55 protein-coding genes and 1 other RNA gene (1 of these 56 running past the window's edge) are annotated in these 57,671 nt (G+C 34.5%); 9 read left to right on the top strand and 47 right to left on the bottom strand.

Annotated features, from left to right (window positions below):
* The 8 genes from GTR01_RS22120 to GTR01_RS22085 form a co-directional block, all read right to left on the bottom strand.
* Window positions 1-1,886 carry the 5' portion of a multicopper oxidase domain-containing protein gene (locus GTR01_RS22120; RefSeq protein ID WP_160139934.1) on the bottom strand. It extends 913 nt beyond the left edge of the window, so the window shows 1,886 of its 2,799 coding nt (coding positions 1-1,886); its start codon is at window positions 1,884-1,886; the stop codon falls past the left edge of the window.
* Window positions 1,887-1,990: 104 nt separating this feature from the next.
* Window positions 1,991-2,464 carry a DUF3347 domain-containing protein gene (locus GTR01_RS22115; protein WP_160139890.1) on the bottom strand — a complete coding sequence of 158 codons (474 nt, stop codon included), beginning with the start codon at window positions 2,462-2,464 and terminating at the stop codon, window positions 1,991-1,993.
* Window positions 2,465-2,579: 115 nt separating this feature from the next.
* A complete protein-coding gene (locus GTR01_RS22110; RefSeq protein WP_228452317.1) occupies window positions 2,580-2,960 on the bottom strand; it encodes an HYC_CC_PP family protein in 381 nt (126 codons plus the stop codon).
* Window positions 2,961-3,109: 149 nt separating this feature from the next.
* Entirely contained in the window at window positions 3,110-5,350 is a 2,241-nt protein-coding gene (locus tag GTR01_RS22105) for a TonB-dependent receptor plug domain-containing protein (protein ID WP_160139889.1), read from the bottom strand.
* Between the two features lie 43 nt (window positions 5,351-5,393).
* Window positions 5,394-6,203: a 3-deoxy-8-phosphooctulonate synthase gene (kdsA, locus tag GTR01_RS22100; RefSeq protein ID WP_076351837.1), complete on the bottom strand. Its 810-nt coding sequence runs from the start codon at window positions 6,201-6,203 to the stop codon at window positions 5,394-5,396.
* Between the two features lie 212 nt (window positions 6,204-6,415).
* A complete protein-coding gene (locus tag GTR01_RS22095) occupies window positions 6,416-6,943 on the bottom strand; it encodes a DUF1697 domain-containing protein (RefSeq protein ID WP_160139888.1) in 528 nt (175 codons plus the stop codon).
* A gap of 65 nt (window positions 6,944-7,008) precedes the next feature.
* The gene (locus tag GTR01_RS22090) at window positions 7,009-8,496 is read right to left on the bottom strand and encodes a hypothetical protein (protein ID WP_160139887.1); all 1,488 of its coding nucleotides are present in this window, start codon (window positions 8,494-8,496) and stop codon (window positions 7,009-7,011) included.
* Window positions 8,497-8,586: 90 nt separating this feature from the next.
* The gene (locus tag GTR01_RS22085; protein WP_160139886.1) at window positions 8,587-12,072 is read right to left on the bottom strand and encodes a DUF2723 domain-containing protein; all 3,486 of its coding nucleotides are present in this window, start codon (window positions 12,070-12,072) and stop codon (window positions 8,587-8,589) included.
* A gap of 222 nt (window positions 12,073-12,294) precedes the next feature.
* Here GTR01_RS22085 and GTR01_RS22080 point away from each other — a divergent pair, with 222 nt between their 5' ends.
* The 3 genes from GTR01_RS22080 (at window position 12,295) to GTR01_RS22070 (ending at window position 15,645) form a co-directional block, all read left to right on the top strand.
* Window positions 12,295-13,332 carry a PLP-dependent cysteine synthase family protein gene (locus GTR01_RS22080; protein WP_160139885.1) on the top strand — a complete coding sequence of 346 codons (1,038 nt, stop codon included), beginning with the start codon at window positions 12,295-12,297 and terminating at the stop codon, window positions 13,330-13,332.
* An 81-nt stretch (window positions 13,333-13,413) separates the two neighbouring features.
* The gene (locus tag GTR01_RS22075; RefSeq protein ID WP_185155157.1) at window positions 13,414-14,685 is read left to right on the top strand and encodes an aminotransferase class I/II-fold pyridoxal phosphate-dependent enzyme; all 1,272 of its coding nucleotides are present in this window, start codon (window positions 13,414-13,416) and stop codon (window positions 14,683-14,685) included.
* 75 nt (window positions 14,686-14,760) lie between these two features.
* The gene (locus GTR01_RS22070; protein WP_228452316.1) at window positions 14,761-15,645 is read left to right on the top strand and encodes a DMT family transporter; all 885 of its coding nucleotides are present in this window, start codon (window positions 14,761-14,763) and stop codon (window positions 15,643-15,645) included.
* Window positions 15,646-15,772: 127 nt separating this feature from the next.
* On the opposite strand, the gene GTR01_RS22065 is transcribed toward GTR01_RS22070, so the two are convergent.
* Entirely contained in the window at window positions 15,773-16,423 is a 651-nt protein-coding gene (locus GTR01_RS22065) for an NADPH-dependent F420 reductase (RefSeq protein ID WP_160139883.1), read from the bottom strand.
* Between the two features lie 138 nt (window positions 16,424-16,561).
* Window positions 16,562-17,149, bottom strand: coding sequence for a Crp/Fnr family transcriptional regulator (locus tag GTR01_RS22060; protein WP_160139882.1), 588 nt, complete (start codon window positions 17,147-17,149; stop codon window positions 16,562-16,564).
* A 175-nt stretch (window positions 17,150-17,324) separates the two neighbouring features.
* Here GTR01_RS22060 and GTR01_RS22055 point away from each other — a divergent pair, with 175 nt between their 5' ends.
* Together GTR01_RS22055 and GTR01_RS22050 are read left to right on the top strand one after the other, a co-directional pair.
* A complete protein-coding gene (locus GTR01_RS22055) occupies window positions 17,325-18,065 on the top strand; it encodes a hypothetical protein (RefSeq protein ID WP_160139881.1) in 741 nt (246 codons plus the stop codon).
* Window positions 18,066-18,427: 362 nt separating this feature from the next.
* Window positions 18,428-20,623 (top strand): B12-binding domain-containing radical SAM protein, encoded by a 2,196-nt coding sequence (locus tag GTR01_RS22050; RefSeq protein WP_160139880.1) that lies wholly within the window; start codon window positions 18,428-18,430, stop codon window positions 20,621-20,623.
* Between the two features lie 466 nt (window positions 20,624-21,089).
* Here GTR01_RS22050 and GTR01_RS22045 read toward each other — a convergent pair whose 3' ends face one another.
* The 3 genes from GTR01_RS22045 to atpD form a co-directional block, all read right to left on the bottom strand.
* Window positions 21,090-21,908: a hypothetical protein gene (locus GTR01_RS22045; protein ID WP_160139879.1), complete on the bottom strand. Its 819-nt coding sequence runs from the start codon at window positions 21,906-21,908 to the stop codon at window positions 21,090-21,092.
* 90 nt (window positions 21,909-21,998) lie between these two features.
* On the bottom strand, window positions 21,999-22,280 hold the full coding sequence (locus tag GTR01_RS22040; RefSeq protein WP_123871407.1) for a FoF1 ATP synthase subunit delta/epsilon: 282 nt from the start codon (window positions 22,278-22,280) through the stop codon (window positions 21,999-22,001).
* Between the two features lie 87 nt (window positions 22,281-22,367).
* On the bottom strand, window positions 22,368-23,876 hold the full coding sequence (gene atpD / locus GTR01_RS22035) for a F0F1 ATP synthase subunit beta (RefSeq protein WP_160139878.1): 1,509 nt from the start codon (window positions 23,874-23,876) through the stop codon (window positions 22,368-22,370).
* Between the two features lie 287 nt (window positions 23,877-24,163).
* Between atpD and GTR01_RS22030 the strand changes: the two genes are divergently transcribed.
* Window positions 24,164-25,084 carry a bifunctional riboflavin kinase/FAD synthetase gene (locus GTR01_RS22030; RefSeq protein ID WP_160139877.1) on the top strand — a complete coding sequence of 307 codons (921 nt, stop codon included), beginning with the start codon at window positions 24,164-24,166 and terminating at the stop codon, window positions 25,082-25,084.
* 43 nt (window positions 25,085-25,127) lie between these two features.
* Here GTR01_RS22030 and GTR01_RS22025 read toward each other — a convergent pair whose 3' ends face one another.
* Window positions 25,128-25,616, bottom strand: coding sequence for a YbaY family lipoprotein (locus GTR01_RS22025; protein WP_228452315.1), 489 nt, complete (start codon window positions 25,614-25,616; stop codon window positions 25,128-25,130).
* Between the two features lie 101 nt (window positions 25,617-25,717).
* Complete coding sequence (locus GTR01_RS22020) at window positions 25,718-26,071, bottom strand: MmcQ/YjbR family DNA-binding protein (RefSeq protein WP_160139876.1); 354 nt, start codon at window positions 26,069-26,071, stop codon at window positions 25,718-25,720.
* Between the two features lie 205 nt (window positions 26,072-26,276).
* On the opposite strand from GTR01_RS22020, the gene GTR01_RS22015 reads away from it, so the two are divergent.
* Window positions 26,277-26,939, top strand: coding sequence for an NAD(P)H-binding protein (locus GTR01_RS22015; RefSeq protein WP_160139875.1), 663 nt, complete (start codon window positions 26,277-26,279; stop codon window positions 26,937-26,939).
* Between the two features lie 94 nt (window positions 26,940-27,033).
* Here the strand turns inward: GTR01_RS22015 and GTR01_RS22010 are convergent, their stop codons facing one another.
* The 19 genes from GTR01_RS22010 to GTR01_RS21920 all read right to left on the bottom strand — a co-directional run bounded on the left by GTR01_RS22010 (window position 27,034) and on the right by GTR01_RS21920 (window position 45,230).
* Window positions 27,034-27,828, bottom strand: a complete 795-nt coding sequence (locus tag GTR01_RS22010; protein WP_160139874.1) for a tetratricopeptide repeat protein — start codon at window positions 27,826-27,828, stop codon at window positions 27,034-27,036.
* Between the two features lie 63 nt (window positions 27,829-27,891).
* Window positions 27,892-28,467 (bottom strand): glutathione peroxidase, encoded by a 576-nt coding sequence (locus tag GTR01_RS22005; protein ID WP_160139873.1) that lies wholly within the window; start codon window positions 28,465-28,467, stop codon window positions 27,892-27,894.
* 37 nt (window positions 28,468-28,504) lie between these two features.
* Window positions 28,505-29,170 carry a histidine kinase gene (locus GTR01_RS22000; protein WP_160139872.1) on the bottom strand — a complete coding sequence of 222 codons (666 nt, stop codon included), beginning with the start codon at window positions 29,168-29,170 and terminating at the stop codon, window positions 28,505-28,507.
* A 289-nt stretch (window positions 29,171-29,459) separates the two neighbouring features.
* Window positions 29,460-30,182: a 3-deoxy-manno-octulosonate cytidylyltransferase gene (gene kdsB / locus GTR01_RS21995; RefSeq protein ID WP_160139871.1), complete on the bottom strand. Its 723-nt coding sequence runs from the start codon at window positions 30,180-30,182 to the stop codon at window positions 29,460-29,462.
* Between the two features lie 232 nt (window positions 30,183-30,414).
* Window positions 30,415-31,401 (bottom strand): phosphatase PAP2 family protein, encoded by a 987-nt coding sequence (locus tag GTR01_RS21990; protein ID WP_160139870.1) that lies wholly within the window; start codon window positions 31,399-31,401, stop codon window positions 30,415-30,417.
* 132 nt (window positions 31,402-31,533) lie between these two features.
* Window positions 31,534-32,124 (bottom strand): hypothetical protein, encoded by a 591-nt coding sequence (locus GTR01_RS21985; RefSeq protein ID WP_160139869.1) that lies wholly within the window; start codon window positions 32,122-32,124, stop codon window positions 31,534-31,536.
* A gap of 111 nt (window positions 32,125-32,235) precedes the next feature.
* Window positions 32,236-33,489 carry a pyridoxal phosphate-dependent aminotransferase gene (locus GTR01_RS21980; protein ID WP_160139868.1) on the bottom strand — a complete coding sequence of 418 codons (1,254 nt, stop codon included), beginning with the start codon at window positions 33,487-33,489 and terminating at the stop codon, window positions 32,236-32,238.
* Between the two features lie 27 nt (window positions 33,490-33,516).
* Window positions 33,517-34,416, bottom strand: a complete 900-nt coding sequence (locus GTR01_RS21975; RefSeq protein ID WP_160139867.1) for a hypothetical protein — start codon at window positions 34,414-34,416, stop codon at window positions 33,517-33,519.
* A gap of 18 nt (window positions 34,417-34,434) precedes the next feature.
* Window positions 34,435-36,150, bottom strand: coding sequence for a phospho-sugar mutase (locus GTR01_RS21970; protein ID WP_160139866.1), 1,716 nt, complete (start codon window positions 36,148-36,150; stop codon window positions 34,435-34,437).
* Window positions 36,151-36,493: 343 nt separating this feature from the next.
* Window positions 36,494-36,850, bottom strand: coding sequence for a four helix bundle protein (locus GTR01_RS21965; RefSeq protein WP_160139865.1), 357 nt, complete (start codon window positions 36,848-36,850; stop codon window positions 36,494-36,496).
* Window positions 36,851-37,017: 167 nt separating this feature from the next.
* Window positions 37,018-37,719 (bottom strand): GIN domain-containing protein, encoded by a 702-nt coding sequence (locus tag GTR01_RS21960; RefSeq protein WP_160139864.1) that lies wholly within the window; start codon window positions 37,717-37,719, stop codon window positions 37,018-37,020.
* 169 nt (window positions 37,720-37,888) lie between these two features.
* Window positions 37,889-38,269: a hypothetical protein gene (locus GTR01_RS21955; protein WP_160139863.1), complete on the bottom strand. Its 381-nt coding sequence runs from the start codon at window positions 38,267-38,269 to the stop codon at window positions 37,889-37,891.
* A gap of 157 nt (window positions 38,270-38,426) precedes the next feature.
* Complete coding sequence (locus GTR01_RS21950; protein ID WP_160139862.1) at window positions 38,427-39,533, bottom strand: DUF2931 family protein; 1,107 nt, start codon at window positions 39,531-39,533, stop codon at window positions 38,427-38,429.
* 10 nt (window positions 39,534-39,543) lie between these two features.
* Window positions 39,544-41,520, bottom strand: coding sequence for a T6SS phospholipase effector Tle1-like catalytic domain-containing protein (locus GTR01_RS21945; RefSeq protein ID WP_160139861.1), 1,977 nt, complete (start codon window positions 41,518-41,520; stop codon window positions 39,544-39,546).
* Between the two features lie 11 nt (window positions 41,521-41,531).
* Window positions 41,532-42,008, bottom strand: coding sequence for a DUF4280 domain-containing protein (locus tag GTR01_RS21940; RefSeq protein ID WP_160139860.1), 477 nt, complete (start codon window positions 42,006-42,008; stop codon window positions 41,532-41,534).
* Between the two features lie 178 nt (window positions 42,009-42,186).
* Window positions 42,187-43,158, bottom strand: coding sequence for a hypothetical protein (locus tag GTR01_RS21935; RefSeq protein WP_160139859.1), 972 nt, complete (start codon window positions 43,156-43,158; stop codon window positions 42,187-42,189).
* A 113-nt stretch (window positions 43,159-43,271) separates the two neighbouring features.
* On the bottom strand, window positions 43,272-43,661 hold the full coding sequence (locus GTR01_RS21930; protein ID WP_160139858.1) for a hypothetical protein: 390 nt from the start codon (window positions 43,659-43,661) through the stop codon (window positions 43,272-43,274).
* A complete protein-coding gene (locus GTR01_RS21925) occupies window positions 43,661-44,611 on the bottom strand; it encodes a glycosyltransferase family 2 protein (RefSeq protein ID WP_160139857.1) in 951 nt (316 codons plus the stop codon). The genes GTR01_RS21930 and GTR01_RS21925 overlap by 1 nt, the downstream gene beginning before the upstream one ends.
* Window positions 44,612-44,627: 16 nt before the next feature.
* Entirely contained in the window at window positions 44,628-45,230 is a 603-nt protein-coding gene (locus GTR01_RS21920) for a DUF4199 domain-containing protein (RefSeq protein ID WP_160139856.1), read from the bottom strand.
* 131 nt (window positions 45,231-45,361) lie between these two features.
* Between GTR01_RS21920 and ffs the strand changes: the two genes are divergently transcribed.
* An RNA gene (gene ffs, locus GTR01_RS21915) (signal recognition particle sRNA small type) lies at window positions 45,362-45,459 on the top strand.
* Window positions 45,460-45,576: 117 nt separating this feature from the next.
* On the opposite strand, the gene GTR01_RS21910 is transcribed toward ffs, so the two are convergent.
* The 7 genes from GTR01_RS21910 to gyrA form a co-directional block, all read right to left on the bottom strand.
* Window positions 45,577-46,263, bottom strand: a complete 687-nt coding sequence (locus tag GTR01_RS21910; protein ID WP_160139855.1) for a metal-dependent hydrolase — start codon at window positions 46,261-46,263, stop codon at window positions 45,577-45,579.
* A 143-nt stretch (window positions 46,264-46,406) separates the two neighbouring features.
* The gene (locus tag GTR01_RS21905; protein ID WP_160139854.1) at window positions 46,407-46,853 is read right to left on the bottom strand and encodes an SRPBCC family protein; all 447 of its coding nucleotides are present in this window, start codon (window positions 46,851-46,853) and stop codon (window positions 46,407-46,409) included.
* Window positions 46,854-46,870: 17 nt separating this feature from the next.
* Window positions 46,871-47,800 carry a 1,4-dihydroxy-2-naphthoate octaprenyltransferase gene (gene menA / locus GTR01_RS21900; RefSeq protein ID WP_160139853.1) on the bottom strand — a complete coding sequence of 310 codons (930 nt, stop codon included), beginning with the start codon at window positions 47,798-47,800 and terminating at the stop codon, window positions 46,871-46,873.
* Entirely contained in the window at window positions 47,797-49,146 is a 1,350-nt protein-coding gene (locus tag GTR01_RS21895; protein WP_160139852.1) for a WG repeat-containing protein, read from the bottom strand. The genes menA and GTR01_RS21895 overlap by 4 nt, the downstream gene beginning before the upstream one ends.
* A gap of 26 nt (window positions 49,147-49,172) precedes the next feature.
* Entirely contained in the window at window positions 49,173-50,009 is an 837-nt protein-coding gene (locus tag GTR01_RS21890; protein WP_160139851.1) for a 1,4-dihydroxy-2-naphthoyl-CoA synthase, read from the bottom strand.
* Window positions 50,010-50,183: 174 nt separating this feature from the next.
* Complete coding sequence (locus GTR01_RS21885; protein WP_160139850.1) at window positions 50,184-51,215, bottom strand: tetratricopeptide repeat protein; 1,032 nt, start codon at window positions 51,213-51,215, stop codon at window positions 50,184-50,186.
* Between the two features lie 27 nt (window positions 51,216-51,242).
* Entirely contained in the window at window positions 51,243-53,849 is a 2,607-nt protein-coding gene (gyrA, locus tag GTR01_RS21880) for a DNA gyrase subunit A (protein WP_160139849.1), read from the bottom strand.
* Between the two features lie 147 nt (window positions 53,850-53,996).
* On the opposite strand from gyrA, the gene GTR01_RS21875 reads away from it, so the two are divergent.
* Complete coding sequence (locus GTR01_RS21875) at window positions 53,997-54,311, top strand: DUF4286 family protein (protein ID WP_160139848.1); 315 nt, start codon at window positions 53,997-53,999, stop codon at window positions 54,309-54,311.
* A 53-nt stretch (window positions 54,312-54,364) separates the two neighbouring features.
* On the opposite strand, the gene GTR01_RS21870 is transcribed toward GTR01_RS21875, so the two are convergent.
* The 6 genes from GTR01_RS21870 to GTR01_RS21845 form a co-directional block, all read right to left on the bottom strand.
* Window positions 54,365-54,589: a hypothetical protein gene (locus GTR01_RS21870; protein ID WP_160139847.1), complete on the bottom strand. Its 225-nt coding sequence runs from the start codon at window positions 54,587-54,589 to the stop codon at window positions 54,365-54,367.
* Between the two features lie 128 nt (window positions 54,590-54,717).
* On the bottom strand, window positions 54,718-54,903 hold the full coding sequence (locus GTR01_RS21865; RefSeq protein ID WP_160139846.1) for a quinol oxidase subunit 4: 186 nt from the start codon (window positions 54,901-54,903) through the stop codon (window positions 54,718-54,720).
* A gap of 112 nt (window positions 54,904-55,015) precedes the next feature.
* Entirely contained in the window at window positions 55,016-55,555 is a 540-nt protein-coding gene (locus GTR01_RS21860) for a GNAT family N-acetyltransferase (protein WP_228452314.1), read from the bottom strand.
* Complete coding sequence (locus tag GTR01_RS21855) at window positions 55,515-56,027, bottom strand: DUF421 domain-containing protein (protein WP_160139845.1); 513 nt, start codon at window positions 56,025-56,027, stop codon at window positions 55,515-55,517. Before GTR01_RS21855 ends, GTR01_RS21860 begins: the two co-directional genes overlap by 41 nt.
* A 244-nt stretch (window positions 56,028-56,271) precedes the next feature.
* The gene (locus GTR01_RS21850; RefSeq protein ID WP_160139844.1) at window positions 56,272-57,297 is read right to left on the bottom strand and encodes a hypothetical protein; all 1,026 of its coding nucleotides are present in this window, start codon (window positions 57,295-57,297) and stop codon (window positions 56,272-56,274) included.
* Between the two features lie 172 nt (window positions 57,298-57,469).
* The coding region (locus tag GTR01_RS21845) for an integrase core domain-containing protein (protein ID WP_160136626.1) at window positions 57,470-57,671 on the bottom strand (202 nt) is incomplete at its 5' end.

The raw sequence follows: 57,671 nt of genomic DNA, 5'->3' as shown, positions 1-57,671 counted from the left end.
GTTTTGTTATCTAACGTCCACAGATAATGGTTCATATTTCCTTCAAGGGTAAACTTCATTTCACGAATGCTGTCTGTAGGAAGAATTGTCTTTTCAGGTGATTTTAAAATATTGTAAGATAACCTTTTAATAGTTTTTTCTTCTGGCATGTTCATTCCGGCATGTTGAGAATGGTCTTCGCTTTTTTTCTCATCTTTTGTTTTTACCCCCATCATTTCATTGATATGCTTCGCAGTCGTTTTTCTCTGACTTTCTGGAATTTCCGGGTACATTACCTCATTCATATCCATCATCTGATTTCCCATTGTCATGGTCATGGGCTTCATATTTCCGCTCATTTCCATCATTCCGTTCATCATTTTCATTCCTTCAAAAAGCATTAATCTTGGGAGATTCGGAGCTTCTACCTTTTCACCGGAACCCAGCCATAATGAGGCATGTCCTATCCTATCTTCAGAAGTAGCGCGAAATTCAAAACTTTTATTTTCAGGAACGGTCACTTCAATATCATAAGTTTCCGAGACTCCGACAATCAATCGGTCTACTTCTACGGGAACTACATCATTTCCGTCATTTCCTACTACTTTTATCTTTCCGCCGCCATAATTTAACCAGAAATAAGTGGATGAACCTCCGTTGGCTACTCTTAATCTTACTTTATCACCTGCTTTCAAATTAGAATAATCAGAGCTTGGAACTCCATTGATTAGGAATTTATCGTAATACACATCACTTACATCCATTGCTTCCATTCTTTTCCATTCATTCAGAGCTTTTGTTCCAAAATTTCCGGATTTAATGGCTTCCCAGTAGCTCTGAACAGCATTTTTCTTTACAGCATACCAATCTGTATTGGCCATGTGAAGTCTTCGGGCAATCTGCATAGGATCATCATCACTCCAATCGCCTAATAATACTGGGATTTCTGCATTATATTCTGTTTTGGGTTCACCTTCTCGCTTTTTAAAGACCAAAATCCCGTTCATTCCGATCTGTTCCTGCAATGCTTCATGTGAATGATACCAATAGGTTCCGTTTTGAGAAATTTTAAATTTATATAAATGTGTTTCTCCGGGAGTTACAGGTTTTGTGGTGAGATAAGGAACTCCATCATGCTCATTAGGTAAAATCACCCCATGCCAGTGAAGTCCTGTATTCTCTTTAAGCATATTGTGCAGATAAATTTCTGCAGTATCTCCCTCTGTAAAATATAATGTAGGAGCCTGAAGCTTACCATTGATTGCAATGGCTCTCCTGTTTTTTCCTGTAAAATTGACAATGGTATCTTTTACATACAGATCATACCGAACCGTCTTTCCTCCAAAAGTAATTTTTCCATTCTCAGAATTTCTTTTTAGAATAGACTTTTCTTCTTTTGAATCTTCAACAACATGCTGATGATCTTCTTTTTCCACCAATTCCATCCCACATTTAGGACACTTTCCCGGCTTATCTGAAGTTACTTCAGGATGCATAGGACAAGTATAAGTGATTGAAGCCTTGGTTTTAGGACTTGATTGAGATATATTTGGGGATGCACTGATTGGTTTTAGAGCTGGTTTAGCCACCTGAGCCGGCTCTGCTTTCTTTACTGCATTTACTTTCTTGGCTTCTTCAGTCTTTTTTGGTTTTTTAACATCAACCTTCGTTTTATTTACTTTAATTTCTACCGGTTTTGTCTTTGCTTCTACTTTGGGTATCGTTTTTACAGCCGGCTTCGCCACAACTTTAGGCTGTATTACAACCGTTTTCTTTACCAATGTCATTTTACATTTTGGACAGTCTCCAGGTTTTGAAGAGACCACCTCAGGATGCATAGGACAGGTATAATAGGTTTTTGTTGTTTGTGCAAACGTAAAAACAGAAAACAAAAGCACCAGAAACATTAATAATTTTTTCATAATATTTCGAACTTTTTAGAAGTTGTAGAGCTTAAAGTTAAAAATCACTTAAACCCTACAACTAATTGTTTTAAAAACAAATACAATTATTATTTAATTTCTGACTTTACACTTCCACATGAAAGCATAGATTTTCCGTAGTAAGGATTCATGATCTGTTTTTCATCACTTAACCAACTCCCATCAGCCATTGGGCAATATTGTACATAGACCGGCTTTTCAGAAAGTTTGAACTCTTTTGTAAGAGCAATCATATTATCTGAAAGGTTGAAGAATGTTTCTCTTTGAGATGCAACTGTTCTTGCTTCAGAAATGGCAGAAGCATCTTTTCTGAGAATATTCAGATTTCCTTCAGAAACGAGCTTATAATCGATCGTAGAAGCTGTCTTGATGAATTCGGTAGCCGCTTTTGAAGTTTTGTCGGCATCATCTGAAGCTAAAGCTGATTTGATTGCGATATAATTCTGATACAGCTTTGAAACTTGAGCGTCTTTTTTAGACTGTGCTGAAAGTGAAATAATTGAAAATAAAGATAGGGCTGCTGTAATGATATACTTTTTCATTGTTTTAAATTTTAGAATTAATTTTTTAATAAAGAATAATGGTAATGCACAGGTAATGCGCCAAGACGTGTCGTCTCTAACGATGTTATCTTAACATCGAAACGACTGACTCATTCTAAATTCTAAAATTACAATGATTGATATAGATAGGTACCGGCTTGTATTCCGGAGGTGCATTGATCTGAATCTGAGTAAATTTGGTTGCCGAAAAAGATCTGTCTACAAAGACAAACTGATGTTTCAATGGGATTTCCGCAATCTGTCCTAAAAAATCAACATTAAGCAGATCTGATTTTTGAGAATCATCTACTTTTACAACTTTGATCTCCGTCTTGCAGCATCCTTTTTTATCTTTGACTCCACATTTACCACAAATATCATCAACTTTCTGACTTACAGAAACAAATTCCTTCATACAATAATGAACACTAAATGCTGCTCCGGAAGAGAATCCGAAGTAGAAAATAGAGAATAGTATGGCTAGAATCTTTTTCATTGATAAGACAAAGGTAAAAATATCTAAGAAACTGTTGTTATAAAATTCTGTAATCTTGTTATAAAATTCAGGCAAATAAAAAATCCCCTGAAAAGTAATTCAGAGGATTGTTGTTTTATATTCTTTCGCAGATAATGCAGATTAAGATTTTACAGTTTGAATTCTAACTTCACATTGAAGAAACGCCCTGTAAGACGTACTGGAACCGGATACATATAATTTGTATTGTAATCCGTGATCCATTGGTTAGCCACTGTATTATTGATATTAAATGCGTTGAAAACCTGAACTCCAAGTGATAATTCCTGGAAGTTGCCCCAGAAACCTGATCTCTTATTTTTATCTTTTGGATCAATAAATACTTTTGTTAATCCAATATCTACCCTTTTATAAGCAGGTAAAGTTTGCTGATAATTATATGCTGAAGAAAAATCAGGTTTACCATTATCATTAAACATCACAGGAGAACCTGTTGGTAATCCCATTGCATATACCAATGTAAGATTCACCCTCATGGATGGGAATTGTGGCATATAATCCTGATAGAACAAAGCAACTCTAAATCTCTGATCTGTTGGTCTTGGGATATCTCCTTTTCCATCAATATTTTCATATACCCTAGCATAACTCGCAGATAACCAAGAGTCTACTCCTGGAACAAATTCACCGAATAATCTTGTATCAATTCCGTATGCATATCCTTTTGCATTATTCTCTCCTGAATAACGGATTCTCACATTATCCATATAATACGGAATCAGGTTATCCATTTTCTTGTAATAAAGCTCCGTTGTTAGTTTAAACGGTCTGTCATACATATAGAATTCGTAGTCATTAGCAAGAATGGCCTGGATAGATCGTTGGGATTTAATATTCGAATTGAAGTTTCCATCAAGATCTTTAATCTCCTTATAAAAAGGTGATTGATAATAGATACCTCCCGAAAGTTTAAACAACATATCGGTATCCCAGTCCGGTTTGATAGCAAACTGAACTCTTGGCGAGAATATGGTCTCTTTATTGAAACTCCAGTTAGATACTCTTACTCCGGCATTTAAAAATACTTTGCTTGCTCCCCAGTAGAATTTTTGAGAATACTGAGCATAAGCGGATAATCTTGTAGGCTCTATATTATTATTTCCGGCAATATGATAGAACAATCTAAGATCTCCTGTTGTAGTTCCTGATCTCGGATCAATAACTTCCGGTCTTGGAAGACTGTATCCTGCAGAATCTACCAGTTTCCATTCATTGGTAAGATCTTTAAGGTTTTCTTTTTCATATTTGAATCCAACTTCAATATCTGTATTGACATTAGGTGAAAACTTTGCTCTAAGCTGAGTTCCATAAGTTCTTACAAACAAATCGTTTCTGGCATGTTCTGTCTGCGCTCCGGTATCATAACTAGAAACAGGTTCTTTGGTGATAGGATCGAATGTCTGTAAATCATATTCTGAACGGATGGTATAGTATTCTCTTTCTCTGTTCTGATAAGCAAATGCATCTAATGTAAGTTTCCATTTGTCTGCGGGCTTATAGTTCACAGAAAATGTACCCATCATATTTTTATACTGGTCATTTTCTTTACCACCATATCCTATATTTACAGTAATAGGCTGCTGAAGACTTCCAAAAGTAACACTTTTCCCTTTAGGGATCATTTCATAATCATTCTTAGAATAATATCCTATGAATGACATGGAAAGTTTATCATTAACGTGATAGTTCAGATAAGACTGAAAGTCCCAGTAACTAGGATTAAAATCTGTATCTTCTTTTAACGTATTCAGAACAAGATTTGTATTTCTGTATCTTCCTGAAAATAATGCTGTAAACTTTTTATTCTTGGAAGCTAAGCCGGTTGTTAATCTCCCACCGATTAAGCTTGCTTCTCCGGAAACCTCAAATTTTTCAGGTTCACGGTAATAAATATTTAAAGCAGAAGACATTTTATCACCATATTTAGCTTCAAATCCTCCTGCTGAGAAGTTCACTGCTGACACCATATCCGGATTGATAATACTCATCCCTTCCTGCTGAGAATTTCTAATCAGGAAAGGTCTATAAATCTCAATATCATTGATGTAGATAAGGTTTTCGTCATAGTTTCCACCACGTACCATATATTGGGAAGAAAGCTCAGTATTGGAGTTTACGGAAGGTAATGTTTTAATCAATCCTTCAATTCCGCCACTGATAGAAGCTACAGCTTTAGCTTCTTTCGCAGAAATTTTAACATTGGTAATGTCACTTGTCTTTCCTATTATTTTTTTCTGGAAGACAACTTCCTCTATATCGGTTACTTTAGTCGTTGATGTATCTTTTTTCCTCTGTTGAGAGAAAAGCAGTACAGGAACCATAAGGCTTAGCGGTAAAACTAGTTTTTTCAAAAGAAATATTTTAGAATTTCTAAAATTAATGTTTTTTTAACAATTACAAAATCGATTCTCTAATTCTTGTTAATTTTTGTAATAAATCTTCTAATAAATCTAGTCTTAGCATATTGGCGCCATCAGATAATGCTGTTTCCGGAGTTGGGTGAGTTTCTATGAAAATTCCATCTGCACCTACTGCAATCCCTGCTTTAGCAACGGTTTCAATAAGATCTGGTCTTCCCCCTGTTACTCCTGAGCTTTGGTTAGGCTGCTGTAATGAATGTGTCACATCCAAAATCACCGGTGCATATTCTCTCATGGTAGGAATTCCTCTGTAATCTACGATCAAATCTGTATATCCGAAAGAATTTCCTCTTTCAATAATTGCAACCTTCTGATTATCAGAATCCGTCACTTTCTGAACAGCAAACTTCATAGATTCCGGAGAAAGAAACTGTCCTTTTTTCAGGGTCACACATTTTCCTGTTTTCGCTGCAGCAACCAATAGGTCTGTTTGACGTACAAGGAATGCAGGAATCTGAAGAACATCTACATATTGCGCAGCTAGTGCAGCATGTTCATTTTCGTGAATATCAGTCGTAGTAGGAATATTGAAAGTTTCCCCAACTTTTTTAAGGATTTCAAGAGATTTTTCTTCTCCAATGCTTGTAAAAGAGTCTACACGGCTTCTGTTGGCCTTTTTGAAACTCCCTTTGAAAATATAAGGAATATTATACTTGTCTGTAATATTGATTACTTTTTCAGCAATTCTCAATGCCATATCTTCTCCTTCAATAATGCAAGGCCCTGCGATAAGGAAAAAGTTCTTTGAATCTTTGTGCTGAATATTATCTAAATACTGAATCATTTTGTTGTTATTAAAAAGTTCAGTAAAAATACTGAGAAAGTTTCAGACTTGGAAATTATTTGGGGAGAGGTTTTCGTTTTAGAGTTTTAGAATGAAATTATTCATTCCTTATCAATCTACTCTCCATTTAGGCTAAAGCCTATGGAATTGCTTATATTAAAAAGAACGGGCTAAAGCCCGTTCCTATTGAATTTTTGTATTGCAAATAAAAGCTATACCATCTTTTTCAGAATTTTCTCAAATGTATTAACATTTCTGCTGGTCATCTGATCTTTCAGGCTCTTCTTTCCCAAGACCTTTCCAAAAGTAGAATCCAGAGTGTTTCCTTTAGGAACCTGCCAATAAAATATATCATTAACAATTTCTGCTTTTTCATTAGCTGCCTGCGTTGATTTTTCAAACTCAGCCATCAAGACATGTTCTACTCCAGATGTTCCTACAAAACCATAAATATGAAGATCTGCATTCTTTTCAAAAGGAATATTTTTCCAGAAGGCTTCGGTTTCTTCCTGAGATTTGATAAACAAAAAAGCTTCATAGGAAAAGTATTCTGACATGGCTTTCTCTAAAATTGTTTTCAATTCATCTGTATTTTTATCAGATGAAAATACAATATTTCCGGAAGCTAATATGGACACAACGTCCTTCATCCCAGCCTCTTTAAAAACCTGGCAGACATCCGTCATTTTCATATTTGTTCCTTTTACATTTACGCCGCGGAGAAAAGCACAATATTTCATAGGGTATTAGATTTTAGAGTGAATTTATTCATTCCTTATTACGCTACTCTTCAATTTTTAATCTTTTAATCAACTCTGATATACAGATTATAGTCTGTTCCGGAAGGTTTCAGGTTGTAGATCTTTTCCAATATTTTATTATCGTTTTTCAGATGATCTTTTACTCTGAATTCTTTCAGTAATTTATAGTGAGTTTGATAATAGTCTGCATTTTTTCCTTTGTATAAGTTCTGGTAAGAAAGCAGGTATTTTGGTTTTCTGTTTTTAACGGTATTGATCCAGTAATTTGTTTTATCCTTTTTGATCTCTTCCTGAATCTGTTTGTCTACCAATCCTACTTCATCAATGGTTTTTAATCCTGAAAAATAAGGAACATATCCTGCAGGCTCCAATAAAATCCACTGATTTTTATCTTTCTCATACTTGTTTAAGAACCGTCCGATAGTTCTACGATAGTTCCATTCTCCGTTTCCTGTTGCAATAGAATGAATGGTCTGGAAAGCCAACATCGGGACAATATAAAATATAACAAGCATAGACAGCCATAATTTTCTTCTCTCTTTCTGCTCTAATACAAAAATAAGAACCGGAACAAAAAGTAAAAGCTGAGGAACCCAATAATACCAGTCGAATAAGCTTTTTTGAGAGATAAAAATAATCTGTTTTACCCATCCGAAAATAAAGATCATCCATAAGAAATAATTCCTCTTTTCTCTTTGTCTGATCAGATAAATAAAGCAAAGTATCTCAAAAATAAGAACAATAATCGTGATGGGATTAAAAGCGCCGGGAACCTTCAGCATTCCCCAGAAATTCCCAAAACTTACCAGGAAATAGTTGAGATGTTCTCCGAAGGTCAATTGTTGTTCGTAAAGTAATTTTTTAGCAGTAATAGTGTTATTAACCACTTCTCCGAAGTAAAACCAGTTGAAAGCAACTGTTGATAAAAGGCCTAAAATTCCTCCAAAAATATAATTCCATCGGATCTTCCTATTCCAGAACAGATCAACCAGAAATACAATTCCAAGGAAGATAACCGTATCTACCCTTGTAAACATGATCAGGATCGGAAGAAGAGTAAGCACCCATTTTTTCCCTTTATGGAAACCATAGTACAACAAAGACATTTCCAGGAAGAACAAAATTCCGTACTCCATTCCCAGGATTGAAATCTTGATGGCAGGAGGTAGAATTCCAATTAAAAAGATAAAAATAGCTTTGTGCCAAGGATTTTTAAGAACCAAATGAGATAGGAACAACGTTCCAATCGTAAATAATAAGGAATTAAAAATCAAAAGAGGTTCAATAAAATGTTCTTTACCAAAAATAAGGTTGAAAATATAAGACACAAAAACGTACAAATGGGTGGTAGAAGCAGAAATCTTAGTATCGCCATTAAAACCAATTACCCCGTAATCCAACAAGTTCTGAGCTACTCTCCAGGTGATGAAAGCATCCTCCTGAATGTAATGAGTTAATAAGAAAATAAGTTTAAAAAGAACCGTAATGATTACGGCATATATTGGGAGTTTGCTTTTTTGTGTTTCAGCCATTATGCTTTTTTAGTTTCACAAATATAATCTTAAAATTCAGGACTGCCAATAACAAAAAAACGGAACCGAAGTTCCGTTTTTAAAAGTATTTTATTGTGTTGCTTTGATAATTGCTGAAGTAATCTGATTTTCTTTTTCCTTAGAATAAGTTGAATCAAAAGGTTCCATAACGTCAAATAAATATTGGTAGAATGGTGTGATCTTTTGAACATCTTCAGATTCTTTCATTGCTTTTTCTTTGCCCATCTCCTGAAGTTCTTTTACAAAAGCATTGAATTTTTTATCAATCGGTTCAATGGATTTTACCAGATAAGCATATGCTTTTTCTTTTTGTCCGATCTTCATATAAGCATCTGTAACCGCTGCTACCACAAGAGAATATTCCATTGGTTTTGTTCTCATCTGTCTTCTTAAGTAACTTTGATCTGCTTTAGAAAGGCTTAAGTAGTAATCATACTCATCAAAGATTCCCTTTTTAAGGACTTCTGCGAGTTGTAATCCTTTTTGCTCCTGTCCTGCGATAATATATCCGGTTACAATAGAACTTAAAGAACGTGGATCATTGTATTTTTCAGCAGGGATTTCTTTAGCTGCAAGATCAAGGATCTCTAATGCTTTAGCTTTCTGTCCGCTTAATGCTAATGCTGAAGCGGCTCTGCTTGCTGACATTCTGTAGCTGATGATATTAGACGTTGCCGTTTCATCAAAGTGAGCATTCAGATCTTTAAAGTTACCCCATCTGAAGTTTTTCACCACATTATAAAGGTTGTTGGCATCTACTCTACCCATATCTCCGTCTGCTGAAGGTGGCGTTTGGATTGGAATTAATCTGTAGCTGAATCCGTCAAACTGAAGATAGTCATTAAGGTAGAAAATGTTTTCACTGTCATAAATACCTCCTGAAGAGAAGTTAATTGGACGCTTCCAATCGAAATTCGCCAATAAATCCATCAAGATCAGGTTATTTTTATATAGTGTATTTCCTTTATAAGTAATCATGATCTGATTCGCTACATTTGGAAGATCAGCCTGATTGATAATTCCAGCTTTTAAAGCATTTTCTTTATTTACCGGAAGAATAAATTTGTTTACCGGAAGAATGTTATACTTTTCATATTTCTCTTCTCCGAAGTACATTTTCAATAACTGATCTTTTTCAGGAGATTTGAATTTGATAAACTTAATTGCATCTTTCAGCGTTAAAGAATCTTGTGTAAGGTACTTTCTGAAGTCTTTGAATTCTGTATCCGGAACTCCTTGCTCTTTCAACATAGAGAAAACTCCTTCCCAATCTTCCTTCTTCATCATATAGATCTGGTCATTTACACCATCTCTATAATCCTCATGAGTCAACTCACTTGGAATTCCCATTGCGTTGTAAGTTCTTCTTTTCACCTGGTCAAGATTCCAAGGTGTTGAAGCAAGAGTAAAGTTAACCACTTTCACATCATCTCTGAATCTTTCCGTTTCCTGAATAGCCCAAACCGGATAAGTATCATTATCACCATACACGAATAAAATATCGTTCTTCGGTAATGATTTTAACACTGAATATGCATAATCATAAGCAGTATATCTGTTACTTCTATCGTGAACATTATAGTTCTGGAAGCCCATCATAAAAGGTACTCCTAATAATACAACTCCTAAAGCAATATTAGCTCCGTTCGATTTGATTTTAGATTGTACAAACCATAAAATAGCTCCAGCTCCCAATCCGATCCAGATCGCAAAAGCATAGAATGAACCTACCATTGCATAATCTCTTTCTCTTGGCTCAAAAGGTTTTACTCCTGTATAGAAAATAATTCCGACACTGGTAATAATGAATAATGATAATAGCGCATAGAATCTTCCAAAGTCTCTGTTTAATTGGAAAAAGAATCCGATTAATCCTAAAATTAGTGGAAGGAAGAAAAATGCTACTGTACTTTCATTTTTGAATTTAGCAGGCATTTTATCCTGGTTTCCTACATTCACATTATCGATAAACGGAATTCCGGAAATCCAGTTTCCTTTTGTGCTTTCCATGTTTCCTTCAAGGTCATTCTGTCTTCCAACATAGTTCCACATCAGGTATCTTACAAAGTAATATCCGTTCTGAAAGGAAATAAAGTAATCCATATTCTGAAGCAATGAAGGCTTCTGAACATTAATAAGGTTATAAGGTTTTACCTTTAAATAGTCTGCTGCTGTAATCGATTTATCCTCATATTTAGCTCTCAGCTCATCAAAGATTTGCTTAGCCTGAGGGTTATCTGCTACATCTTCATTTGCATAATTGAATGTAAAATCAGGTGCTCCGTACATCGAAATGTAGTTCGCCATTACATCTTTATCTTCATTAAACATTCTTGGCATTAAGCTCACTTGAGACTGGCTGAACACATAATTGAATCGGTCTCCAGTCTTTCTATAAGTTCCGGTTTTTTCATCTTTTTCGTAGATTTCTCCGGTCTTTTTTGTTTTGAAGCTTCCATCTTCATTCTTCTGAATCCCGTTTGCATCAAGGAAAGCTGTATAGTTTTGTCCGTAGATGGTTGGCCAGTCACCATATTGTTCCCTGTTATAATAATCTAACATTCCAATCGCTGTATCCGGATCATTAAGGTTCATCGGTGGATTAGCATTCGCTCTGATCGGAATTACCATCCAGCAAGAGAAACCAATCATCATAAAAACCACAGATAAAGCAGCCGTTTGATAGATATTCTTTTTTGCTTTTCTTGCATACTTAATCAAGAAATAGCAAATCACTACCATTAAAATAAATGCTGCAATTGTTCCGGAGTGGAAAGGAAGTCCAAGACCATTAACAAAGAAAATTTCCAATCTTCCGAACATCGTCATAATCAAAGGGAAAATAATTTTGAAAACTACGATCAAAATCCCTAATGTAATAAGGTTTGCCAGGATAAAGTTTTTCCAGGTAAACTTATAGTTTCTTGCATAATATACAAGACATACCATAGGAGTTGCCAGCATACACATCATGTGTACCCCAACGGAAAGTCCTAAAACGAAGAAAATAAGGATAATCCATCTTTCACTGTCTGCTGCCTGATACTCATTTTCCCATTTCGTAATCAACCAGACCAAAAGCGCGATGAACATAGAAGCCATAGAGTATACCTCACCTTCTACTGCCGAGAACCAAAAGGTATCTGAAAACGTGAAGCACAATGCTCCTACCGCTCCGGCAAACAGGATAGAGATTTCCTGATGTTTTGTAATTTCTTCAAAATCTTTGTTTAGCAATCTTCTCACAAAATGAGTGATCGTCCAAAACAAAAATAAAATAGTCAGCGCACTGAACAATGCAGACATCGCGTTGATTACGATGGAGTAATTTTCGCCTTTCCCTAATGCAAAAATGGCTGCCACGGCACCCACTATCTGGAATAAAGCAGCTCCGGGAGCGTGCGTTACTTCAAGTTTTACTGCAGAAGAAATGTACTCACCACAATCCCAAAAACTGAAATTGGGTTCTATTGTGGACAAGTACGTGAAAAACGCAATGACGAAAATCACCCATCCTAAAACGGTGTTCCATTGCCTAAAAGTCCAATTTTTCATAGTATTAAATCAATTATGCGAAAATAAGGCTTTTATATTATTTTATATTGTTTTTAACAAATTTTAAAAATTTGGCTTAAAATTTGCGATTAAACTCCTGCTAATACTGTAAACAGGAAAATATTTTTTTACGAAACGATGGTCTAGAAATCAAACAAAAGTTTAGTAATTATTTATTTTTTTGTATTTTTGCAGTCAGATTTTTATTGAAAATAACAAATAATGAGTAATGTTTACGATAATATTCTTGGCCTAATAGGACATACTCCTATGGTGAAGCTAAATACTGTTACAAAAGATATTCCAGCAACCGTTTATGCCAAGTTAGAATCATATAATCCTGGACATTCTACCAAAGACCGAATCGCACTTCATATTATAGAGAATGCAGAGAAAAAAGGCTTATTGAAAGAAGACTCCGTAGTTGTAGAAACTACTTCTGGAAATACTGGGTTTTCTATTGCCATGGTATGTATCATCAAAGGATATAAATGTATTCTCGCGGTAAGCGACAAAACCAAACCGGAAAAAATCGCTTATCTTAAAGCTTTAGGAGCTACTGTTTATATATGTCCTGCCAATGTACCGGCGGATGATCCTAGATCTTATTATGAAGTAGCGAAAAGAATTGCTTTGGAAACTCCCAATTCTATTTACATCAATCAGTACTTTAATGAACTGAATATTGATGCCCACTACCAGACTACAGGTCCTGAGATCTGGGAACAGACAGAAGGTAAGATCACTCACCTTTTTGCCTGTACCGGAACAGGTGGTACTTTATCTGGTTCAGCAAAGTTTTTGAAGGAGAAAAACCCGGATATTAAAATTATTGGGGTGGATGCAGATGGTTCTATATTAAAAAGCTATCACGAGACAGGTGAGATTCACAAGGAAGATGTACACCCTTATCAGATTGAGGGAATGGGGAAAAATTTGATCCCTTCTGCTCTTCTTTTCGATAAGGTAGATGAGTTTGTAAGGGTAAATGATGAAATGGCTGCCTACAGAACACGTGAGATCGCTTTAAAAGAAGCAATCATGGGAGGTTATACTACAGGAGCTGTGACTCAAGGACTTATACAATATGCGAAGTCCCACGAATTAACCGAAAATGATATGGTTGTTTTAATCTATCCTGACCACGGTTCAAGATATATCACTAAAGTATACAGTGATAAGTGGATGGCCGAACAGGGATTTGTTAACAACTGTGTCCACAATTATGACGAAGTCTTTAAGACAGAGTTTATTAAATAGAACAAATAAAATCACGATATAATAAAGCCTTTTGCGTGTTCTACAAGAAAGGCTTTTTTAATTAAAAATTACGATACAATGTTGGATATTTTTGAAAGAATAAAAGAAAATCCAGGACCTCTTGGACAATTTGCAGATTACGGAGAAGGATATTTTATTTTCCCAAGATTAGAGGGACCTATCGGCCCGAGAATGCAATTTCAGGGTAGAGAAGTAATTTTCTGGAGTGCCAATGATTATTTAGGATTATGTAACCATCCTGAAGTAATAGAAGCAGATGCAAAGGCGGCTGCAGAATACGGAATGTTCTATCCAATGGGAGCAAGAGCGATGTCTGGAGAAACAGATCAGCACCTTCAGTTGGAAAGAGAGTTGGCAGACTTCGTACAAAAAGAATCAGCATATTTATTGAATTTCGGTTACCAGGGAATGGTTTCTACCATTGATGCTTTGGTAAGCAGAAACGACGTTATTGTTTATGATATGGATTCTCATGCCTGCATCGTGGATGGAGTAAGACTTCATTCAGGTAAAAGATTTACCTACAAGCACAACGATATGGCGAGTCTTGAGAAAAACCTTCAGAGAGCGACTAAAGTGGCAGAAGAAACAGGAGGAGGAATCCTTGTGATTACTGAAGGGGTTTTCGGAATGAGAGGCCAGCAGGGGAAAATTAAAGAGATCTGCGAACTTAAATCAAAATATCAGTTCAGACTTTTAGTAGATGATGCTCACGGTTTCGGAACATTAGGTAAAACGGGAGCAGGTGTAGGTGAAGAACAAAACTGTAACGATCAGATTGACGTATATTTCTCTACTTTTGCAAAATCAATGGCTGGTTTCGGAGCATTCCTTGCGGGAGACAAAGAAATCATCAGATACCTGAAGTTTAACCTAAGATCGCAAATCTTCGCAAAATCTCTTACCATGCCAATGGTAATCGGAGGATTAAAAAGACTAGAGCTATTAAGATCAAGACCTGAGATTAAAGCTAAACTTTGGGAAAATGTTGAAAAATTACAAAGTGGATTAAAAGAAAGAGGATTCAATATTGGTGACACCAATACTTGTGTAACTCCGGTAATGATGCAGGGAACTCCTGTAGAAGCTACTCTATTGGTAAAAGACCTTAGAGAAAATTACGGGATCTTTACTTCAGTTGTCGTCTATCCGGTAATTCCTAAGGGAATGATTCTTTTAAGACTAATTCCTACCGCTTCTCATACGGATGCAGAGATTAATGAAACTCTGGCTGCATTTGAAGGGATTCATGATAAATTGGTAAGTGGTTACTATAAAGAGCAGGAACAATTATTACTGCAGGAACAAGGATTAAGTTTTAAACCGATCTAATCTTTAAACAAAATAAAAAAAACCACTGATCTATTGACTCAGTGGTTTTTTTGTTTTAAAAACTATAACTATACAATGCAAATAAAACTTAGAGGTTATTTATTGGGTATTTTTTCGGCAGTCTCGTACGGACTGATTTCGATTTTTATCCTGCCCATCAAGCAGGCTCGTTTTTCAATGGACATCACCTTGTTCTACAGGTTTTTCTTCTCAGCCATACTGGTGGGAGGATATCTCATTTATTCTAAACAAAATTTCAAAATCAATAAAAAGGAAGCTTTAATATTAGCTATTCTTGGAATATGTTATGCCCTTTCTTCCGAATTTCTGTTTATAGGTTATGATTTTCTTACTCCAGGAATTGCTTCTACAGTTCTGTTCATCTACCCGGTAATTGTAGCGTTGATTATGTTTTTCTTCTATAAAGAGAAATTAACCAAACTATCTATCGTTTCATTATTTCTTGCCTTTGCCGGAGTGATTGTTTTATGTCTAAAAGGAACAGGTTTTGAGATCAATTTTGCAGGATTGGGAATCGTGATGCTTAGTTCACTATTTTATGCGTTGTATATGGTAATTGTCAATAAATCACAATTGAAAGTTTCAGGGTTTAAGCTTACCTTCTACTCGATGCTTTTTACGTCTTTGTTTTTTATGACAAAATCAGTTATTGGGAATCAGTCATTTGCTATCCCTTCAATGAGTATTTTTGTTAACTTTCTTATTTTTGCCTTTCTTACTACCGTTATTTCCAGCTTGTGTCTGGTCTATGCTATTAAAAGTATTGGTTCTACTCCGGTCGCTATTTTAGGAGCGTTGGAACCGGTAGTTGCTGTAATGGTAAGTGTATTTATGTTTAATGAAAAGTTTACAACCAATTTGTTAATTGGAATTACACTGATTTTATTGGGAGTTACGCTGAATGTTATTTCAGACCGTAAAAAGGTAAGCTCAATGTAAAAGTATTACTATTTTAATCATATGATGAAAGCCGGACAAATAGTTCCGGCTTTATCATTTATGAATCAAAACATTCGTTATTTATCTGATGACATCTATATAATCAGAATATTTTCCTGGTTCTATTTTAAAGTACTGACTTCGCTTCTGTAAGGGTAACCGCTTTTCCCAATGCTCCGAATTCATGTAAATCACCAAAAACTTCTATTCGGATAGACTGATCAATGCCCCCTATTCTTAAAGGATCAAATCCCGCGTCCGTAATAACTTTTTCCACATCATTATTTACTTCCATATCATCTGATGCATAAAATAATACAGATTTTACTGGACTCCCGTTTGAAGCACCTGCGAGAGTTTCTGCCCCAAGAGTTCCGAAAGCTTTTACCAGTTTAGCACCTTTGGGAAGAATAGCTTTATTAAGCTCTCCCGCTGATTCCCTTTCACCAATAATTTTTTTGAATCCCCCATTTCCATCAGGAGCAATAGGATTGGATACATCAATAATGGTCTTATCTTTTAAAATATCTCCATAATCACTAAAAAAATCTTTAAAAGAGCCAAACCATATAGCAGGAATAACAAGATCAACAGTATTGATAGCCTCTTTAATACTCATACTTTGGGCAAGTCCTCCTGATTTTTCAGCAAAATCCTTTGCTTCTTCGCTGTTTCTTGAAGCAACAATTACTTCATGATTATTTTTTATCAAATCGTTAGCAATTGCTTTTCCGATATTTTCTAAGCCAATTACGGCTACTTTTTTCAATGTTTCCATTTGTTTGAATTTTAATATTTGTTTAGGTCAAAATTACTTGAAAAGGCTATGAAAAAACAGCAAACTAGTTTAAGAAATCATCTTGACTTTTGGTAAGATCAATTCTTAAACTAGTTTCATATTTTAAAAGGAAATAAATTAATTTTTTATTCTTTTTTGTCGGATTTTACTAAGAAACTGTGGTGTTATTCCCAGATAGGAAGCAATTTCTACATTAGAAATACGGTTAGCTAATTGAGGATATTGTCTGAGAAAAAATTCATATTTTTCTTCTCCTGTTGAACTTATATTCTGTAATACTCTATTCTGCAGTTCAATGAATTTATGTTCAATAATCACTCTAAAATTTCTATCAAACTTTGGATAATAGGTATAAAGATACCAAAGGTCATTTTTTTCAATTTGTAGTACAATAGAATTTTCCAGGGCAATGATGTATAGTTTGCTGGGATTTCTGTTATGAAAACTATCAATATCTACAATCCAGTCATTTTCTGAAGCAAACTGAAGATTATGTTCTTCCCCATTATGATCTATACTATACATTTTGAGACATCCGGAAACTACAAATGTATAGTACTGGCATATATCATTTTCCTGTAAAATAAATTGCTTTCGCTTAATTCTTCTTTCTATCATACGCTCATCCAATACTTCAATTTCTTCTTTTGAAAGTGGAATAAAGCTTTTAAAATAGCTGATAAGTGGAGCGGTTTCTTTTGACATGGCCAATAAGATATATTGTATTTGGTTTCCAAATTTTCAAAGAATACAATGAAAAATAGATAAGACAATATATCAAAAAAAAACTGAATAAGTAAATGATAAAGCCTCGATGAATGTTTATAGATCTTCTTATCTTGCATTTATCTATTTTCTTTTGAAAAAACAGATCAATTTCATGAAAGAATTACAACAACTCACAAAGGATCAATTATATAATCGACTTAAAAACCAGTCAGAAGATTTTTATTCTGTAACTACTTCAGCTCTGGATTTTTCTTTATTCGAAGATCAGTCTTTAGACGAAGAAGACTTTTCAGAATTTCTTGAGATACTGGATCAGGAAACTATAGAAAAAATAAAAGAAAGTTCTTTACAGGCTAATGAGGATGAACTTCCTATAATTATCCTTTCTGAGAATGAAAGCTCAACATCTCTCAATTTAGTAACCAAGGATGGCGAGGGTTATAAAGTTATTGTATTTGACCAAGATATTACTCTTTCCGGAGACCTCTTTGTTGAGGATTATATTGTGCTTATTGTTATTGGAAATATACAGGCAAAAAATGTAATCGTCAATGGTTCATTATATTGTACAGGAAATCTGTCCTGTAATATCCTGTTTGGAGCATCTGGTAACGATAATGAAACTTATATTAGCGGAAATATTAACAGTTCACTAATTGCTGAAAATGGACAGTATACAGTTGCAAAAGGCACTATACATTCAGAATATTTAATCAGTTTTCATAATGTAATTGAAGGAAAATCAGGAAAATACATTGAAAAAACAATATTGGATAGCACCGACGAAGCAGAAGTTTTAACACCTGAAATTTTAGATGAGAATGGGTATTTTGAAGAAGAGTCTTTTCTTAATTTCATCAAAAATAATCCACCTGATGCTGTGTTTAAATAATTTTTAAAACGCAAAGTTTTAATCATCCTACTGCTCTATTTTAGGAGCAAAAAAAGTAACTCTGTCGCTAAAGAAGCTATATGGATAATACATTCGCTTAAAAAGAATCAATGGAATTGATTCCATACTTTGCCTTCTTAAAATACAACACATCGAAAAATAAAACTTTACGTTAAAGAAATTTATCTTCAATGATATTCATCAAGAATCCCAATACCACAACTGCATTTTATCTGCGAAACCTGTGAGATCCGCGGGAAAAATTATCAAAGACAAAACTGTCATCATTTAGAACTGTTTATAATCAGAACAAAAAATTTTTTTCTGAAAGAACTTTAGAATAACTTTGCAAAAAATTTCTGTTGAAAGACCTACTTCTTATTACTCCGCCTTTTACCCAACTTAATACTCCTTACCCGGCAACAGCTTATATTAAAGGGTTTTTAAATACTAAAAATATTTCCAGTTATCAGATGGATTTGGGAATAGATGTTATTTTGGAGTTATTTTCAAAAAGTGGATTACAAAAGGTTTTCAGTAAAGAAATTGATCTTCAGAATATTTCTGAAAACTCTCAGAGAATTTATGCCTTAAGAGAAGAATATTTAAAAACGATCGATCAGGTTATCCCCTTTTTACAAGGGAAAACACCAACATTGGCAAGACAGATCTGCAGCATGAACTTTCTCCCTGAAGCTTCCCGATTCAATCAATTGGATGATATGGAATTTGCTTTCGGAAATATGGGACTTCAAGATAAAGCAAAGCACCTGACGACCTTGTATCTGGAAGATATTTCAGATTATATTGTTGAAAATATTGATGCCGATTTCGGATTCAGCAGATATGCTGAACGTCTGGGTAAAAGTGCCAATTCTTTTGATGAATTATATTCAAAATTATCTGATCACCAGACATTTATTGATAATTTCACCTTAACCATTCTTCGTGAAAAAATAGAAACTGTTCAGCCTAAATTGGTCTGTTTTTCTATTCCTTTTCCTGGTAATTTATATTCTGCATTCAGATGTGCACAGTTTATAAAGAAAAATTTTCCGAATATTAAAATCGCAATGGGTGGAGGCTTCCCCAACACAGAATTAAGAGAAATCAAAGATCAAAGAGTATTTGAATTTTTTGATTTTATTACGTTGGATGATGGTGAACTTCCTCTTGAACTTTTATGCGAAAATGTCTGTCATCCTGAACACAATGAAGAATCTCAATACAAAAGAACATTTTTAATTGAGAATCAGGAAGTCGTTTATAAAAATAACACCAAAAGGCACGATTACAAACAGGCAGACATTGGTACTCCGGATTATACAGATTTAAGACTCGATCAATATATTTCTGTGATTGAAATTGCCAATCCTATGCACAGTTTATGGAGTGACGGAAGATGGAATAAATTAACAATGGCTCACGGATGTTACTGGGGAAAATGTACCTTCTGCGATATTTCTTTAGATTATATCAAGATCTACGAACCTATCTCTGCCAAAATTCTGGTTGACAGAATGGAAGAACTCATTAAAACAACAGGTGAAACCGGTTTCCATTTTGTGGATGAAGCCGCACCCCCAGCTTTGATGAGAGAGGTTGCGCTTGAAATTCTTCGTAGAAATCTTGTGGTTACCTGGTGGACGAATATCCGTTTTGAAAAAAGCTTCACCCGTGATCTATGTTGTTTACTCAAGCTATCCGGATGTGTTGCTGTTTCAGGTGGACTTGAAGTAGCCAGTGATCGATTATTGAAATTAATTGATAAAGGTATTTCTGTGGAACAAGTTGCAAAAGTGACGAGAAATTTTACAGAAGCCGGAATTATGATCCATGCTTATTTGATGTATGGCTATCCTACCCAAACTGTTCAAGAGACAATTGATTCTATGGAAATGATTCGCCAGTTATTTGAAATGGGAATTTTACAAAGTGGTTTTTGGCATCAGTTTGCAATGACCGCCCATTCACCGGTTGGATTGAATCCCGAAGAATTTGGAGTTACCCCAATCAAACAGGAAATTCTATTTGCCAATAATGATATTGATTTTACAGACAAAACAGGAATCAATCATGATAAATTTAGTTCAGGTTTAAAAAAATCTTTATTCAACTATATGCATGGAATTAATTTTGATCTTCCCCTTCAGGAGTGGTTTGATTTTAAAATTCCAAGAACGACCATTCATCCCGATTATATTCATGATAGCCTATTGGAAGATGAAGATTTTAAATTTAAAGCCAATTCAAAAGTCGTCTTTCTAACCAAAAATGTAATCGCTGAGAATCGCGTAAAAAATAAAAAGAAATATTCTGGTACATATACGCTTCTTACATTCCACCTAAAAACCAATATTGTAAAGGTTGAGCTTGAACAGGATAAAGCGGAATGGCTGATGGATATTTTGGAAGAACATTCTATAGATAATCAGAAAAAACCTACAGCTCAGCAACTTAAAAATAAATTTGAAGAAAATTTTGAAGATTTTGAATTGTTCTGGTTCTCAAAACCAATGCAGCAATTGAAGGAAAATGGGGTTATTTTAAGTTTATAAAATTGTTCTGATTTTTCTCAGAGATTTTCTAATGAAGGATTTTTTATTTTTCTCACGCAGATTTTAGAGATTAGGCATATTATAGATTTTGGCTAAAGCCAATAGAATTTTATGTTTATTATAAAATGGGCTAAAGCCCGTTTCTATTGGATGGCTTTTACATTTTATGATAGCTGCTTATCCATAATCTTTGTCATTCCGTAGGAATCCAGCCTCCTATTTTAAAATGTAATTCTGGGATTCTTTCCGGACAAAATTCTGCTAAAAGGGTTCTTACAGATACCCCTTATTTCACTTGCTTATTATATCATTATTTATATCCAGGAAAAAAGAAAATTCGTGTATTAATGGCAAAAAATATACACAACGCGAATACACGAATAGAAAATCTATTTTTAAAATATTAGTAAATAAAAAAACCTCAGAAAATATTTCCAAGGTTTTATCGTATGCTTTTTAGCTAAATTTAATTAGGGCTATCTTTTGTAACAGGGCCTACAGATACTTTTTCCTGAACTTTAATAAAATTCGGATCCATAATGGCCATACGTTCTGCAAGGGCTTTATAGGTCGGATATTTTAAAATAGAGGCTCTTCCGGACATTTCCCTGAAGAGTGTAAAAGACTTTCCACCAGCAGTTTTTAGCTGCTTTGTTGTTGTAATATATTTCCCTATGAACTTACTTTTTGCATCATAGATCTCAATATCTATAAAACTCTTTTCCTGAATCTTATCATCTGAACCAAAGCTTACAGGCAGATTGGTAAAATATCCCACAGGAACTCCATTACTAAGGATCTCGCCTACTTTATTTACCTCAAGATTCATTTTGTCAATCTTTTTTCTGATCGTATAGGCATCCTTTGTTTTACTGTCCAGTTTCCTTTTTGGAACGTTTGAGAACAGCTCATCAAGAGTCTTCACATTGATTCCTTTACTATCAATGATTTTAAAATCTTTCACGGATGTATAAACTGCAGATCTTTCTTCTCCGGAAAATGCAGAAGGTGAAGAATAATCAACTTCTATGGTTTTATCCCTGTTATATACTCTATTGATCTGGATATAGCTGTCCCTTACAGAGTCTACAATACTTTTATCAATAAATTTTATGGTGTATAAAGGTGTTTCCTTTAGATCCATGAAAGTATATTCATTGGATTTATTGGATATTTTGGCCACCGGGATCCCGTCTAAATTGATAATTCCTCTTTTGGTTTTAATATTCTGAGCATTGAGGCACACCCCCAGAATTGTAAAGAATATGATTATACTTTTCTTCATAGAATCAGATTTTTACATGAATTGAAATAAAATAAAAAAAGTGTAACCAAAGTTACACTTTTTTGAAAATATATTTAGCTTTTCATTTAATTATTCGCAAAGGATAATTCCTTTGTTATGATTAAATTCCACAACACCGCTCTTGATAGAATATGAAAAAACAGAGTCTTTATCATTTTCTTTGGTTAGGTTTTTTGCGAAAGCTTCATCTACAGAGTTTGTAAAAAGCTTTACTTTCCCACCAACTAAAGAAGAAACGATTCCTGCGTGGTTTTTCATGATGTGGAATTCACCATTTTTTCCAGGCAATAATACTGAGTTTACTTCTCCTTCAAAAACTACATATTCCGGTGTTAATATTTTTATATTCATTTTAATTTAGATTTGAAGATTTCAGATTTCAGATTTCAGACAACGTAAAGTCTCATGTCTGGTATCTGGTATCTTGTGTCTAATTTATTAAGCGTTTTCAGCTAACATTTTTTGTCCAGCTTCGATAGCTTCCTCGATAGTTCCTTTCAAGTTGAAAGCAGCTTCTGGTAAGTGATCTAATTCACCATCCATAATCATGTTGAATCCTTTGATAGTATCTTTGATATCTACTAATGATCCTGGAATACCTGTAAACTGTTCTGCTACGTGGAAAGGCTGAGATAAGAATCTCTGAACTTTTCTTGCACGGTAAACAACTGATTTATCTTCTTCAGAAAGTTCTTCCATACCAAGAATCGCGATGATATCCTGAAGTGATTTATATCTTTGAAGAATTTCTTTTACTCTTTGAGCACAGTCATAGTGATCGTGACCGATAACTTCTGGAGAAAGGATTCTTGAAGTAGATGCCAATGGATCTACCGCTGGGTAAATACCTAATGAAGCAATCTTTCTGTCAAGTACCGTAGTTGCATCCAAGTGAGCAAACGTAGTTGCAGGAGCCGGGTCAGTTAAGTCATCCGCAGGTACGTATACCGCTTGTACTGAAGTAATTGAACCATTTTTAGTTGAAGTAATTCTTTCCTGCATCGCACCCATCTCAGAAGCAAGAGTTGGTTGGTAACCTACCGCTGATGGCATACGACCAAGAAGTGCAGATACCTCAGAACCAGCTTGTGTAAAACGGAAGATGTTATCTACGAAGAAAAGTACGTCTCTACCTTGTCCGCTTTCACCACCATCTCTATAGTACTCAGCTAATGTAAGACCAGAAAGTGCTACTCTAGCTCTTGCACCTGGCGGCTCGTTCATCTGTCCGAATACGAATGCTGCTTTTGAATCTTTCATAGCCTCTAGGTCTACTTTAGAAAGATCCCATCCACCTTCTTCCATAGAGTGCATGAAAGCATCTCCATATTTAATAATGCCTGATTCAAGCATCTCTCTCAAAAGGTCATTTCCTTCTCTCGTTCTTTCACCTACTCCGGCGAATACAGAAAGACCTCCGTGCCCTTTTGCAATATTGTTAATCAACTCCTGGATCAATACGGTCTTACCTACACCAGCACCACCGAACAATCCAATTTTACCTCCTTTTGCGTAAGGCTCAACTAGGTCGATTACTTTAATACCTGTAAATAAAACTTCTGCTGAAGTTGATAATTGATCAAATTTTGGAGCTGGTCTGTGAATTGGAAGACCACCTTCCTTAGAAATATCTTGAAGTCCGTCGATAGCATCACCAACAACGTTGAATAGTCTTCCGTTTACAGCCTCACCGATTGGCATAGTAATAGGATTTCCGTATCCGATTACATCTTGACCTCTCTTAAGACCATCAGTAGCGTCCATTGCAATACATCTTACTGTATCTTCGCCAATATGTTGTTCTACCTCTAAAACTACTTTTTCACCGTTTTCTTTTGTAATTTCTAACGCGTCATAGATTGCTGGAACTGCTTCCACATCATTAAAGACAACGTCGATTACCGGACCAATAATTTGAGAAATTTTACCTTTAATTTGGTTTGCCATTGCTAAATTTTTTCTTGGTGCAAATATAGTGATTCTTCGTAAACACGCAATTGGTAAAAAAAAGATTTTTATCATGCTTTTTGTAAACATTACTGAGCGTAAATTTAAGACCTATTCAAGGGAATTAATTGTTATTTTAGTAACCTCTCATTATTTTCCAGAATTATTTTGTCATATATACAGATATTGTCTTCAATTTTTCCTATTTTGAAAATAACAAATTACCCCAGCCCATAGTCGCTACATTCAAAATAAAGGCTTTATATTTGCAATCAAATTTTTCCGTTTTGAAAGTTTTCAAAAATTTTAATGATTATTCCTCTCAAAAGCCTCTAGCATTGTCTTTAGGTATGTTTGACGGGGTGCATCTTGGACATAAAAGTATTATCGATGAACTGATTACAGTAGGAACAGAAAACAATCTGGAAACTGCCATCCTTACTTTCTGGCCACATCCAAGATTTGTTTTTAATCCTAATGAAGATCTAAAGCTTCTGAATACCATTGAGGAAAAACAGCAGCGTATTGAAAAATATGACATTGACAATTTGTTTCTGAAAGAATTTGATGAAGAATTCAGAAACCTTACCGGAGAAGAGTTTGTGCGCCAGATCCTGATTGATAAACTGAATGTAAAATACCTTATTATAGGATATGATCATTCTTTCGGAAAAAATAAAAGTGGAAATTTTGAACTTCTTCAAAAACTGTCTAAGGAATTGGATTTTGAAGTTGAACAGATGGAAGCCATTAATATTCACGAGAATAATATCAGCTCTACCAAAATCCGAAATGCACTTTTAACAGGCAATATCAAAGAAGCCAATGAAATGTTAGGATATTCCTACCCTGTTTCTGGAACGGTAGTACATGGAAAGAAAATTGGAAGAACCATTGGATATCCAACAGCTAATATTGAAACAGAATCTATCAAACTCTTACCAAAGAAAGGCGCTTACATTGTGGAAGTACAGGTAAAAGGCCAGCAGTATAAAGGAATGTTGAGCATTGGAACAAATCCTACGGTAAATGGAGAGAAGTTAACAGTGGAAGTTTATATCCTTGATTTTGATCATGATATTTACGATGAAAAGATCACTGTAAAATTCAGAGATTTTCTTCATGATGAAATCAAGTTTGAAGGATTAGAAAAACTTATTGAGCGACTGGATGAAGATAAACGATTGACAGAAGAATTTAATTTCTAAGATAAAAAAGGCTATTCATTTTTGAATAGCCTTTCTTATTTTTTTATTTTAAAGTCTTTACGTAGATTTTTTGGACTTCACTATTTAGTTTTACATTAGGAAATGCTTTATCATGGTCAATAAAGATATCTCCTTTTTCATTGGCTTTTCCATTTCCGTCTGAATCCCATTCTGTAGCAATATAATATTTTACTCCATTTGTAGGTTTTGGAGTGATTTTACTTTCCGCATCTTTTGGTACCGGCAATTCAATAGTAAAAGGAATTTCCTTTCCTTCAAATTCTTTTTCAGTAATTAAGGTTGCAGGAGCATCCTGTAATCCCTCACTTATTCCATATAAGCTCACTTTAAGCTTTGGATTCTTAATTGTAAATTTATCTGTTCCTGTAAATTCAATTTTAAGATTATCCGAAGAATTTTCTGTCGCTTTCTCAGATACTGAAGCTTCAGGAGCTGTTTTCTTTTCTGTTTTGTTACAACTTGAAAGTGTCAATGCACTTGCTGCCATGAATAATAAAAGGTGATTTTTCATATATTCTTATTTTAATTAATGTGTATTCAATATTTCACAAATATTTGATAACAAAATCCATACCCGAATTGATTTTAATTCGAAGCATTACCTGAACATTTTTAAGAATTATTGATTGTATTTTGGACTTTCTTAGTAAGGGATTTAAATACTAAATCGTAAGAATGATCTATTAACTTAAAAATCAACTCTCTTTTCAAACCGTCTACATCAACTGAATTCCAATGGGTTTTATTCATGTGATAGGCTCCTGTAATCTGAGGATATTGCTCCCGAAGTTCTGCACTCCATTCCGGATCTGTCTTAACATTGATTGACAAGGGTTGTCTTTCCAGCCCCATCAATAGAAACATTTTGGAATCTACCTTTAGAACAAGGGTTTCATTATCAAAAGGAAAACTTTCCGTAACTGCTTTTTTGGCAAGACAATAGTCTAGTATTTCGTTGGCATCCATGGTTTTTTATGAGTAATTAATAATAAGTATAATGAGTCATGTGATTAATAATAATTTATAAATGATAGACAAGATGTTTAATGATAAGATCTTTTATCTTTTATCTTTTATCTTTTATCTTTTATCTTTTATCTTTTATCTTTTATCTTTTATTCAAATTTAGTAAATTTAAGAAAGAAAATACATCACATCAAACCTCATTGTTATGAAAGCTTTAGTAATAGGTGCTACGGGCGCTACAGGAAAAGATTTGGTCAATCAGTTACTCAACGATAAGGCTTTTGAGGAAGTCGATATTTTTGTTAGAAAACCAGTTGGAATTGAGAACGAAAGGCTTACTGTTCATGTTGTAAATTTCGAAAAACCTGAAGAATGGAAAGGGATGGTAAAGGGAGATGTAGCATTTTCTTGTTTGGGAACTACATTGAAAGATGCCGGAAGTAAAGAAGCTCAGAAAAAAGTAGATTTTGATTATCAGTATGAATTTGCTAAAGCTGCCAGGGAAAATAATGTGGAAGATTATATTCTGGTTTCAGCTTATGGTGCCAATCCGAAATCTAAGATTTTTTATTCTAAAATGAAAGGCGAACTGGAAGAAGCTGTAAAACAACTACACTTTAATAAAATCACCATTTTTAAACCCGGAATGTTGGAACGGAAAAATTCAGAAAGAACCGGTGAAGTTCTGGGCAGCCGAATTATAAAGTTTGCTAATAAATTGGGGCTACTGGAAAGTCAAAAGCCTTTACCTACAGATATTTTAGCAAAGGCTATGATTAATTCTTCCAAGATAAAAAGTAATGGCTACTCTAGTATTAAACTTGGAAATATTTTTTGTTTTGCAGATAAGATAATTGATAAATCATAAAAAAATCCGTGCAATCTATGGTAATATTTATTTAATCACAGATTGCACAGATTTATGGAATTCCTTAGTATTCTTTTTAAAGTAAGAACAAATCTTAAGAGAATTCTTTTTTCAGTTTTCCTGAAATATTTTCAGCGATATTTTTATTTTTTATTTTATCGAACGTTTTTTGGGCTTTTTTAATCAGTTTTTCATCACTCTTTTTTCTGCCCACCTTTATTTGGGTAAGAGCATATAATGCCAGATAGTTTTCATCTTTTTTGTATGTGGGATAGGCTTCATCCAGGTAAGGAAGAGCTTCATCATAGGCTTCCTTAAGACAGTACAATGCCCCAAACATATACTTTACATCCATTTTTACAGATCCTATATAGTTATAGCGTTCCTCTGCCTTTTTTAAATTTTCTATTCCTTTATCGTAATCTTCCAATACCAAAGCAGTATTGGCAACTCCATAATATCCTTCAGGATCACCGGGAAAATATTTTATGATTTCCTCATATTTCTTTCTAGCTTTTTCTACCTTCCCAAATTTCATATATTGTACAGCAAGATTCTGTTTAAATATTGGAGCTTTATTTTGAGATAGACTGTCTGCAATGTAATACATTACTAATGCTTCTTTATGCATATCTTGTAACCTGAAAAGATATCCTGCCATAAAATGGGCATCACAATAGGTAGAATCTTCCTTTACAACTTTCATCATCAGATTAGTAACTCCCCCATAATACTTAGGAAATTGAAGGGCGAGAATTGCCATTTCAAAATCTTTTTTAGAATCTTGTTTTTGAGGAGTACAATAATTGGTTTTTCCTAAGAAATAATTATCCTGAGAGAATCCTTTTACAAAAAGAATCAGAATACAGATCGTTAATAGTTTTTTCATCCTGTAAAAATAAAAAAAGTGGATGTAACCATCCACTTTGTAAAAAATATAATTTTTTATTTCTTATTTCAAATGCTTTGTAATTGATTCGCTTGTAGGTTTTGTTGTACTTACATAACTATCAATCAATTTTCCGTTTTCATCGATCAGGAATTTGGTAAAGTTCCAAAGGATGGTTGTATTTTTCACTCCATTTAGCTCCTGCTCTGTTAAATATTTAAAAATAGGTGCTGTATCATCTCCTTTTACAGAAACTTTTGCTGCCATTGGGAATGTTACCCCGTAATTTTTCTGGCAGAATTTTCCGATTTCAGTGTTAGTTCCGGGCTCTTGTCCACCAAAGTTATTAGCTGGAAAACCTACGACTACCAACTTATCTTTATATTCTTCATATACTTTTTCAAGATCTGCATACTGTGGGGTGAACCCACACTCTGAAGCGGTATTCACGATCAGGATCTTTTTTCCTTTGAAATCTGCAAAGTTGATTTCCTTACCGTCAAGGCTTTCTACTTTAAAGTCATATATTGTTTTTCCCATAAGTTCATTGGTTTTAGCTTTAGAAATTTCACTTTTTTGATTGGTGCAGCTTTGCAAGAACGCTGTTAATGAAAGCAACAGTAAAAAAATATTTTTCATTTCTTATCAATTTTATGCAGTCTGAACTGCGGGTGAATTAAAACTTAAAGATATTCGCAGGAAACACCTTGTTGACATCTATTCTATTAAGCACCATCACATAATCTCCATCTTTTTTAGGGCTTGAAGATTCTATTCTGAAAGGCATCGTAAGATTTCCTACTTTTTTATAATCGGAATATACTACAGTTTCTTCTTTTTTAATTTCCTTTAAGAGCATATAAGTGGTTGTATCAAAATAATACATATTCTTATTCACATTCTTGGTAAGCTCCACTTTATGGCAATAGACCTCTCCTACTTTTTCTTTTCCAAGATATTTGGCAACAAAGCCTTTATTTTCCCAATCAATAAAATCGTTATCAAAACTTTCGGGTACGTATTCCGGATATTCCTGAAGTTTATTGGCTGCATAATTCATTGCATAGCCTTTATTTCCGTCAAAACCTTCAATGGCTGTTTCCTTTCCTCCGGTTACAATAATTGTTTTCGTAAGATTAGGACGCTGCTGGTAAATTTTTATAGGGTATTCATCTTTAACTCCTAATACCACTTTTCCCTGTAGCAATACGGAATTTAAAAGTTTCCAATTGGTGAGACCTCCGGATAATTCAATATTTTTATCAATAATTTCCTTTGCAGTCTGAGCATAATACAGTGAACTTGTAACGGTAAAAAGGGCTAAGTATATTATTTTTTTCATTTAGATTTATTAAAATAGTTATTTAAAGAAAGTTTCCATCATTAAAATGATCCCGGATCTTCTTTAAAACCTAACGCTTATGTAAGGTATAATATTTTATTTTCAAATTTTTAGAGAGCAGAATCTTCTCTGATTGATTCTCTCGTAAGATATCTAATCCTCTTAATAACTTATTTATCAATTCAAATATAAGAGGAATTGGGATAAAAAGCAAAAACAGGAAGAAAGCTGAGCTATCTAATCATCGGATTGGATTTAAATATTCTCAAACGATCTCACTTTCATCGTATTAAATCAACTTTCTTGCTTTTTCCAGGTCTTCGGGTGTATCAATACCTACCCCAACGAAATTGGTTTCTATCATTTTGATTTTCATTCCGTATTCCAGATAGCGGATGCATTCAATCTTTTCCGATATTTCTAATGGTTTCATTTCCAGTTTTGAAAATTGTAATAAGGCTTCTTTTCTGAATGCATATACTCCGATATGCTTAAAGTAGCTTACATCATAGGATGTTTCTCTGTGAAAAGGGATAGCGGAACGGCTAAAATATAGTGCAAAACCATTATTATCAGTAATTACTTTTACATTATTAGGGTTTTCTATTTCTTCTTTTCCGGACAATCTTATTTTTAATGATGCCAAAGAGATTTCCTGTTGTATGTCCTGTTTAAAAACTTCGATCAGTTGTTGTAAAGGCTCTAGCTTTAGGAAAGGCTCATCACCCTGAACATTAATAACGATATCACAATGGATATTTTGTACAGCTTCTGCAATACGATCGCTTCCTGTTTCGTGTTGTCCTGTCATTACAGCTTTTCCTCCATTTTGGGTAATTTCATCAAAGATGATTTCAGAATCTGTTGCTACAAATACTTCGTCAAACAGTCCTGTTTCTACTACATTTTGATAAGTGGTGGTAATAACAGTTTTTTCTCCCAGTATCTGCATTAGTTTTCCCGGAAAACGGCTTGCTTCATAGCGTGCAGGGATGACAGCGATTATTTTCATTCAGTAAATATTAATTAAATCTTTTCAAGCCATCATCTGTACAAAGACGAATATATGGCTTATTCAGATCAAAAATAGTGAAAACTATTTTAGTTTGTCCTATAAATGTGGTATTCTGTCTAATTTCCTCATTAAAATCAGTAGTTTTTATTCTTCTCAAAAACAAAATTCCCACATCTTCGATGAAAATGTGAGAATCGGATATAGATTTTTATTTAAATGAGTCTATAGATTAAAAAGACAGCTTTACCCCTACCATATTATATTCCCATTGGCGGGATGCCATAAGGTCAAATTTATATTTTGTTTTTCCTATTGTCTTTTCTGAGGAAGTATATCTGCTTTTTGAGATTGTTTTTCCGATAAAATATCCCATTAATAGTGCTACCGGATAGTCGGAAGCCCAGTGAACTTTACTTTGCATCATCTGAAAACATAAAGCTCCGGCTAATGTATATCCTACAGGTTTTATCCATTTTGCATCCGGATAGTTGTCGGCAATCACAGTAATACCAGCCATAAACGTTGTTAAGTGCCCGGATGGCATGGCATCATAATTAGATGTATTTTTCCCAAATGCTGAAAAACTTGGAAACGGATTCCAAGCACCTCCTTTATTTCCATTTTCTTCTGCTATAAACGGGCTTTCTCTTCCGGTAATTCTTTTGATTGTTTGAGTGAAAACCCCGGAAAGGATTAAACTTTCCATTAATCCACTGGCAGTTGCCTGTGCTCTGTAATCATTTTTAATTAAACCATAGGCTCCAAAACCAATTCCCAGAAATACTAATGTAGAACCATTTCCTATAAGATACAGTGTAGATCCGATGTCTTTAGGGATTTTGAAAACCCCACCTACTTTAGTATAGTTGTTATCTTTATCCATTCCCCATCTTTCTCCAAGTTCTCTTGAATTATCAATTAATTTCTGATCAAAAGGCAATAGGATTAATGTTGAGGCAATAGCACCTCCTAAATAATAAGCATGATCTTTTGCTACAAAGTCTTTATTAGTATCAATAAAATTTCGAGGCAGTTTGGTCACAAAATCCAGCAATTTAGGCTTTGGATACGTTCGTACAGATCCATCTTTTAGGGTATATGTTTGTACTTTGGGAAGTTCAGGCATCTGTGAAAGCTCCTTTACCTGCAGTGTATCCACCTCTTGTGAACATACCAATATGGACATTGGCAATAGCAAAAATCTCAATTTTTTCATCGTTGTTGTTTTCAACCCTGTTTATTCTTAGCTTATAAAGGGCTCAAAGATAATTCCTTGTTAGCCTTACTACAAAATATTTATTTAATTTTTAATATTTATTTAATTTTTTTGTAAAATAACACCTAGGACTTAGTTGATATAATTGATCAGGAAAATGATCCCATAGATCCAGGAAATATAGACAAACGAGTATAGAAAGCCAAATCCAATGCTTTTTACAAAATCTCCTTTGCATTTGCGGGAGTTTTTAAATACTAATCTTAATGCTCTGAAAAAAATCCAGTACAACATTGCTCCTAAAAGAAAAACTGCTGACCAAAAGAAAAGCCCAAGAAAAGATAAAAGGAATACAAGTAAAATGGAAAATATAATCCATAAGAGAATTGAAACAATGATACCTCCTATTCCATCTCCTACTGCAGGCGGGTCAAAATCAAAACCATCCATTGTAGGTGTTTTATCAACATACTTTTTGATTCTTTCCCTATTTAAAATATTTCCTACATTATCTTTTAACTTCAGACCATAATACAATCCTAAAGTGATGAACAGGAAAAATACAACTCCCAAAATTGAGGTTGATATCATAGAGTTTTGAAATAATGAACGGTGATCACCCGTTCCGGAAAGCCAAACACTGATGATCACTAATGGAATGATAACCAATGTGAAATAAAATAGATATTTTGTTTCAATGAGAGGTTTTTTTTGAGGTTTCATGGGTTAATTACTATAATGTAGCAATATAGCAATGTACCAGTGTAACAATTTACCAATCTTTTTATTGGTGGCTATTGTTACACTGGTACATTTATAACTTAATTAATCTAATTATTTCAGATTATTCAAAGCTGTTTCCAATTTTGGAAGCATTACTTTGATCTCATCTACAGCTAATCCTCCAACGGAAGCACGGAACCAAGGCTCAGATTGAGCTTCCCCGAATGCTGAGAACGGAACTAAAGCAACACCAGCCTCATTGATTAAGTAGAATACAAGGTCTGAAGAGTTTCCAATTACTGCTCCATCCGGTTTTGTTTTTCCGATATAATCTAATTTGATGGTAAGGTAAAGCGCTCCCATCGGTTCGATACTGTCTACAGAAAGGCCTTTTCCCTTCAAATCCTGAACTCCACCGTGAAGAACTTTTAAGCTTTCTTCTAATTTTCCTTTGAAGTCTTCTACGAATACATTTACATTCTCAGGGTTTTCATAGAATTTTGCTGTAGCTTCCTGCTCTGGTTTTGGTGCCCATGCTCCAACGTGAGTAAGAAGTGCTTTCATCTTATCAATGATATGCGCAGGGCCAAATCCCCATCCTACACGTACTCCCGTAGCAGCCAAACATTTTGAAATTCCATCGATATACACTGTATATTCTTTCATTTCAGGGAAAAGAGAAACCGGATCTACGTGTTCTGCACCAAAAGTAAGGTTAGAATAGATTTGGTCATACATTAGGTATAACGGTTTTTCGTCTGCTCCTCTTTTTTTGTTTTCAGCAATCACCAATTCACAAATTTCAGAAAGCTGCTCTCTTGTAAACATTGTTCCCGTTGGGTTCAATGGTGAGCAAAGTGCCAATAGAACTGCTCCATCCAGGTGAGGTCTTAAATCATCTGCTGTTGGCAGGAAATTGGTTTCAGGCTTTGTTTTTACTTCTACAGCATTGGCTGAAGTAAGGTAAGCATAGTGATTGTTGTTCCAAGATGGTGTAGGATATACTACTTTATCTCCTTCGTCTACAATCGTTTTGTATACGGCATAGATCAAAGGTCTTGATCCCGCTGTAATTAAAATATCATTTGGAGAGTACTCCAGGTTCCATCTGTTTTTTAAGTCTTTGGAAACTTCTTTTCTTAAAGATAAAAGTCCGTTGGCAGGTGGATAATTTGTCAGATTATTCTGATAGGCTTTCTGAATTTCTTCCTTCAGCAATGCTGGAATAGGATAGATATTGGAATTCAGGTCACCAATAGTAAGATTGGCAATTTCTGCACCTTTTGCTTTTAGATCATTTACTTCGTTACCAATTTTTACAATTTCAGAACCGATCAGGTTCGCTGCTAATTTTGAAACTTTCACTTTATTCTTATTTAAAATTTACTAATATTATCTTCTCAGATTAATTTTGTTTTCTATTTGATCCACTGGTGTGTGGGCATCATAAGCGGCTATTAGTTCTTTAGTTTTTTTTACGGTAGCAGAGTTTGGATATTTTTTGATGAGCATATTGTATGCTTCTCTTTTATCATCATAAATTTTTCCCTCCTCACTGTCATAAATACGATCGCTATCCATTCCCAGAAGATAATCCAGCAGGTAATTGTGATAATTATCTTTTGCTTTCTTTATCAATGAGCTTTTAGGATATTTATTAATAAAATTTTCCCAAATGATCAGTCTTTCGCCTAATTCTTCCCAGGTAATTAAAAGGCCACCATCCACAGCATAGTTTTCCTCATTGTCTTTTGCCATCTGTGAAATATAAGCTCCATAATCGGGAGTCACTTTATTTTTAAAAACAGACTCATAATATCCTGGCAATGAATGAATTTCTGTAAGTCCTTCTCCCATTTCACGGAATTCAAGACCTACTTTATCCAATTCAGCAGCCATTTTCTTTATGTTATCCGGAAGTTGCTGAGTTCCAGGTTCAACCGTGTGATAATCAATATATTTATCCAATATCTCAGTTTGTGAATCATTAAAACAATCTGTATACTTCTCTCTGATTTTCACATAATCATCATATACTTTATTGTTTTGTTCCGGAGTATTTCCAGCAATCTCCTGATCTATTTTCGTACGATACCATTGTAAAGCTTTAATATAATCTTCTGTTTTATTTTCTGAAGAACATGCTGTATCAATGGGTTTGTACTGATTCTCTTTGGTTTCGTTTTTAGCAATTGAGTCGTTTGCAGACTTTACTTCAGAAACCGCAGTTTCCTTTTTACAGGAAACTACAGCTGCAGACAGTATACAAACTGCTATTATTTTTTTTATCATGGTTGCTTTATCAAATAATTAATCCAATTTTAAATCTGTTTTAACTGCTTGAATTTTAGCTTCCAATGATTTTAATTTATCTTTAAAATCAGCTTCAGAAGAGATCGCATCTTTTACTGAAACATAGAATTTAATTTTTGGTTCTGTTCCTGAAGGTCTTACACAAACTTTAGTTCCATCCTGTGTATAATAAATCAATACATTAGACTGTGGAATTTCGTTCATTACTTTTTTCTCTCCAGTAGAGATGGTAAGGCTTGTTTGTTCTTTGAAATCTTTTACTTCTTCCACTAATGAACCTGCTAATTCTTTTGGAGGGTTTTCACGGAAGTTTTTCATCATATTCTGAATTTCTTCAGCTCCTTCTTTTCCTTTTCTTACGATGTTTACCAATCCTTCATAATACATTCCAAGGTCTTCATAGATCTCGATCATGTACTGGTACATTGTTTTACCATTCGCTTTGCACCATGCTGCAATTTCACACGCTACAAGGATACTTCCACAAGAGTCTTTATCACGAACGAAATCTCCGGTCATGAAACCGAAACTTTCTTCTCCACCACACACAAACTTCTGGGTTCCTTCTGCTTCACGGATCATTTTTCCGATCCATTTGAATCCTGTAAGACCCACTTTGCATTCAACTCCGAATTTCTGTGCAATATCATAGAAAATATCAGAAGTAACGATGGTAGAACCGATGAATTCTTTTCCAGTAATTCTTCCTTGTTTTCTCCATTCGTTCAGGATGTAGTACGTAAGGATTGTATTGGTTTGATTTCCGTTCAATAACTGTATTTCACCATCCAGATTTCTTACGGCAATTCCTAATCTATCACCATCCGGGTCTGTTCCGATCACGATATCAGCGTTGGTAATTTTTGCAAGATCCATGGCCATTTCCAATGCTGCCGGTTCTTCCGGGTTTGGAGATTCTACCGTTGGGAAGTTTCCGCTTGGAATCATCTGTTCTTTAACCAAATCTACTTTTTTGAACCCTGCTTTTGCTAATGCTTTAGGAATTGTAGTATAGGTAGTTCCGTGAATAGAAGTGAAAACAATATTTAAATTTTCTTTTCCCTCGTTTTGATATGTAGAATTTTCAATACAAGCATCAATGTACACATCATCCTGCTCCTCTCCGATCCATTCGATAAGATCATCGTTCCCGTTGAATTTGATTTCTTCGAATTTTACAGAATATACTTCTTTGATGATCGCTTCATCGTTGGGTGGAACAATTTGTGCACCGTCATTCCAGTATACTTTATAACCGTTGTATTCTGGTGGATTGTGAGAAGCCGTCAATACAATTCCGCCGTTACATTTTTTATCACGCACGGTGAAAGAAAGTTCAGGAGTTGGTCTGTGATCTTTGAAAAGCAATACTTTAATTCCGTTTGCTGTTAAAACATCTGCTACTAATTTCCCGAATTCTTTTGAATTGTGACGAACGTCATAAGCAATGGCAACCTTGATCTCTTCTCCTTTAAACTGCTCAAGCATATAGTTGGCCAATCCTTGAGTCGCCTGTCCTAATGTATATTTATTTAAGCGGTTGGTTCCTACTCCCATAATTCCACGCATACCTCCTGTACCGAATTCCAATTCTCTGTAAAAAGAATCTTCCAGATCCGGGGAATTGCTGTCGATTAATGCTTGTACTGCATTTCTCGTTTCTGCATCGAAGGTATCACTTAACCAAAGTTTCGCTTTTTCTAATGTGTTCATATTTAGTTTAGTTTGGAAGCTGGAGGCTGGAAGAGGGAGGTTGTTTTTGTCCCGGCTCAACCTTTCAGCTTTTGATTTATTATTTTGTTTATGAGGCTGGAAGTAGGAAGCTAGGAGATGGAAGATATTGCATTCCTCAATTCAGACTTCTGCCTTTTATTTAATTATTTGTCTTGTTTATTAAGCTGGAAGTAGGAAGATGGAGGATGGAAGATATTGCATTCCCCTATTCAGACTTCTGCCTTTTATTTTATATTCTCAATTTAATTAAAAAGTGAAATGAAGTTCGGGAAACTAAAAGGACTTCCAGCTTCCGGCTCCCCTCTTCCAGCCCTCTAATCTATTATTCTTTTATCTGATTTCTAAAAGCTATAATTTGGTTCATTAAATTATAACTTTCAGTATAAAGATTATCAAATTCTTTTTCTGTAATATACTTTCTATTTTTTGCTTTATATAAACAGGTTACTGTTTCTGCTAAAGAGCGGATCGAGTATCCTAAAAATTTTTTAAATTCCAATTTTGACTGTAAAATACTTCCTTCAGAAATATTAAGAGCTATAGAGTCTGTTGCCCTTCTTATCTGTGAAGTAAGATTAAAAGCTTCATCTTTTGGAAAACATTGAGACAATTTAAAAATTTGCTCGCCAAAATCCATAGATTTCTGCCAAATTAACAATTTTTCAAATTTGAAACTCATGTGTTTATTTTACTAGACTGGAAGTGGGAAGATGGAGGATGGAAGATATTGCATTCCCCTATTCAGACTTCTGCCTTTTATTTTATATTCTCAATTTAATTAAAAAGTGAAATGAAGTTCGGGAAACTAAAAGGACTTCCAGCTTCCGGCTCCCCTCTTCCAGCCCTCTAATCTAATTTCTTATTCTCTACCTTCGTCGTTTTCTCTACTTTAAATGCTTTGATGGGATCATTATAGTAGACAAATTTTGCTGTGTTTTGAATATTCCCCTTTAAAGAGTCTTTTACATTCACCTCAGCATAGTTTCCATTTTTGGAATCGATATTCAGATTGGTGATTTTCCAGTAAGGAGCAATTAAACTTGCAGTATCTGAAATTTTGATCATGGCATCTTTAGTTAATCCTAAAAAGTTAGCACGGCTTCTGTTATGCATTTCCACCTCTGCCCTTCTGGTGTTGACAGATCCCATAAAGCTTGCATTGTTTTTCATATTCAATCTGAAATTATCTGTTTTAATCTCACTTGAAATATTCACTTCTACAGAGTCGGAAACGGCTATTTTTTCAAGGTTGTATTTTGAATAGATGGTTACATTGTAAAAATCTACCCCTTTTGTTCCTCTTTTTTCTTTGATGAACAAGGTTTTATCTTTTACATCTACATCCAGATTACTCGCTACATTAGGATAAGTTTCTATTTCCACGAAGTTCTTTTCTCCTCTGGCATAAAATACACGGAATTTACCGTTCAGATCCAGATTTACAAATTCCGGAACGTCCACATCTTTCTTTTCAATATTTCCCTTTGGAGAAACTTTCCCGCAGGAAACCACTGCTACCAGCATCAATGTGTATAGTACTTTTTTCATATTTAATTTTAAATATTCTACTGATGATCATGACGATCTCTTTTATTGAAAGTTTTACTGGCTTTCAATAATATCTTTTAACAAAAATAGGATTAAAATTTCTAAAAATCTTTGTCTTTTGACAATAAAATACCTGATAATTTTCAATTTTCCAGTTTTCAGGTAGATGTTATTTTTTGTCTTTTATTCTTTTATAAAACCATGTATTAGGTTTCTCAGACGTTGATGACAACAACAAATAGTCTTTATTGATATAGGAAATTTTCAGTCGAGTTGTATCTTTACTATTATTATATTTCATGTTCAGCCACTTACCTTCATTTTGATAACGCCCCCTCTGATCCATGGAAACAAAATATCTGTTACTATAAAATTCTAAAACTCCTGTCCCCCATTTAGATTGATTCTGTTTATTTTTTAATGTATCCACTTTGGATATTACTCCTTCATAGACTTCAATGAACTCCCAGGAACCTATAAGTTTGTTGGTTGAACATGAGGATATACATAATAGAATTGCAACAGCAAACAACCTTTTTACATTCAGCATTTAATATTATTTAATGGTTATTCTGGAGGTAAAAATAAATAAAAAATACCCTATTTACTATGGGTACTTCTCTTTATAATGTTTGTATTGGCTTATTTAATGTTAATGCAAAGCTCTCTAATCAATAATGAGAGTAATATTGGAAATAACTTATTTATCATTTATCAAATGTCATATCAAAAATATCTACTTGTACATTAGGAATTTCCTGCTCTACATTGTCTTTCTTAAGATATACTTTCCCAGTTTTAAAATCTGGCGAAAGTTTTAAATGGATCTCAAAATCCTTGTTTCCTATTTTTGTATAAAAATCTTTAAACAACTTCACCAGTTCCTGCTCACGACCTCTCCTTATTTCATAAGGCTGCATCTTGGGCTCTTGTCCATTTACATTCCCGGGATAAATACGAATGGTAAATTTTCTTCCCGCTGATGTTTCAAATTTTCCATCGATCTCCAATGGAATTGCCTTGGGAGAGAACTGGGTCAAGTAATCTACGTCAGAGATACACCATGCATCCTCACCATTAATATAATCAACCCCCATTTTCTGTTTTTTCAAATCAAAAGAATTGTTAAAGTCAGCTACTTTAAAAGTATATTTCCATGGATAATGAAGGTTAATATCTTTCCAAATCTGGGTATTGATTCTTTTTTCTGAAATTTCCTGTTGGGTTTGAAGAGGCATCTCTTTAATTTTATTATCAACATATGTTTGACGAGTTGCTCCTTCTCTTGTTATTCTCATCTCACCTAAATAATCATCAACAATATATTCTTTAGCCTGATAACTTCCCACCAAAAGAGAATTCCCTCCTAGTAAATAAAGAAATACCTGTCCTCCAGGAGCAATAGATACTTTAAAATATTTATAATTAGAACTTTCTTTACAGTTTAATCCTTCCTTAAATAGCTTAGACAGTTTTTCGTAATCCAATTTAAAATCGCCTTCATAAAACTTGTCTTCAGCATAAGAAAACCATCTGATCTTCATCCCAAAAGGAACAGAACGATATTGTTCTCCAGCAATAACAACCCCAGAATCACCACTCCACCATTGAGACTCTAAAACCATATCAGCAGGAATTCCGGCAATTTCCTCACCCTTCTCATTATAAAAACTTCCATTCCTAATAATCATCGGATAGCCCATATCGGCAGTTGTCAAAGTCAGCCATTCGTACTTATTATTCATATTTTTCATTTTTTCACAGCTATTAACTAACAGCCCAATTATCAGTAATAGTCCTAATAATTTTTTCATAATAATTTTTTTAACCTTTTAAAATATCTCTTTCCGGTTTTCCATTTACATAACGTCCATCCATTTTAAATGTTTCATCATCTTTATTTGAACGATGAAGGTATTTATTTCGAACCCACCTTAGCTGTTCTTTAGGTAATGTTACTGCAAGAGAATTAATACCATCATTGCCAATTGCATAATCATATAATTGTTTTTTAATAGAAATTAGCTCATTTTTCACAGTATACTTATCCTGAATTTCACCATTTTTAAAGATCATTTTACCATACTTCTCACAAAATGTTTTCATAATTGCAAAAGGAATATATTGATAGCTATTAGACAACCCTTTTCTTATCCCATATAATGTATATAAATGACTGTAAGAAAGGGTATCCAATTTAGAAAAATTGGTTTTAAGTTCTTTTGTAATCATAAACTGTTCTGGCTGATACCATCCTTCTTCAATATAGCGTTTTTTTATTTTTTCCAGTTCTTTTTCCGCTGTAATGTCATTATCTCCATATACCATATATTCCCCTAAATATCTCTTTTCGTCACTTACTTCACTATATCCCCCTCCAATATCCGAATGTACTCCAGGCATGGTAAGTTGATATCCTACGCCCGCTTTTACAGAACTATCAATATTAGTCAATTTAAAATTATTCCTGTATTCATCAGCCGCAGCTAATTGTACTATCTTTTTTGCTCTATTTTTTAATTTCAACTGAAGCTCTATAACATCATTTAAATGGAGGACACCATAAGATGCAACGGTATCAAACAACCCAATAAAGTTAAAGGTAATATCTTGAAAACTTTTTAAATTCAGCTTAATCATGATTAATAAATCTTGAGACAAAAAATACCTTGCGGCAGCTGCGCCACGGCTAAAGCCAAATACATTGATCGTGACCTTTCCAATAGATACACCTTTATCGAAATATTTTTTATCGGCAAAGTCCTTCATTTGTTCTATTCCCCGCTGTACTTTATCTTTAATACCTCTCATGTAAATAGCGATGCCTGTTCCCAATGCTCCCCCCGGAAAGGTCTGATCCATTTTCTTATCTTCCGTACCTATCCCTTCTGTATAAATTTTAATAATATCTTCATTTTCTTTAACATCATTATTCATATACAATAAAGCCACATTGGAGTAGAAATTGGTATAACTATCATCTTTTTTATTACTTTTCCTGTTATATACATCTGTTTTTCTAATCCTTTCCGTAGTATTGGTCATATTGTTCATAGTTCCATCAAAGAACATATTGAAAACTACGTCTCTCTTAGATTTACTATCCTGCTTAGGTTTGTTGTCAGAGGCACTAACTACTACAGGCATATTCGTTGACTGAGGCTTATCAACATGGTATACAAGCTCATTTTGTACAATAAGCTGTATCTTTTCTTCTGTACGGTTGATGTAATTTTTATATTCCGCTTTAATATAATACTCGTGTTCGCTTTCATCAATCCAATCCATTTTATTCAGTTTAGTCTGGTATAAACTAAGCTGTTTAAAATACAGATAGGCAAATCCTCTATCATCTACACCACTGGTAGTGTACACTCCTATTGTACGGTCTCCAGTGGTATCATCTTCATACACGGATATTTTCAGAGTATCATCTTTGGGGATATTGATCGTTTTAATGGCTAATTGTATCTTATCCAGATAGCCTACCTTTCTTTTTCCTATCGGTTTTCCCCTGAAATCCTGCCATTCTATGGATAGTATTTTTGGATTTCCTAAAAGAATATATAATTCAATAGAATGCTCAGTATTTTTGCCATTCTGAAATACTACAGCAATAAGTCTTACTTTCTTTCCTGCCAGATTAGGATGAAATTTAAAAGTTCCTATGGCTTTCGTTGATATGATCTGCCCATTATACTCTATTTTCCATTCTTTTACTTTAGGATTTCCTGTGACGCCCAGCAGGCTGTAGCTGTATGATTGATAAGTAAAGGGTCTTGTTTCTCCTATAATTTTCATCAATGTGTTTTTTAAAGTTTAACGATATCCTCTTCCTCATCTGCAACTTCTTCTTTCTTCAAATTAACAAACGGAAAGACTTCTGCAAGCACCTCAGGGCGTGCATTATCTATGTTTTGCTGAGAAATTTCCGCTGTTTGTCCGTGGTTGATAATGGTAATACAATCCGGGCTTCCTATCGGACAGGTCGCTTTACTGTCTTCCAACAGCGCTTTTCCGCTATTATCTTCTAGGGTGATGTTCTGATAGTACCCGCTCCATTGGGTGATGGTAACCTGACAGGGATTGTTGTTCATTTTAGCACAACTTCCAAAGGAATTTTTTTCGAAAGTTTTACCAATATCTACATGAGTAGCCATCAGCTTACTGCTGCCTTCCTTATCGTTAATGTATCTTTTGCTTTGGGTTTTCACCTGTAACTTATCGGGAGCTGTGCCGAACTGGCATTTACAGATAGCCCCCTGGCATACTAAATGTTTCTCGCTCATTGTGTTTTGTGTTTTTACAATTTTATTTTGTTCTGAAGCTTACATGAAATATCTAAAAGACAGATCATTCTCTCCGAAAATTATTATTCCGGTAACAAAATAGGTCGAAATCTAAGTATGCCCTATTTTTTTAGGGTCGAAATATATTTCATACTATTAATTTCAATGATTAGGTATATCAAATATAAGATTTTTGCTGATATATTTCAACAGCAATATTAATTCCCTTATTTTGATGAGAAGCTGATAATCTTCCCACTATCGAAGAAATACTTTTTGTCTCCTTATTAAGTTGATAGAGAAGATCAAGAGAGCCTTTCTTCAAATCTGCTGCAATGGGAGGATTTATTTGCACTCCTTTTATATGGATAAGAATTTTATCATGATCCGTAAGTGTTTTTTGCAGCGAAAAGACAGCTGTATAAGAGATGACTTTCTCCAAAGAGGGAAAATAGAAAGTAAGTATTTCTTCTTTCTGATAATCAGGATATACAGTGTATAGTGGCATAAAGTAAATTGCAAAAAACAAATTCTGATGCAATACTTTTGTACTTCCGCTCATGTTTTCGTAAAACCTGTTTAGCTTCCAGATCGTTTCATCTGCTACCTCGCCTTCATAATATTGATGTATTCTGGGATAATATTCTTCTTTCCAACGATTTTTGATCTCTTTTCCGTTGAGTATCGCCTCTGCTTGCCCATCTTTTTTTAAAGAAATTTGTAATGGATAAAGAGCCTCACCGGCAGTTTCTATTAGTTTTTCAACCATCAGTTCTATTTCCTGATCATTGATGTATATTTTTTTTCTGACAACAGACACCACCACTTTCTTTTTTCTCTGAATATCAACAAGGTAGTGTATTTTTGTTTCCGGTAAAGCAGTGGTCATCACTACACCGTAGCTAGATTCTTCGGGGGCATCGGGAAGTATTATTTGTGAATTGAGAATGCTTTTCTCTTTCCGCTTACTTTCCTTGTCAGCAGGGATATAAATATATTTAAGGTATTTCGGTAGATTTCCGGGAATAATTTCGTGCAGGGTACAATGCCGATTATGAAAGGCGATCAGCTCTTCTTTAGAAATATCATATTCTCTGGAAAGGGAATCCAGATCGGTAATATCTTTAATTTCAATTCTAATATTTTCCATTTGTGTGTGTGTTTCATCTTACACTAATATCAGAAAATAAATTAAAATATCAAAAAAAATACCTCGGAAAGCTTATCACTTCCGAGGTATTTCATTCAGTATATTGATACAATTTAGTTTTCAGATGGCAACGAATATATTGCTGCTGTAACCAAAATTGCTACAATAATAATCGCTACAATTAATGGTTTCCAAATTGCTTTTCTGGGATATTGTTCCTCATTCGGAAAATACTTTGGAACAAAGTAATACGAAAGGACTGATCCCCCTGCAAGGCCACACAAATAAGCAAGTGAACTTTTAGGGTTTTCAGGAATACTCACTATAATTCCAGAAAGTATCGTGATTATAATAGAAACACCCAATACAATATAGGCCTCTTCTTTCTTATTTACTGCGGTTAGATTCTGGTATAATAAAACCCCACCAAAGAGTGTTGATAGAAAAATAGAAAATCCTAAGATTACTTTTTTAGAATAAATTTTGGGTAATTGTCCTTCCATTATATTACTTCATCAATATTATAGTTCTTATGTTCGCGGTTCGTTCTGATGATCATTTCTCCCAGGAATCCGGCTACAAATAGTAAAGTTCCCATAATCATCATCGTTAATGCAATGTAGAACCAAGGATTATTGGTGATTAAATGGCCATAGATTCCTCTGGCTACATCAATCAGTTTGGATACCCCCAGCCACAATGCTGAAAGGAAACCAAAGATAAACATTAAAGTTCCTACTGCTCCGAAGAAGTGCATTGGCCTTCCTCCGAAACGACTTACAAACCAAAGGGTTACCAGATCCAAAAATCCTCTAACAAACCTTTCTGTTCCGAATTTTGAAGTTCCGTAAGGTCTTGCCTGGTGCTGTACTTCTTTCTCAGTAATTCTTCTAAATCCTGCATTGGCTGCCAGTACCGGAATATAACGGTGCATATCTCCATATACATCCACAGATTTTACAACCTGCTTTTTGTAAGCTTTCAAACCGCAGTTGAAATCGTGAAGATAAACACCTGAAACTTTTCTTGCTGCTGCATTGAATAGTTTTGACGGGATATTTTTCGTCATCACATTATCAAAACGTTTCTTTTTCCAACCGGAAACAATATCGTAATTGTCATGAATAACCATATTGTACAGTTCCGGAATTTCTTCCGGAAAGTCCTGTAGATCGGCATCCATTGTAATTACCACATCTCCGTTTGTTCTTGCAAAGGCAGCATGAAGTGCCTGAGATTTCCCATAATTTCTGGAAAATTTAATAGCGTGGATCTGAGGATACTGTACTTTCAGGTTCTCAATAATGCTCCACGATAAATCCGTACTTCCATCGTCTACAAACCAGATCTCATAAGATAAACTATTGGTTTGGCAGACTTTATCAATTCTTGAAAAAAGCTCTTCCAGAGAGTCTTCTTCGTTCAGTAACGGAATAACTATAGATAAGTTCATTTAATTTTAATAAAAATTAGTCTTGATTTGTTTCTTCGGGTTGATAGATACTTCTTGTTCTGAAAAATGCTCCGAAAAACACCGACAAAACTACGTAAAATATAAGAATTGCTGCAAAATATCCTGAAAAATGACTTGCGGTAAGCATATCTTTTCCTTTTACAGCGTCTGGAGCAAAGCTCTGCACTCTCTCTTTATACTTCTGATCAAGCTCGTCAATATCTTTTTGATGCTTTAAAATTTTTCTCGCGGAAGTATATTCAGTATCCAATTCCGACTTCTGTCTTTGAACATATTGGTAATTCAAAAGTTTTTTTGCATCGGTATCTGCAAAGTTTAAAAAAGCATAAATACTGACAATCGAAAGAATTCCTCCAATGAACATTGGAACGAACGCTCTTTTGAAAGCTTCTTTAAAAGTTACCACTCTATGGTTGTTCCAATAGGTTTTTACCGACCAGAATGCGGCCCCGGCATAGAGAATCGGCAATACAAAAGCATTGGATTTCAGTGAGATATCAAAATAATTGATTCCTGAAAAAAAAGTGTACACTACAAAGAAAACGATCATTGTAGCGATAAAAAGTATAATTCCTAGTGTTGATGGACTTTTCGTCATGTTAAATTTTTTAGAAAAAAGTTGAAAAATTATTTCCCTAAATGTCAGCCGATTAGCTCTACTACTGCATTTTTTCAACAAATTTTCTTTAATAAAGTTTTGAAGTTTACAAATATTTCCTACCTTTGCAACGGCAAGTCCTAAACAACCAGCTCCTGAGAATCCTCCAGGGTGGGAACGCAGCAAAGGTAATCGGTCGTAGCGGTGTGATTTAGGTAGCTTGCCATTTTTTTTTGGTTTAAAGTGAAGAGAGAGGTAATTTGATAATTATCTTTTTTTGTTTTTAATACCTTACGCATCATATTCATTTTTCTAATTTTTCAGATTACCTCTTTCTTGTTATTGATTAAAATTCGAAGGTCTCTCCTAATTTTGGTAAAACAAGTTCTACATTCTTATCAGCAAAATGCTTTAATGCACTTTCATGATTGATCTCAATTGCAGGGAACGTATCAAAGTGACATCCGATTACTTTCGGCGTTTTTAATAGCTCTGCTGCTGCGAAAGACGCTTTTCTCGGGCACATTGTGTAGTGGCTCCCGATCGGAAGGATAGAAAGGTCGATATTCCCATATAATCTTGGGAAAAGCTCCATATCTGCCATTACACCTGTATCTCCGGCCAAATACACATTCTTACCTTCAGGCAATCTGAAAATAAATCCTACAGGAACTCCTCCATAGCTTCCATCCGGGAAAGAACTTGTGTGGTGAGCCGGAACCATGGAAATTTTAAGATCGTCGATTTTTGCCGACCCTCCTAAGTTCACATCATCTTTATTTTTAGCTTGTGTAAAGTAACCGCATACTTCCGGTACTCCAATTACGGTTGCCTCCGGATAATGCTGTAATACTTCCGCTACATCGGCAATATGATCTCCATGGGCATGGGTCAAAAGGATGTAATCAATTTTCTGAGCGGTAATATCAAAACCTGATTCCGCTTTTTTGTAATTGTAGAAAGGGTCACTTAAAATTGTTTTGTCCTTGTACGTGAACAGAAAACAATTTTGCCCTAAGAATTGTATTTTCATTTTAAATTTAATTTCAAATATGATTAAACACAAATGACTCAAATAATTTCACAAATAACACAATAAGGTTAGTGACATTCGTGAAAGCATTTGTGCCATCCGTGTTTTTTTTAAAACGCAAAGCGTTGTTTATTTACTTTAAACTATTTCGATGGGAATTTATCTTCAATCAGTCTCAGATTAATCCCATGTTCCAGATACGCCTTACAACCGTCTAAAACTGTCGTAAAACCGCCTGTATTGTCATTAACCTGTCTTAGCATCTCATCACCTGTTTGAGTGAATCCATAGCTCTTAATAACAACAAGAGTTCCGTTTTCCATGGTTTTAAACTCATAGTCTACATTTACAGAAGGTTCTCCCCATACTGTTTTAATCAGCTGGTTCGGAATAATCTGATGAACGTTCACTACGTTTTTCACGCCATACATTTCCCATTCCCAGGTTACTGTTTTCCCTTCTTCTAATTTTCCGGTAGATTTTGTAAACCAGAAATTAGTGGTTACTTCAGGATTGATGAATGCTTCAAAAACATCTTCAACCGGTTTTCTGATAAGCATTTGTGCTTCAACGTAGACATTGGAACTCATGATATTATATTTTAGATTTAGTTAAATAAATTAAGTCCGGCTGCCGTAAGAATCGCCATTATAAACGTCATAATTCCTACCTGCTTTAGATACTGATCTAATTCTTTCGGTTCTTTTACTGACATGATGCTTCTTCTCAGTTTTGTCAAAGGAAACATTAAGATCATCACAATAAAAGCATAATAGTTTTGCTGCTCAAAGAATCCATTAATCCCCAGGAAAGCCAAGATCAATATCAATGGAAGATTTAACAGGATCATTTCATAGATCATTGCATTTTTGAATCCGATTCTTAATGCAAAACTGTTTTTTCCTGATAGTTTATCACTTTCAATATCTCTCATATTGTTCAGGTTCAAAACAGCCATACTCATCATTCCTACTGCAGTTCCCGGCAACAGCATATCCCAGCTGAATGTTTTGGTAAACAGGAAATAACTTCCGCATACAGAAACTAACCCGAAGAAGATAAATACAAAGATATCTCCCAATCCCATATATCCGTAAGGCTTCTTCCCTACTGTATATCCGATTGCTGCTAAAATACTTGCCACTCCCAAACCAATGAAAATATAAAATTCATTCATATAATCCGGAATGAAAGCCACATATAATAAAGCAATCGTAGCAATGAAAGATAATGCTGAGAAAAGAATAACAGCATTTTTCATCTGCTTGGCAGTAATTTTTCCTGATGCCACTGCTCTTGCTTCTGCTTCATTGATTCTTTTTGCATCCGTTCCTTTTACTCCGTCACCATAATCATTAGCGTAGTTTGATAAAATCTGATACAACAACGTTACTAAAAGGGCCAGTGCAAAAATCTTCCAATCCCAAATTCCTCCTTCTCTATAAAGTCTCCATTTTGCAATGAAAGCTCCCATAATAATTCCGCTTAATGATAGCGGTAAAGTTCTAAGCCTTGCGGCTTTTATCCAATCTGTCATTCTATTTTATATACTGAATTTATAAAATTATTTGAATCATATTCTATTTCTGCAGGTTCAAGCTTTGCATCCAAAAAACTGTAAGTAAACCACCTTCCACCATGAACGATCAATTCATCAACACTATCCCCGTCCCATTCATCAATACATCTTGAACACCGTAACAGTCTCCCGCCTTCATTTAAAAGAAAAATATTTTCGCTTAATTCTTCAATCCAGTCGTATATGCATGGAATGAGAATTTCTTCATTTTCATTGATGATTCCCCATTTACCATTGGGATGAAAACTGTAAACCATTATATCTGATCGGATTTTATCCAATTTAGCCTGAACAATTTCAATTTCAGGATCTTCTTTTTCAGCTCCTGCTAAATTATACCAGTCTCCCTGAAAAAACTTATAATTTTGACTCATTGAACATTTTTCAATAAAATCATAAGTCTGCTTCAACGGCTGTTCTCCATCAAAATTGATAAGAATAAAACCTGCTTCTTCATCTATTGACTCATAACCAACTCTGATACAACTCTCCCCAACCTCATCAATACGGTTAAAACCTGTATACGTTTTTTTCTTATTACCCTTGGTATCGAAACAGATTATTTCATTTTTATCTACTGCAAAAATGGTTTCTTCAGCAGGGCGAACTACCACATCAAGATAAGCTTTATCTAAAATAAAATTTCCGTTATTATCTACAACTTGTTTTCTTGCTCTATTATCAGGGTCTGTGATAGATGCTACAAACAGGTTATATCGATAAACTTCACATACATTAATATTATCCAGTTTTATTTCTTTTATCTCGTTATCAATAACTGCAACATTAGGAAATAAATTAAAATAACTTTCTTTTTCCTGCCTGATAAATCTTCCTTTTGTATCAAAGTAATATACCTGGCCTAGTAATGATTCCGAGTTTACAGTATCTTTAAAAGAGTTTTTACAAACAAAAACATTAAATAGACTGTAAAACCATATTGAATCAAAATAAGGAAATATGAGTATATTACTATTCTCTTCGGAACAAATCCCATAACAGGTTTTATATTTCCAAGGATAAATAGACTTCGTATCCGTCAGATAAATCCTTCTAAATCTCGAATCGTAACCTTCGGAAGACCATTTGCCTACTTCAAACTCCTGATCATTTACATTGAAATAATACCATTCGTGTTCAGGATTTAATGGAATCAACGGAAAAAAATTTTTCCCAGAGAAATCTTTATCAAGGTTAGCATAAAAAGACCGATCTGACAAATACTGTTCAAAATCGACAGAGAGAAGAAATTCACTTTCTTTACTTCCTCTATTTTTTTCAAGATCTTCCCTACTGATTCTCATGGCCTACAAAAATAGTTTACCAGAATTTATGATATCCACTTATCGTCTCCGAAGTTTGGTTTTCTTTTTTCAAGGAATGCATTTCTTCCTTCTTTAGCTTCTTCTGTCATATAAGCTAAACGGGTTGCTTCTCCTGCAAATACCTGCTGGCCAACCATTCCATCGTCTGTAAGGTTCATCGCAAACTTCAGCATTCTGATAGACATTGGAGATTTTCCTAAAATTTCCTGAGCCCATTCGTAAGCAGTATTTTCTAATTCTGCATGGGGAACTACTTTGTTTACCATACCCATTTCGAAAGCTTCCTGAGCGGAATAATTTCTTCCTAAAAAGAAGATTTCACGGGCTTTTTTCTGACCTACCATTTTAGCAAGGTAAGCAGATCCGTAACCACCATCAAAACTTGTTACATCAGCATCAGTTTGCTTGAAAATAGCGTGTTCTTCGCTTGCTAAAGTAAGATCACACACCACATGAAGCGAGTGTCCACCACCTACAGCCCATCCCGGAACGACTGCGATTACCACTTTTGGCATGAAACGGATAAGGCGCTGAACTTCCAGAATATTTAAACGGTGTCTTCCGTCTTCTCCAACATACCCTTGTTCACCTCTTGCTTTTTGGTCTCCCCCACTGCAGAAAGCCCAACCACCGTCTTTAGGACTTGGCCCTTCTCCTGAAAGCAAAACAACCCCTATTGAAGGATCTTCAGAAGCATCATAAAAAGCATCATATAATTCTGAAGTTGTTTTAGGTCTGAAAGCATTGCGTACTTCCGGTCTGTTGAAAGCAATTCTTGCTACACCATTACATTTTTTATAGGTAATATCATCGTATTCCTTAACGGTTTTCCACTCGATCATTTTGTTAAAATTTTTCTCAAAGATACGGAATTACAGAGAATTTTCAGGGATGAAATTTAGCGGGTAAATGATAAATAATGAGCAATGGATAATCCGTAATAAATGATGTTTTTCATTAAAAATAAAAGCCGGAACATTTCTGTTCCGGCTTTTTATCATTAAGTTATAAAATGATTATTTTGCTGGTGCAGCTGCGCTTAGCTCAGCTTCTTTAGCTTTCATTTCTTTCACTTTATCTAAGTTTTTAGTTACTACATAAATTTCTTTTAGTGTACTAACAGCATCGATATTCTTAGGGTCTACTTTATACCAGCTTTCTGCAAATGGTAAAGCTTTTGCAAATCTAGCTTTTCTCTCATCGATTAATTTAGTTGCTGCATCCGGCTTGTCTTTTCTCAACGCATTGATTTCACCTACTACTTTTCCATCGTCTCCAATCGTTGTATATACAAGGTTTTGGTAAGCGTTTGCAAAGTCTGGTTTAAGCTCAATTGCTTTTTTGAAAGACTCTAATGCATCATTCACTGTAGCTGGAGTTTTTGCCTGCATTACTCCAAGGTTATACCAGTTCGTTGCATCATTAGGATTCTTCGCTAATTGTTCTTTCAGACCGTCAACAAATTTCTCTGTATTTCCTGAGGCAAGATAAGCACTGGTCTGATCTTCTTTAAGCTTAGCATTATTAGGATATTTAGCTAATCCTTTTTCAATAACCACAAGGGCTTCGTTAGGCTTCTTAGCGTTAAGATATAATGATGTTAAAGTTTCATATAAATCTACTTCTACTCCTTTTGATTGCTCACTTTTGAAATCTGTATAATCAGAATTCTTTTTCATAAGATCCCAAGTCGCTTTATCAAGGTTTACTACCTGTCCGCTTTTCTTTTCTTTTGCGGTATAAGTAGTTTCTACTCCTGTAAATCCAGAATTAACCAGGTCAGAATATATTTTGATAGCTGCATCAGTATTATTAGCTAACGCTTGGCTAAGTCCGGCATAATACATATATAATTTATTATCCTGGCCATTAGCCTTCAACAGGTCATAAACTTCTACAAACTTAGGTGCTGCAGCTGCATAGTTTTTTGCGTTATATGCATCCATTGCTGCTTTATTAGCCTCCTGAAGCTGCGCGTTTACATCTTTCTTTTGTCCGAAAACCAAAGCAGATGCCACGATAGCCATACCTAAAATTAGTTTCTTCATAATAACTATTTTATATTAATTGTACATTTATTCTTCAGAGTCAGAATTCTCATCTTCAGCCTGAGGTGCTGTATTTTCATCGTCAAGGTTACCAAATAAAGACTCCATTCCTTCCTGAATTTCTTCTTCGCCACCTTCTACATTCTCCATCCCTTCAAGTTCTTCAGAGTCATCTTCTACATCCTTATCCATTTCTACTTTTGCAATGGCTGCAATTTCGTCATTTTTCTTAAGGTTAATTAGTTTTACCCCTTGTGTATTTCTACCCATTACTCTCATTTCATCCATTCCCATTCTGATGGCAACACCGGATTTATTGATGATCATCAATCCATCTTCGTCTGTTACGTTTTGAATAGCAATCAGATTTCCTGTTTTTTCGGTAATGTTTAGGGTAATAACTCCTTTTCCTCCTCTGTTTGTAATTCTGTAGTCTTCTACTGCAGTTCTCTTACCATATCCTTTTTCAGATACCACAAGAACTGTTTCTTTTTCTACATCATTCACAACAATCATACCAATAGCTTCATCATTGTCTTCCATAGCAATACCACGAACTCCAATAGAACCTCTACCTACCTCTCTTACTTTTTCTTCAGGGAAACGGATACATTTACCATTTTTAGTTGCGATCATGATCTGAGAAGAACCATTTGTAAGGTAAGCTCCCAATAATTGGTCATTATCTCTAATTTCAATAGCATTTACCCCATTTACCCTTGGTCTTGAATATGCTTCTAACGAAGTTTTCTTAATGGTACCGTTTTTAGTAACCATTACTACACTCATTTGATTTACATATTCAGAGTCTTTCAGGTTGTTGGTTCTGATATATGCTTTGATCTTATCATCCGGTTCAATGTTGATAAGGTTTTGTACTGCTCTTCCTTTTGCAGTTCTTGAGCCTTCAGGAATTTCAAATACTCTTAACCAATAACATCTTCCTTTTTCTGTAAAGAATAACATATATTGGTGGTTTGTTGCCGATACAATATATTCAAGGAAATCGGAATCCCTTGTTGTAGCCGCTTTATTACCTACACCACCTCTACTTTGAATTTTATATTCTGAAAGGGATGTTCTCTTAATATATCCTGCGTGAGAGATTGTAAGAACTACAGATTCATTTGGAATAATATCTTCAATAGACATTTCTCCTCCTGAATAATCAATTTCAGTTCTTCTTTCGTCCCCATATTTTTCTTTGACTTCAATCAGTTCATCTTTAATAATCTGGAATCTTCTTGGCTCATTAGCAAGGATGTCTTCCAAATTAGCAATCTCCTTCATAATAGCATCATACTCATCACGGATCTTATCAAGCTCCATTCCTGTAAGACGAGCTAATCTAAGATCAAGAATTGCCTGAGCCTGAATATCTGAAAGCTCAAATGCTTCAATCAAACCTTCTTTTGCAGCCTGAGGATTGGCACTGTGACGGATAATAGAAATCGCTTTATCTAATGAATCCTGAGTTCCAATCACTTTCATGAAACCTTCTAAGATATGTGCTCTCTCTTTTGCTTTTTTAAGCTCATACTGAGTTCTTCTTACGATGACCTCATGTCTGTGCTCTACAAAGTGATGAATGATATCTTTAAGATTCAGCTGCTCCGGTCTTCCGTGTACCAACGCAATGTTATTTACGCTGAAAGAAGTTTGAAGTGCTGTATATTTATATAAAAGGTTTAGAACAACATTCGGAATTGCATCGTTTTTCAATTCGTAAACAACACGAAGTCCTTTTCTATCCGACTCATCTCTGATCTCATGGATTCCCGGAATCTTCTCATCTTTAACAAGTTCCGCAGTTCTAGCGATCATTTCCGCCTTATTAACCTGGTAAGGAACTTCTGTTACGATAATAGCATTTCTGTTTCCAATTTCTTCGAAATTAACTTTCGCTCTCAGAACCACTCTACCTCTACCGGTATGGAATGCATCTCTTACTCCGTCATATCCATAAATGATACCTCCTGTAGGGAAATCCGGAGCAATAATGTGCTGCATCAGCTCATCGATTGTAATTTCTTTGTTATCAATATAAGCACAGATAGCATCTACAGACTCAGAAAGGTTATGTGGCGCCATATTAGTTGCCATCCCTACAGCAATACCTGAAGCTCCGTTTACCAATAGATTAGGAATCTTAGTTGGCATTACAGTTGGCTCCTGTAAGCTGTCGTCAAAGTTGTTCTGGAAGTCTACAGTTTCTTTGTCAAGGTCAGAAAGAACCTCATCAGAGATTTTTTTCAGTCTTGCTTCGGTATAACGCATTGCTGCTGGTGGGTCACCATCCATAGAACCGAAGTTACCTTGTCCGTCTACCTGAGGATAACGTAAGCTCCATTCCTGAGCCATCCTTACCATCGCGTCATATACAGAGGAGTCTCCGTGCGGGTGATATTTACCCAAAACGTCCCCAACAATTCTCGCAGATTTTAAATATTTTCTATTCGAAAAAACCCCTAATCCATACATACCATAAAGTACTCTTCTATGAACGGGTTTCAAGCCATCTCTTACATCTGGTAGCGCTCTTGAAACGATAACAGACATCGAATAATCGATATAAGATGACTTCATTTCATCAACAATGTTGATAGGAATTAGTCTTTCTCCTTCTTTTTGCATAAACAAATTTATTATAATGATAGTCAGACCCTTAGCTGGAAGTCTGAAAATTATTTATTTCCAATTTTTATTAACGGGCTAATTTACGAAAAAAATGCCGATTTTTGCGATAGAATTTATCCACAAAATCTTAAAAATTCTTAAAATATGAGCGTATTAAGTATAACTTTCCATTGCACGAAAAATAATCTGGAAGAATGGGAAAATTATATTGATGAAACCCTGATTTTAATGACTGAAAATCTGATGGATGTTAACCAATACATCTTATCTGAAGTTCACAGCGATTATATTGATGAAGGAAAAAACTATAATCTTCTTCTGATTTTTGATAATGATGAGCTGAGAAATGATTTTCTTGAAAGCGAGTTAAAAAATATAGCTGAACACATTGAAAATAAATTCGGACAGGAAGTACTGATCTTCGATACGCTCCTGAATCCTAAAAAAACCAGGCTGTAATTAATAAAAGTAAAAGCACTGAATATTTCAGTGCTTTTTTTATTATCCTTTATTTATCTATGAAATCCGTTATGATGGCCTCCGCATCCACCATGGTGATAATATCCGCCATGATGGCCACCACCATAAACATATACTCTTTCTGTATATCTCGGGCCATAGCCGTAATATCTTGGTCCGTAATATCCATATCCATGCGTTCTGCCTCCATAATATCCATCAACTGCACAAGATGACAGTGTGAGTATTATTACCATGACTCCAAGAGTCTTAAGCATTGTTTTCATTTTTTCAACTTTTTGTTCTGCATTAAAATAATCAATGTTAATGCCAATCAGACAAAAAAAATATTCATTTTTAAAATAAAAAAATGCCTGTTTTGACAGAGCATTTTTATTCGATTTTCTTAATAGCCATTTCTTTTTTTAACTTGCCCCGGAGCATAATCTTTAGCACTTCCACCATATATTTTTTTAGCTTGCCCGGGCGGAATCTTCTTAGTTTGATAATATCCACCATTATCATACGCCACACAAGAGGTAAACATAGACATGATGATCAATGCACCTGTAATTTTAAATATAGCCTTCATTATTTCTACTTTTTCCAATTTTATGAATACCCTAGAACAAGGTTTAGGCCAAATTGTTTAATGTTTAGGGTTTAAAGTTGATTTTCTGCGATGAACTACTTTTGCAGCATCATTACTCAATGACCTCACTTCTCTTCTCCATCAAGATAAGATCTTTCCATTCATCATTGAGTTTTCCTATTTTTTTGCGAACGCCTACGATTCTAAACCCGTTTTTCTGATGTGATTTGATAGCCATTTCATTTTCGGAAAAGATATTGGTCTGCAATGTCCAGAATCCATGATCCTCGCTATCCAGAATTATCTTTTTAAGCAATACGGAACCTAATCCCTTCCCTTGATATTCATTATCAAAATAAATGCTTACTTCTGCCACTCCTTTGAAAGCTTCTCTTTTACTTACCGGTTTAAGAGCGCACCATCCCACCACTTCATTATTTTCGTTTTCCAATACCCAACGGCAGTCATTGAAATATTCCATACTCCAGGCTTCAGCAGTAGGAACTTCTGTTTCCAAAGTAGCAATACCTCCTTCTACACCTTGTCTGAAAATTTCCAGTACTCTTGCTTCATCACTGGGAAGCATTTCTCGTAATTCGTAATTCATAGGATTAATGATATTTTCTTTTGTATTTTCTTTTGATCCGTGCATAATGGGTTTGTTTACTCTTCTCATCCTGTGAAACTACACTTATATTCCCATCCACCTCAAGTACGGATAATTTAACATTTTTGATGTTTTCGATACCATGTTCTCTAATGGCTTCTTCCAGTTCATTTTCGGTAATTTTAACCCGATTTAAAGCAGTCTGATCTGCAACTCCATCTCTTATTAAAATAACAGGTTCATCCTGCATAAAAGCTTCAAAGGAACGATTGGAGAACATAAGCCTCTTCAAAATAAAGTTAGCCACAAATAAAACCAATGCCGCCACAATACCACCCAACAGCGAAGTATCCGGGCCAACCATTGCATTCTGAACAGCATTTGAAATCAACAGCAACAGCACTACATCTCCCGCATTAAGTTGAGAGAGCTGATTTTTACCAAATAAACGAATCGCAATTACCATGAACAGGTAAACGCAAAGGGAACGAACCGCAACGTTGATAATAGAATCCACAATTTTTTTATCTACTCAAATGTATTGATTTTTTGGTATTGATGAGAAAAGTATTTGTTGTATGGATAGAAGAATATAAATATAAATTCCTTGATTGTATGAAATAGATTACAATTAATTAGTTCATGGAATAATAACCTTCCTTCGTATATTCTCATTAAAAAATAGTTTTTCTGCATTTCAGGGTCTAAAATCCACTAAAACTTCTTCACCGATTTCTAATATTAATGAGGTCTCAAAAGCATTATTTTTTTCTCGAAAAGGAAGAAATTCCATCATCTGTATAATAATAGAAATAATTTACTGCAGGTGTAAAGATTATAACCGAATTACCATTTATACCAAATGTTCCATCAGAATTAATATAATCAAAATCTAAAGACAAAATTTCACCATTTGTTTTTAAAATATTGTATCTGTTTTTTTTCATAAAAACACCAATAGCATTCCGTTGATAGGCTGGTGTTATACACTCTATTTTTGTTGTAGTGATAAGGTTTAGTTTATTATTTTCAAAAACATAATAATTCCAAGTACCATTTTCAAGAAACATAATATATTTCCCTAAAAATCGGGCTTTTGCATATGATTTCTCACTTATTTTTCTTCCATTGGAAAGAAACAAACCAAACCCGTTTTTTTGTTTAACGATAACTAAATTTTCTTCATAAATTAATCTTTTTTGTAAAATTATAGAGTCTACATCTACTTTAAATACAGGTTCTTTAGTTTCTCGGTTTATTAAGTTATATTTTTTATGATCCTTTTCTACAATAAAATAATCTGGACCTGCTGGTTCGGCACATCCTATAAAATCAGTTCTAGGTAAGCCATCCCTTAAATTAAAAATTGAATTTTCCGTATTACTATTGTCATTATAAAAGATAGCATATTTTTCATATGAAGACAATTTCACACCAGTTGCATTTTTATAATAAATGAATTTTCCACTACGATCAATTAATCCCCAATAGTTTTTATATTTTACAATTGCACTATTTCCAACAAAAGGATATGCTACTTGAAATCCAGTAGAGATTATTTTACTTTTGGATTCTGTGTTGTAGAAGTAAAAATAGTCCTCAGGATTGCTTTTATCCATAGAGTTGCTCACAGAAATGCTATCATTCGCTGACATTTTAACAATTTCGTTGAGCATTTCAAAATTTATTCTATTCTCAAACCTCTTAAGGACGCTCTGAGAATACATCTTCGCGGAAAAGAATAATAAAGTAAAAAATAAATATTGTATGGTTTTATTTGAATTCATGGTTTAAAGATTAATAAGAAAAGTTAATCATTTCTTTGAGAATAGTCCCTATCAATATTTTTATTAATTATTGTTTTATTACACCATTATCTAAAATCCCAATTACCGTCTACCCACTCAAACTTATGAAGACTTACCTTTTTTCAAACAGTTAATAAATATAAAATCCCTTCTAATTGACTAAAGATTCTTTAGCATATAGCCAAGGACTAAGTCCATTTAAAGATGTGTGCGGATGATTACTGTTGTAATCGATTTGCCACTCATAAGCCATTGCATTTACCTCCATTATAGACCCGAATAGGTATGCATCCAAAACGTCTTCTCTGAATGTACGGTTTAAGCGTTCAATATATGCATTTTGGGCAGGTTTT

The organism is Chryseobacterium sp. c4a (genome assembly GCF_009900745.1).
Classification (GTDB): Bacteria; Bacteroidota; Bacteroidia; order Flavobacteriales; family Weeksellaceae; genus Chryseobacterium.
Note: the sequence above shows the minus strand (reverse complement) of the source record. Positions and strands in the feature narration are given on the sequence as shown.

Coding starts and splice junctions, on each gene's coding strand:
- GTR01_RS21975 (WP_160139867.1), bottom strand. CDS start 34,416: ATGATAAAAAAAATAATAGCAGTTTGTATACTGTCTGCAGCTGTAGTT.
- GTR01_RS22095 (WP_160139888.1), bottom strand. CDS start 6,943: ATGAAATATTGTGCTTTTCTCCGCGGCGTAAATGTAAAAGGAACAAAT.
- GTR01_RS22080 (WP_160139885.1), top strand. CDS start 12,295: ATGAGTAATGTTTACGATAATATTCTTGGCCTAATAGGACATACTCCT.
- GTR01_RS21850 (WP_160139844.1), bottom strand. CDS start 57,297: ATGAATTCAAATAAAACCATACAATATTTATTTTTTACTTTATTATTC.
- GTR01_RS22015 (WP_160139875.1), top strand. CDS start 26,277: ATGAAAGCTTTAGTAATAGGTGCTACGGGCGCTACAGGAAAAGATTTG.
- kdsB (WP_160139871.1), bottom strand. CDS start 30,182: ATGAAAATAATCGCTGTCATCCCTGCACGCTATGAAGCAAGCCGTTTT.
- kdsA (WP_076351837.1), bottom strand. CDS start 6,203: ATGATTCAGTATTTAGATAATATTCAGCACAAAGATTCAAAGAACTTT.
- GTR01_RS21885 (WP_160139850.1), bottom strand. CDS start 51,215: ATGAAGAAACTAATTTTAGGTATGGCTATCGTGGCATCTGCTTTGGTT.
- GTR01_RS21860 (WP_228452314.1), bottom strand. CDS start 55,555: ATGCACGGATCAAAAGAAAATACAAAAGAAAATATCATTAATCCTATG.
- GTR01_RS22005 (WP_160139873.1), bottom strand. CDS start 28,467: ATGAAAAATATTTTTTTACTGTTGCTTTCATTAACAGCGTTCTTGCAA.
- GTR01_RS21905 (WP_160139854.1), bottom strand. CDS start 46,853: ATGAGTTCCAATGTCTACGTTGAAGCACAAATGCTTATCAGAAAACCG.
- GTR01_RS22110 (WP_228452317.1), bottom strand. CDS start 2,960: ATGAAAAAGATTCTAGCCATACTATTCTCTATTTTCTACTTCGGATTC.
- GTR01_RS21965 (WP_160139865.1), bottom strand. CDS start 36,850: ATGAGTTTCAAATTTGAAAAATTGTTAATTTGGCAGAAATCTATGGAT.
- GTR01_RS21890 (WP_160139851.1), bottom strand. CDS start 50,009: ATGATCGAGTGGAAAACCGTTAAGGAATACGATGATATTACCTATAAA.
- GTR01_RS21970 (WP_160139866.1), bottom strand. CDS start 36,150: ATGAACACATTAGAAAAAGCGAAACTTTGGTTAAGTGATACCTTCGAT.
- GTR01_RS22010 (WP_160139874.1), bottom strand. CDS start 27,828: ATGAAAAAACTATTAACGATCTGTATTCTGATTCTTTTTGTAAAAGGA.
- GTR01_RS21930 (WP_160139858.1), bottom strand. CDS start 43,661: ATGGAAGGACAATTACCCAAAATTTATTCTAAAAAAGTAATCTTAGGA.
- GTR01_RS21920 (WP_160139856.1), bottom strand. CDS start 45,230: ATGACGAAAAGTCCATCAACACTAGGAATTATACTTTTTATCGCTACA.
- GTR01_RS22025 (WP_228452315.1), bottom strand. CDS start 25,616: ATGAAAAATCACCTTTTATTATTCATGGCAGCAAGTGCATTGACACTT.
- GTR01_RS21875 (WP_160139848.1), top strand. CDS start 53,997: ATGAGCGTATTAAGTATAACTTTCCATTGCACGAAAAATAATCTGGAA.
- GTR01_RS21910 (WP_160139855.1), bottom strand. CDS start 46,263: ATGAAAATACAATTCTTAGGGCAAAATTGTTTTCTGTTCACGTACAAG.
- menA (WP_160139853.1), bottom strand. CDS start 47,800: ATGACAGATTGGATAAAAGCCGCAAGGCTTAGAACTTTACCGCTATCA.
- GTR01_RS21960 (WP_160139864.1), bottom strand. CDS start 37,719: ATGAAAAAAGTACTATACACATTGATGCTGGTAGCAGTGGTTTCCTGC.
- GTR01_RS22000 (WP_160139872.1), bottom strand. CDS start 29,170: ATGAAAAAAATAATATACTTAGCCCTTTTTACCGTTACAAGTTCACTG.
- GTR01_RS21940 (WP_160139860.1), bottom strand. CDS start 42,008: ATGAGCGAGAAACATTTAGTATGCCAGGGGGCTATCTGTAAATGCCAG.
- GTR01_RS22055 (WP_160139881.1), top strand. CDS start 17,325: ATGAAAGAATTACAACAACTCACAAAGGATCAATTATATAATCGACTT.
- GTR01_RS22040 (WP_123871407.1), bottom strand. CDS start 22,280: ATGAATATAAAAATATTAACACCGGAATATGTAGTTTTTGAAGGAGAA.
- GTR01_RS22085 (WP_160139886.1), bottom strand. CDS start 12,072: ATGAAAAATTGGACTTTTAGGCAATGGAACACCGTTTTAGGATGGGTG.
- atpD (WP_160139878.1), bottom strand. CDS start 23,876: ATGGCAAACCAAATTAAAGGTAAAATTTCTCAAATTATTGGTCCGGTA.
- GTR01_RS21865 (WP_160139846.1), bottom strand. CDS start 54,903: ATGAAGGCTATATTTAAAATTACAGGTGCATTGATCATCATGTCTATG.
- GTR01_RS22070 (WP_228452316.1), top strand. CDS start 14,761: ATGCAAATAAAACTTAGAGGTTATTTATTGGGTATTTTTTCGGCAGTC.
- GTR01_RS22045 (WP_160139879.1), bottom strand. CDS start 21,908: ATGAAGAAAAGTATAATCATATTCTTTACAATTCTGGGGGTGTGCCTC.
- GTR01_RS22020 (WP_160139876.1), bottom strand. CDS start 26,071: ATGGATGCCAACGAAATACTAGACTATTGTCTTGCCAAAAAAGCAGTT.
- GTR01_RS22065 (WP_160139883.1), bottom strand. CDS start 16,423: ATGGAAACATTGAAAAAAGTAGCCGTAATTGGCTTAGAAAATATCGGA.
- GTR01_RS21945 (WP_160139861.1), bottom strand. CDS start 41,520: ATGAAAATTATAGGAGAAACAAGACCCTTTACTTATCAATCATACAGC.
- GTR01_RS21990 (WP_160139870.1), bottom strand. CDS start 31,401: ATGAAAAAATTGAGATTTTTGCTATTGCCAATGTCCATATTGGTATGT.
- GTR01_RS21895 (WP_160139852.1), bottom strand. CDS start 49,146: ATGAGAATCAGTAGGGAAGATCTTGAAAAAAATAGAGGAAGTAAAGAA.
- GTR01_RS22060 (WP_160139882.1), bottom strand. CDS start 17,149: ATGTCAAAAGAAACCGCTCCACTTATCAGCTATTTTAAAAGCTTTATT.
- GTR01_RS22090 (WP_160139887.1), bottom strand. CDS start 8,496: ATGGCTGAAACACAAAAAAGCAAACTCCCAATATATGCCGTAATCATT.
- GTR01_RS21925 (WP_160139857.1), bottom strand. CDS start 44,611: ATGAACTTATCTATAGTTATTCCGTTACTGAACGAAGAAGACTCTCTG.
- GTR01_RS21985 (WP_160139869.1), bottom strand. CDS start 32,124: ATGAAACCTCAAAAAAAACCTCTCATTGAAACAAAATATCTATTTTAT.
- GTR01_RS21950 (WP_160139862.1), bottom strand. CDS start 39,533: ATGAAAAAATTATTAGGACTATTACTGATAATTGGGCTGTTAGTTAAT.
- GTR01_RS21935 (WP_160139859.1), bottom strand. CDS start 43,158: ATGGAAAATATTAGAATTGAAATTAAAGATATTACCGATCTGGATTCC.
- GTR01_RS21955 (WP_160139863.1), bottom strand. CDS start 38,269: ATGCTGAATGTAAAAAGGTTGTTTGCTGTTGCAATTCTATTATGTATA.
- GTR01_RS22115 (WP_160139890.1), bottom strand. CDS start 2,464: ATGAAAAAGTATATCATTACAGCAGCCCTATCTTTATTTTCAATTATT.
- GTR01_RS21870 (WP_160139847.1), bottom strand. CDS start 54,589: ATGCTTAAGACTCTTGGAGTCATGGTAATAATACTCACACTGTCATCT.
- gyrA (WP_160139849.1), bottom strand. CDS start 53,849: ATGCAAAAAGAAGGAGAAAGACTAATTCCTATCAACATTGTTGATGAA.